We start from the raw sequence: 56,988 nt of genomic DNA on the forward strand, positions 1-56,988 counted from the left end.
CGCGCCCCGCCCGCCCCTACACCACATCCCCGCCCCAACCCCCCCCCCCCCCCCCCCCCCCCCCCCCGCGCCCCCCACCCACCCCCCCCCCCCCCGCCGCCCCCCCCCCCGGGCCGCCCCGCGATTTCCTGCCTATTGCGGAGTCATCGATGTCCAGCCCGGAAAATCCGATCCTGTCGGTCAGTCGCGTGGAGGCCGTCTACAACGGCGCCATCGCCGCCCTGCACGGTGTCGACCTGTCGGTCGGCAAAGGCGAGATCGTCGTACTGCTCGGCTCCAACGGCGCCGGCAAGACGACGCTGCTACGCGCCGTATCCAATCTCCTCCCGGCCGAGCGCGGCACTGTTACCGCTGGTCGGATCACTTTCGACGGCGAGGATGTCTCCAGGGCAAGCCCCTCTCACCTCGTCCGCAAGGGTCTGGTCCAGGTCCTCGAGGGCCGACACTGCTTCCGCTCGCTGACGGTCGAGGAGAACCTTCTGACCGGCGCGCTCGGGCGTTCGTCCTCCCGCACCGGCGTCAAGGCCGACCTCGACCGCGTCTATGCGCTTTTCCCCAGGCTCACCGAGAAGCGGCGAACCCGGTCCGGCCTCACCTCCGGCGGCGAGCAGCAGATGACGGCGATCGGCCGCGGTCTGATGTCGCGGCCGAAACTCTTCGTGCTGGACGAGCCTTCGATGGGGCTGGCGCCGCTGATCGTCGACGAGATTTTCAGCGCTTTGAAGCGGCTCAATCGGGACGAAGATCTTTCGATCCTTGTCGCCGAGCAGAATTCGGCAGTGGCGCTGAAATATGCCGACCGCGCCACCGTGCTCGAAAACGGAAAGAGCGTGCTGGAAGGGTCGGCCGCCGACCTGCGCCAGCGCGACGACATCAAGACCTACTATCTCGGCGGCACGCCGCTTCCATCGCAACATTTTCCCAAGGAGACCGCAGCATGACCATCCAATCGAAGCAGCCGTCCGATATCCGCAGCGCCGTCCCCCCGGTCGAGCGTCCGTCGGCCAGAGCGCATGTCATCAAGACCGACGCCGAGGCGATCGCTGTGGCGGAAAAACTGGCCGCAGACTTCGCCAAGGACGCCGCCAGGCGGGACCGCGAGCGCATCTGGCCGAAGGAAGAGCTCGATGCGTTTTCGCAGAGCGGCCTGTGGTCGATCAACGTGCCGAAGGCCTATGGCGGACCGGAACTCTCCTATGTGACGCTGTCGAAGGTGATCACCATCATCTCGGCGGCCGATCCGTCGCTCGGCCAGATTCCGCAGAACCATCTCGGCGTCGTCGCCGCCATCCGCACCGTCTCTGATGAGGCCCAGAAGCAGTTGCTCTTCGCCGAAGTTCTGTCCGGCACGCGGTTCGGCAACGCGTTCTCGGAATTCGGCTCCAAGCGGGCGGCCGACTTCGAGACCAAATTCGTCGACGCTGGCGACCACGTCGTGGTCAATGGCCAGAAATTCTATTCCAGCGGCGCGCTGCTCGCCCATCTGGTGCCGATCGTGGCGCTCGATGACGAGGGCCGGGCCTGGTATGCCATCGCCGATCGCGGCGCGCCCGGACTGACGGTCATCGACGACTGGTCGAGCTTCGGCCAGAAGACGACGCTGTCCGGCACAGTCCTGCTGGACAATGTGAAAGTGCCGAAGACGCATCTCGTCCCCGGCTACAAGGGCTATGACCGGCCGACGGCCGACGGCGCCATCTTCCAGATCATCCAGGCTGCTGTCGATCTCGGCATCGCCAACGCGGCGATCGACGAAACCGTCAGCTTCGTGCGCACCAAGTCGCGCGCGTGGATCGACAGCGGCGTCGATCATGCCTGGCAGGATCCCTACACGATTCAGGCGGTCGGCGACCTCCGCCTGCGGGCCAATGCGGCCGAGGCGGTTCTGGACAAGGCCGGCCTTGCGGTCGACCGCGCCGTGGCCGATCCGAACGATAGGACCGTCGCGAAAGCGCAGATCGCCGTTGCCGAATCCAAGATCCTCACCACCGAGATCGCCATCAACGCCACCAACAAACTGTTCGAACTCGCCGGCACGCGATCCACACTGGCCGAGCACAATCTCGACCGGCACTGGCGCAACGCCCGAACCCACACGCTGCACGATCCGGTGCGCTGGAAATACGCGATCCTCGGCAACTATTACCTGAACGACGTCAATCCGCCGCTACACGCCTGGAGCTGAGCGAGAACGCCGTAAAGTCACAAAGGACTGTTCATGAGCACTGCCATCCCCGACAGGATCAAGGTCCTGTGGTTTCTCCCGACCCATGGCGACAGCCGCTATCTCGGCACCTCCGAGGGGGGCAGGGCGGTCGACCTGCCCTATCTGACCCAGGTCGCCAAGGCCGCCGACGCCATCGGCTATTACGGCGCGCTGCTGCCGACCGGCCGAAGCTGCGAGGACAGCTGGGTCGTGGCGTCGGCGCTGGCGCCGTTGACGCAGCGGCTCCGCTTCCTCGTTGCGGTGCGGCCGGGCCTGCAATCGCCGACGCTTGCCGCGCGGATGACCTCGACGCTCGACCGCATTTCCGGCGGGCGCCTGCTTATCAACGTGGTCACCGGCGGTGACCCGGTCGAGAACAAGGGCGACGGCATCTTCCTCAGCCATGACGAGCGCTATGAGGTGACGCGGGAGTTTCTCGATATCTACAAGGCCGTGCTCAGCGGCGAGACCATTGCCTTCGAAGGCAAGCACTTCCGCATCGAGGACGGAAGGCTGCTGTTCCCGCCTGTGCAGACGCCGCATCCGCCGCTATATTTCGGCGGCTCGTCGGAGGCGGCCAATGCGGTCGCCGCCGAGCAGATCGATAAATATCTGACCTGGGGCGAACCGCCGGCTGACGTCGCCGCAAAGGTCGACCATGTGCGCGGCCTTGCCGAGAAGGCCGGACGCCAGGTGAGTTTCGGCATCAGGCTGCATGTCATCGTTCGCGAAACCAATGACGAAGCCTGGGCCGATGCCGACCGCCTGATCAGCCGCCTGGACGACAAGACGATCGCCGAGGCGCAGAAGGTTTTCGCGCGCATGGATTCCGTCGGCCAGTCGCGCATGAGCCGGCTGCATGGCGGCCGTCGCGACAAACTCGAAATCAGTCCGAATCTGTGGGCCGGTGTCGGCCTGGTGCGTGGCGGCGCCGGCACCGCTCTGGTCGGCGATGCGGCTACGGTGGCGGCACGGATCGATGAATACCGGCGCATAGGCATCGATACATTCATCCTGTCCGGTTACCCGCATCTGGAGGAAGCCTATCGCTTCGGCGAACTTGTGTTGCCGCAGTTGCCACTCGATCACGAGATCTCAACGCGGCAGACGGCCGTCAACATGGGCCCCTTCGGCGAAACCGTGGCCGGCGACCATCGCCCGTCGGCGCTGCGCGCGAGCCAGTCTTGAGCGCCAGCGCACCGATCATAGCGATTGTCGGCGGCGGCTTTTCAGGTGCGGCGACTGCGTTTCATCTGGCGCGACTGCTCCCGGCCGGTGCATCCGATATCGTGGTCGTCGAGCCCCGCGAGGGGCTCGGCTATGGTCTGGCTTACTCCACGGCCGATCCGGCGCATCGTATCAATGTGCCGGCGTCGAGAATGACGCTGATCTCCGGCCAGGACAGCCACTTTGCCGACTGGCTGGAGCAGACCAGAGCCATTGTAGACGATGCCGAGGCTATTGCCGCCTACGGAGCACTCTACCCGCAGCGTCGCGTTTTCGGGCGCTATGTGGAATCTCATCTCCGGCCCTTCCTTCTCAGCAAAACGATCCGCCATGTCAGGTCCGCCGTCGCATCGGTCGAGCGCACCGGCGAGGGCTACCGTCTGATCCTCGCTGATGGCGGGGCGCTCGCTGCCGACGCCGTGGTGATTGCGACGACGCATCCGCCGCCGGCCTTGCCGATGCCCCTGAAGTCCGTGGCTGGCACAGCCGGGCTGGTGGCCAATCCCTATGATCTCGAGAGGCTGGAAGCGATCGGCCGCGACGACCGTGTCCTGGTCGTGGGCACCGGACTGACGTCGGCGGACGTGATTGCAACGCTCGACCGCAAGGGGCATCGTGGCCACATCGTCGCGCTGTCACGCCACGGCTATCGCTCGCGCGGCCAAGCCGCGATGCTGGCCGATCCAATTGGCGATTTCACGACCCTGCCTTCACGCAGCGCAACGGCACTATTCAGGCGCATCCGGGTAACGATCCTTGATGCCAAGCGCCGGGGCGAAGACTGGCATCCGGTGCTCGATGCTGTCCGACGTCAGGGACAAACCATCTGGCAGGCCTTGCCGCTGGCCGAGCAGCGACGTGTGGCACGCCATCTTCGTGCGCTCTGGGACGTGCATCGCTTCCGCCTCGCGCCGCAAGTTGCGGACGTGCTCGATCGATGCGTCGCCGAGGGCAAGCTTGCCTATCGCGCCGCAACGATTGTCGGCGCCGAACAGGTCGACGGACGCATTTGCGTCAGGCAGCGGCTGCGTGGCCAACGCAGCCTCGTTGTCGAGGCTTTCGACAGTGTGGTCGTGACGACCGGACCGGCGCACGCCGATATCTTGCGGACCAACACGGCGATTGCGGCGCTCGAGCGGATGGGACTGGTCCGGCTCGACCCGATTGGTCTTGGTTTGGAGACCGACAGCCAAGGCCGTGCGGTCGGCACATCCGGGCGCCCGACCGACAGCATCTTCGTCAGCGGGCCATTGGCGCGAGGCAGCGTCGGCGAACTGATGGGAATTCCCGAAGTCACCGCACATGCCGAGCGCATCGCCGCCGAAATTCACCAATGGTTGGGATACCAAACGGCGTTGCGTCGCAAGGCGTCGTGAAGCTGCAAACACGATGAGGCTATCCAGATGACACTGACCGAACGCGTTCCCCTAGTGGAAACCTTAGTGGAAAGCCGGGTTCCCCTGAAATTTGCGATGCGACACCTGGCCGGAGCTGTCTCCGTGGTCACCGCAGGTGTTGGCGACGAACGGACGGGCGCAACCGTTACCACCGCCCATTCCCTATCGGTCGAACCAGAGGTGATGGTTGTCAGCATCAATCTGAACTCGTCTACCTGGGCAGCCATCAGCCGGCATCGGCATTTCTGCGTGAATGTGCTGCGTGCCGACCAGATCACGATTGCCGACCGCTTTGCCGGGCGCGGTGGCCTGAAGGGGTCGGCGCGCTACGAGGGCGCTCGCTGGTCCAGCCTTGCAAGCGGCGCACTGGCACTCGACGAGGCGCTTGCCGCGGTCGACTGCACGGTTGAGGATACTATTATTCGCCACAGCCACGCGCTGATCCTCGGCAGCGTCCGGCATGTGGTGAGCGGAGAGCCCGGCCCGGCGCTGATCTATCATCACGGCGCATACGGATCGTCGTAAGCGTATTTCGGTTCCTGGTGCTTGGCGGCGCGGCGAAGGTCCAGGCATTCAAATGAAGGTCTAATCTAGAATGCCTTGGAGAGAAAACAGTAAAGGCGAGGCAGGTCTTTTGGCGTCCAGCCAGAACCGCAGGGACTATAATGCCTTTATCGACAAGTGCATGGGAAAGTGAGCCGTAGGAAATCATGAATCGGCGTGCGACATGCCCAAACATGTCCATCCATCCAATCATCCCCACGCTGATCTCGCCATTATTCCATAAGCCCTGTCGCAATAAGCATCGGGAGTTATCGGGCGTGCCACCTTTCGCCACAAATCAGGCTCGCAAGGCTTTTAGGCGAGTTGGAGCCCGAGCTTCGATATTGTCTCGATCAACAAGGCGCGGGCGTCCTCGATAACGAGACTGACAAGGTTGTGGCTCAACGTTGAGTCCCGGGAACGTGTTGAACGCCGAAAATCGCTCGGCTGCATGCAACGGCGCTTAAAACTATGTCCATTCCGCTGTCCGTCACAATGTTACAAATGACCTGTTATTGAATTAATTATACCAAGGCAGAGTTCAATCCTCTCTCGCAGCACCAGATTGTTTCGCTGGCGCATCTTCCAAGGCCTCCTTGACCTGCTCGATGGTGATTGTGCGCGGTTGGCGAGGTTGCCGAAAAATATGGCGCCCCGCGACCTGCCGAGTGCCACGCGCACAGGCTCGTCAAAAGCTGTGGTCTTGCACACTCACCTCACGGCGCTCGCATGCGCCATGATGCGTGGGGAATGCATTCTGGTCTGCCCCTGCTGCAGGCGGCTTAACAAAGCTTGCAGCCGGGAACAATCGTTCAACGACTCGCGTTTCTTGCCAAGGCCCGCTTCTTTTGCAACGGGGCGGCGGGCGTCGAAGGCTCGCAAATGTGGCGCCGGCGTTTCAATCGCACTCGCCTCAGCCCTCACGATTTGGCTATTTGTGAACGCGTGTTTGATCAGGTTTGCGCAGATGAGCACATTGACCCTCTAAGCCTGGATGCCGAAGCCTTGGCGGTGATGATTGTCGCAATCTTCCGAAACGTGACTACCAATGAGCGCGAACTGCTGGAGGAAGTTAGGTCTCTTCGTCGCTCAAAAGGGGCAGAGAAGGCGCACTAGCTTGGCGGGCGTTCCGAGGCGAATTGGCCTAGTCCCGCTTTGGCACAGCCGTTTGGCATCTGAATTGCCCGTTGAGAATCGCCAGAGTGTAGCCACCGAGTTTGCGAAGGGGACGGAAATGGGCTTAGCCGAAGACTTATCGGATGTCGCGCTCACATTCGAATGTCCGGATTGCTTGCATCCGGCGGTAAGAAAGGGCTCTGCACTAAGAACAATCGCGCACTTCAGATGCGACGGGTGCAACGCCAAGGTGCGGATGACGTATCCGCAGAAGCTCGCGATCTTCGAAAAGCACAGGCTATTGGCCGCAGGCGACCGCCGCCAGCGAGGTCAGGAAGACTACGGTGCCCGCAACATCGATCGGGCCGCCGATGCGGCCGAAGTGGCTTCGCGACCTCTGCTGCGTGCGGCGACGCGTGCTTAAGCCTTCCTCATCCGCGCGACCTTTACGCAAGTTGACCACGGCAATGCGGTCAATCGGAATAATTCGGGCGAAGGGCTCGTTAGTTCTTTAGGCGATGCTAAAATATGGCAAAGCGTCCGAATGTCATTTCATGAAGCCCGCCAGACAGGCTGCGGCTCGCTCTGGCCTAACCTCGAAGGGAACCAGGGATGAAAATTTCGACTTCTCTCACAAGACGAAGTGTTGTCGCCGCGCTGGCGCTGGCCGCCGCATCGACGTCGGTATTGCCTGCCGACAAGGCGCACGCGCAGACGAAGAAAACCGCATCTGAGAAAAGTCTGTATGAGCGGCTGGGGGGTGTTTTCGCCATCGCAGCGGTGATCGATCATTTCAGCGACGCCGTCGTGAGGAACCCGATCGTCGGCCAAAAGTCCAAGAATCCGCAGCTGCGCAAATGGCACACCAAGAACCTTGAAAGGTTGCCCGGCCTCAAGTTCATGCGCACGCTGTGGGTCTGCGACGTTTCTGGCGGGCCCTTCAAGTTCGTCGCCACCAAGCCCGGCACGACGCCGCTCGGCCTCGAGGAGGCGCATCGCGACCTGCGGATTTCCCCCGCGGAATTCGATGAGGTCGCAGCCGAACTCGGGCGGACCTTGGATCATTTCAAGATTCCGAAGCCTGAGAAAACCGAAGTCCTGGAAGCTTTCGCCGCCCACAAGGACGAGGTCACCGCCGGCTACGTCAAGCGGGGCTGAAGCGCTTATATCGCGCGGGCATTCGTTCTGAGCATGGCGCGCGTCGCCGTGAGGCGCAGCCGCAGCTCAGCGCGCAATTTTCCGATGGTTCCTACTCCGAACCTGCCCGAGCTGTTTCCACTCTGAGCGACCCTTCCGGCAACGGCCGCAGGAGTTCAGCCTCGGACCTCGTGAGATGGATCCAGGCCGCCCAGTCCGATGGCCGCAGCACAACCACTTGTCGGTTGTGATATGGCGCCACGTCCGGCCCTGGCTCGCTCGTCAGCATCGTGAACGTCGGCGGCTTGTTGCCGACACCCTCGCGCCACAGCCCGGCAATCGCCATGAACGATTGGCCATTCAGTGTGAACCTGTGCTTGGTTTTTGGATATTTCGTTCCCGTGAATTCGAAGAATGCCGACGCCGGAACGAGACAGCGCTTGCTGTTGCTGAACTGCCGGCCCTCCGAGCGAAAGTTGAATACAGGTCCGCCTTTTGGCCCGGCCGGGGGAAAGCCGAATGTCATCGACGCCAGTTCGATTGCGTCGCCGGCGGCGCGCATTACAGGTGCGGGGTCGTTGATGTGGATGTCATCCGCCTGCGGCAGATCCAGTTCGGTTTGATGGCTGGGGATTTTGAGCGCCAGCGATTCCATCATCCGGCAGTATTCGGCCCAGGCGATGTGCTGCTCGTAGTCATTGCACATGGAGAGGCTCCGTACGCTCGACCGAGATCAGTTCAACATAGCGTTTATCGGTTGGCGCCGATTGCTGGCGGATTTGATATAAGCCTATTTGGGCCGGCGTGCGGCAGCGATGGCCTGCAACAGATTGATGCTGTTCACGTCGGGTTCGCTGGATGCGGCAACGGCAAGTGCGGCGGCCTCGGCTATTTTGGCGACGTCGTCGCTGCTGATCGTTCCGCGCTTTTCCAGCAGATTTACGAGTTCGACAACGAGAAGAAAGGCGTTCACACCATATCGTTCGGCTCTGAGCTCGAACTCGCCTCGAGCCAATTTCTCCGCGTCTCCTTCAGCCCGTTTGTCCACGTTGGCGTCCTCTCCTATGGCTACACGCTATTAACGCTTAGCACGAATGGTTTAATCCTTCGAACTGGCCACAACCTTCGCCAGTTGCCCGGCATAGTGTCGCCGGTGGCAGGGGCATGGGTTCAGCCAAGGATGAGACCAACCAACAGAACGGTAATAATAAAGGACAACACGACGGCAAGTAGCCCGCATGCTTCCAAAGTGTTGGTTTGCCAAGCTTTCGTCGGGCGCCTCCGGTTTGAATTGCCGTTTCGCGAAACAAACTTCATCGGGCACCAGATCGGACGCGGAGCCGGCTTGAACTTGGCAAAGCGCTCCTCTTCATCGGCCCGGAAGGCATCTCCGCGAAACTCCGGAGCACCGTATGCGCGGCGCCGGCCTGCCTTTCATCGATGCGGGCCATCACCAGTACGACACCTTCTGCGATCTTCGGCTTGCGCGGCTTCTGGGCAGAATTGGCGAAAGTTCCGAGAAGCACGCCGGCAAAGCCGCCCCACGCCGCACCGACCAGGGCCATGCCGGTCATCCCCGCGGGATCAACGTCTTGAACTCCAAAAGCGCTGAAGCCGGCCAACAGACCAGCCGTCGCGCCAAGTGCGGCACCAGCAATCGCACCCCGCCAGAGAGCGCTCATCTCATCGTCGTAATATCCAGCAACGCTGATCGGTTCATCATTATCGTTGTAAGATCCGACCACGCTGATTTGCCGGCGACGAATCCCGGCAGCCTGAAGCTTGGCCACGGCACGTGCTGCCTGGGCATGGGAATTGAACAGTCTGCTGATTGTTTGCATTACGCCCAGGCCCGACGCCCGTTCGGAGCGTCGGGCCTCTCCTCCCTGGCTTTGAACTCTTCTGCCCGGACGCATCTTCGTCGCGCCAAAGCTCACCACAACGTGAACCAGCCGGCTACGTTCCTCAGCCGGGGCTTCGGTCCAATCCTTGAGTATCTTGCTTGGGACCTAAGTCTGACCTGCTTGAATGCAACGGGCAGTGAGGCCACGCCGAGAGGGAGCCGTTGCCGAATCGAAGAGGTCGAGGAGAGGGCTAAGGCCTATCGCAGACCCAAAAAGCTCAAAATGGCGATTACGATCACGATGGCGCCGACCAGCCAGATAATGTTGTTCACGATTGCACTCCTTGCATCTGGGCTGGGCGCACGCCGGGGCGAAGCCCGCCACGCAAGTGGAACATTAGATGCGGCTAAAGGTTCCTCGCGGGCCTCGCTGTCGAAAGAGCCCACGGCACCAGTCGGCACGGCGGGCGACGCAGAGTTTCACCCCGGTGGTGGGCAGCAAACGGCATTGCATCCAAAGGCTCAGCTGATGCTTCTGGACCAGTTATCAACCTGGCGCTCCGCCTCTTCCTTGGCGATGCCATATCGCTCCTGGATGCGTCCCAAGAGCTGGTCCCTATTGCCCTCGATACGATCAAGATCGTCGTCGGTGAGGTCACCCCACTGCTCCTTCGCCTTGCCTTTGAACTGCGTCCATTTTCCCTTGATTTGATCCCAGTTCATATGTTCCTCCTGGCTTCCTGGGCCCGCACTGAAGCGGAGCGCGGACCGATCGGCATTGCAATGTCGGTGACGAATGAAGATTAGCAGCCGCTAAAAGTTCCGGTGCCGGCGCAAAAAGCCCGCCGTGCCCGTGCCTGACTGTGAGCTGATGTTGATGATGCCTGGAGCTTGATGCTCTTTCGCGGCACTGTCTTATGCCGTTGAAGGCGCTGAGCTTCTTGCTGGTTGGCCTTGGCTGGCAAGCCTCGACAGGCTGCCCAGCAGCATTGTTCTGTCCTTGCCGATCATCAGCACGCCGCTGTCGGGCGCCAACAGTGCCGAGAACGGCAGCATCGCCGCGCCGATCGGCGAAGCCTCGGGGCCGAATTGTCCCGAGACGATTTCCGGCGCCACGATGCCGATGGCGCTGATCCTGTTGAACTGGGTCTGCACCTTTGCCAGCAGCTCGAGATGAATCGGCCGCGGCAGGATGCTGTCGAGGACGATCGCCTCGATGTCGATGACGGAGGTGATGGCGATGATCGCCTCGACCAGCGCATTGGCACAATCGTCGATCCATTCGGACAGCGGCTCGCGCGCCCCCGGCGGCAAGGGATCGAGTTCGCGCACACGGTTGATCTCGATGCCGCGCGATTTGAGATGATTGACCAGCACATAGATCGAAGCGCGATGCAGCAGGCTCTGGTAGCGCGCCGGCTTGGCCGCCACCGAATCGAGGCTTGAAGGCGAGACCGGCAAAGGACCGAGCGCGGCGCTGTTGCCGTGCGGCCCGGTGTGGACCTTGCCGCCTTGCACCAGTCCGCCGCCGACAAAGGTGTCGATCGAGATATGCATGAAGTCGCGGAACCGCGCGCCGGTTCCCTGGATGAGCTCGGCGAGTGCGGCCGATGACGCGTCGTTTTCCACGAAGACCGGGGTCTTCGGCTTTGTGGCGAAGAACGTCGTCAGATCGATTGCTTCCCAGCGGCTGCCGAGATCGTCGGGAAAGCCGAGCTCTTCGCTCCAGCCGCCGAGGAAATATGGCGAGGCGATGCCGACGCCGACGATGCTGGCATCGCCAAGCCCCTCGACCAGCTTGTCGAAATTGGCCAGCGACATGTTGCCGGCCTTGAGCACCATGTCGGGATCCGGAAAGCGATATTCGTGCGACTCGCGCGAGCGGACCTCGCCGGCAAAGTCGACGAGCACGGCTTCCAGCGCGCGCCGGCCGATCTTGATGCCGACGCTGTAGATACGCTCAGGTGCAAGTCGGTAGAGAGTGGACGGCGATCCGCGTTGCCCGAACCTTTTTCCCACTTGCTTTACGAATCCGGAAGATTCCAGCCCGTCGACAATGGTGGCGACCGCGGCCGGCGTCAGATTTGCGGCGCGCGCCAGATCGGACTTGGATGCCTCCTTCAGGCGGCGAATGGCATCAAGCACGAAGCGCTCGTTATAATGCCGAACCTTGACCGAATTGCTGCCTTTTCCGGACAAAACCGGCGCCTCCCCATTCATTCCCGCAGAGCCGCTCCAGCCGCTTGCAGCTTTGAGGCTGCCGCGGGGTCGAGCACTCCAATCGCACCCGTGCGCGACGCGACAGTGCCCTTCGCGGCCATGGAAGTCAATTTTCCAGTTGCGACATTCGGCCATTTAATATAGCAAATTGAAAAAACAGGACCAAGGGAGGAAAGGTGCTGCACTTGGGCGCATTAGGCGAAGCCGACGCCATGGTGAAGAGCGACGCGGCTGTCCCCGTTGCCCTGGTTCAGGCGACAAAAGCCTTCGGCGGCACGATCGCCCTCAAGGACGCGTCCTTCGAATTGCGCTCAGGCGAGGTGCTGGCTCTGCTTGGCGAAAACGGTGCCGGCAAGAGCACTTGCGTAAAGCTGCTGGCCGGCGTGTATCTCCCGACCGGCGGCCACGTCGAAGTCGATGGCAAGCCTGTGGTCTTCCATTCGCCGCACGACGCCCAGGCTGCCGGCATCTCGGTCATGCACCAGCACCCCGGTCTTTTCCCTGATCTTTCGGTGGCGGAGAACATCTATCTCGGCCATATGCCACGCGACCGCTTCGGCGGCATCGACAACGCCGCCATGCTTGCCGGCGCGCGCAGGGTGCTGGCGACAGTCGGCCTCGACGTGCCGGCCGAAACCCGGCTCGCAACGTTGCGCACCTCCGAACAGCAACTGGTCGAGATCGCCCGCGCCCTGTCGCTCGACGCGCGGGTGCTGATCATGGACGAGCCGACGGCCGCCCTGTCGCAGCGCGAGGTCGAGCGGCTGTTCACCGTCGTCGCCGACCTGCGGCTGCATGGCGTCGCGATGATGTTCGTCGGCCACCGCATGGACGAGATCTTCCGCATCGCCGACCGCATCGCGGTGCTGCGCGACGGGCGCCTCATTGGCGTCAAGCCGAAGGCCGAGCTTGGCCGCGCCGCTGCCATCGGCATGATGGTCGGCCGCGAGGTCACCGACCTCTATCCGCAACGAAGCCACGCCACCGGCGCACTGGTGCTGGAGGCGAGGGGGCTTTCGCACGCCGGCGGCTTTTCCAATATCGACCTCAAGCTCCATGCCGGCGAGGTGCTCGGGCTCGGCGGCCTGGTCGGCAGCGGGCGGACCGAGATCGCGCGCGTGCTGTTCGGAATCGACCAGCCCGATGCCGGCGAAATCCTGATCGACGGCGAGGCAGTGCGTTTCGCCTCGGCACGCGACGCCATGGATGCGCGCATCGCCTATGTCTCGGAAGACCGCATGGGCCAGAGCTTGGTGATGGATTTTTCCATCCTCGACAACGCCGTGCTGCCCGTCCTCGACAAGGCAGCCCGCTCCGGCTTCTACGGCACGAACCGCGCGATCAATCTGGTTTCGGACTGGCTGAAGCGCATGAAGCTTCGCTTTTCCGGCTACGCGCAGCCGGTAAAGGAACTGTCCGGCGGCAACCAGCAGAAGGTGGTGTTGGCCAAATGGCTGCGCACCGAACCGCGCGTCCTCATCCTCGATGAGCCGACGCAAGGCATCGATGTCGGCACCAAGGCGGAAGTGCATGCGATGATCGCCGACCTTGCCGCCCAGGGCATGGCAATCATCCTGATCTCCTCCGAAATGCCCGAGCTCATCGGCATGTGCGACCGCATCATCGTCCTGCGCGAAGGCCATCGGACGGCCGAATTTGCCAGGGGCGAAGCCACTCAGGAAAAGGTGCTGGAAGCAGCGACCAACGCCGGCGAAAGCGCCGATGCGGCGGCACAGGCCGCCGGCGAGGAGAAGAGAAAAGGACCGCTCGACATACTAAAGCGGCGGGAGTTCGGCCTGCTCGCCGCGATGCTGGCGGTCGCCGTCCCCGTCACCATCATCAACCCGCGCATGGTGAGCGCTGCAAACCTGACCGCCGTGTCGATGGATGCCGCCCTGCTCGTCGTTGCAGCACTCGCGCAGATGCTGGTGCTGATCACCCGCAACATCGACCTTTCGATCGCTGCGGTGATCGGCCTGTCGGCTTACATGGCGGCCAGCATGGTCCAGGCCTATCCAGGGCTCGACATCGGCATTGGCCTGTTAACCGCATGCGCCGTCGGTGGCGTCGCCGGCCTGATCAACGGCCTCGTCGTCACCAGGGGAAAGATCCCGGCGATCGTCGTCACGCTGGCCTCGATGTCGATCTTCCGCGGCTTCAACTCGATCTGGGCAGCCGGTGACCAGATCAGCGCCGACGAAGTCACGCAAGCCTGGCTCGACATGACCGGCCTGAAGATCGCCGGCGTGCCGCTGATCGTCATCATCGCGATCGTTATCCTGTGCCTGGGCTACGTGCTGCTCTATCGCACGGCGATCGGGCGCGAACTGTTCGCCGCCGGCTCCAATCCCGACGGCGCGCGTCTTATCGGCATCCCCGTCGACCGCCGCATTCTGCTGGCCTTTGGCATGGCCGGCCTGCTCGGCGGCCTGTGTGGCGCGCTGTGGGCATCGCGCTATGCGACCATCGATGCACGCGTCGCGCTCGGCTTCGAACTCACCGTGATCGCGTCGGCGGTGGTCGGCGGCGTCGCCATCCGCGGTGGTTCGGGCACGCTGCTCGGTATCATCCTCGGCGCGCTCACGCTGCTCGTCATCAAGAACGGGCTGACGCTGGTGCGCGTCGACCCGCTGTGGCTGCAGGGCGTCTACGGCCTCGTGATCCTGGTCGCCATCGGCATCGACACCTTCATCGTGCGGCGGGCCGAGCAGGCAAGACAGGCGAGGGCGCGGTGAAAAAGTTCCTCCGTTCGATCGACTTCTGGGATCTGCTGCTGGCGACCTCTTGCTTGGCCATCTTCCTCTATGCCGCGATCTTCGTGCCGAATTTCGTTTCCGGCTTCAATCTCTCGCAACTGGCCGCCAGCGCCTCGGAAAAGGCATTGCTGATCCTGCCGATGACGCTGCTCATCATCACCCGCGAGATCGACCTGTCGATCGCCTCGGTGCTGGCGCTGACGTCCGTCGTCTTTGGCTTGCTGGTCCAGGCCGGTGTGCCGACACTTGCCGCAATCCCGTTGACGCTCGTCATCGGCGGCCTGCTCGGCGCCTTCAACGGCTATCTGGTCTCGGGCCTCGGACTGCAGTCATTGGTTGTGACGCTCGGCACCATGGCGCTCTATCGAGGCATTGGCTACATCCTGCTCGGCACCGGCTCGGTCAACATCCTGCCGCCCGCGGTCGTCGATTTCGGCATCAACAACCTGCCTGGCACCGAGATACCGTGGACCATCGTGCCCTTCCTGGTGCTGGCGCCGGTGTTTGCGGTCGTGCTGCAGAAGACGCCGACCGGCAAGCGCATCTACGCGCTCGGCGGCAGCCCCGAGGTGGCGCGCTATTCCGGCATAAACACGCGCCGGATGGTGCTGAACCTGTTCGTCGTCTCGGGCGTCGTCGCGGCGATGGCCGGCATCGTCTATACCGCGCGCCTTTCCAACGCCCGCGCCAACAATGCGCTCGGCATGGAGCTCGACGTCATCACCATCGTGCTGCTCGGCGGCGTCAGCGTCTTTGGCGGCAAGGGCCGCCTGACCGGCGTGATGCTGGCACTGGTCCTGATCGCCATCATCCGCAACGTGCTGGCGTTGAACCAGATCGGTGGCGACGCGCAGGGCATGATCATCGGCCTGCTTCTGATCGGCTCGCTGCTGGTCGGCAATTACTGGCGCTCCACACAGGAGATGCTCAGCAGATCCCGCGCAATGCGCGAGACAAAGGGGTGATCTCGGGCCCCTTCCTTCAAGCCCGAATTTTGACGGAGGAGTCACAATGAAAGCGTTTAGATTAGCCCTGCTCGCATCCGCGGTTCTGCTTGCGCAAAGCTCGCTGGCCTTCAGCCAGGAGTGCGCCAAGGAACCCGTAACGGTCGGTTTCCTGCCCAAGCTCGACACGGATCCCTACTTCAAAGTGGCCTTTGGAGGCGCACAAGAGGCAGCCAAGGAAATTGGCGGCACCGCTACCCAGGTCGCCCCATCGCAGGCGACCGCCGAGGCGCAGATCGAATTCATCAACAGCCTTGTCTCGCAGAAGGTCGGAGTCATCGCAATTGCCGGCAACGACGCCAACGCCGTCGCGCCTGCGCTGAAGCGCGCCGTTCAGCAGGGCGTCAGGGTGATTTCGTATGACTCCGATGTGGCCGCCGATGCGCGTGCGGTGTTCGTCAATCAGGTGAAGGGCGACAGCCTCGCCGAGATGATGCTCGAAAGTGCATTCGCCCTCAGCGGCGGTGAAGGCGAATTCGCGATCCTGTCGTCGACGCCGACGGCGACCAACCAGAATGCCTGGATCGACTTCATGAAGGCGAAAATGGCGGCCGAGCCGAAGTTCTCCAAAATGAAGCTGGTGCAGGTGGCCTATGGCGAAGAAAGCGAACAGATCAACCAGCAGCAGGCATTGGCGCTGGTGCAGGCGTTTCCCGATCTCAAGGTGATCATCGTCCCGGCAGGCATCGGCCTTCCGGCGGCCGCGCGTGCACTCGAGGAAGCGGGCATGATCGGCAAGGTCAAGCTGACCGGCCTCGCGCCGGCCACTCTGATCTCGAAATACATCAAGGACGAAGCGGCTCAGGATATCTGGTGGAACGTCACCGATCTTGGCTATCTTACCTATCAGACGGCCCAGGCGTTTGCGCAATGCAAGATCACCGGCAAGGAGGGTGAGAAGTTCACGGCAGGCAGGCTCGGCGAATACACGATTGGCGCCGGCGGCGAACTGATCCTTGGTCCGGCCAAGATCGTAACTCCCGAAAATCTGGCCGAATTCAAATTCTGATCCTGTAGAGCTTGAGTTCTAGGGGCGCCGGTCCATCCGGCGCCCTTCCCAAAAACCTCTCGAAATGAAAACAGTGCGGGGCGGCAATGAAGATCTTGCTTGCGGGCGAAACCTTTGCGGCGACGACGTCGATCGCCATCGGCAGCGACGTGCTTACAAGTGCGGCCTTGACAAATGGCGCGACGGCCTTCAATGCCGCGCTGGCCACTGAAGGCATCGCGGTCACGCAGATCGGCGGCGAGCGTTGCAGCGCGGAGTTTCCCTATGACCTCGATGGGCTCGCCCAATATCAGGCGGTGGTGATCTCCGATGTCGGCGCCCTGACATTGCTGGTGAGGCCGGATGCCCGCGCCGGGCGTGTTGGCGTCAACCGCCTCGATGTGCTCAAGGCCTATGTCGAAGGTGGCGGCGGGCTGATGCTGGCCGGCGGTTATATGGGCTTTCAGGGCATGTTCGGGACGGCGCGTTTCCACGACACCCCGGTCGAGGACGTTCTGCCGGTCCATTGCCTACCCTACTGCGACGGCATGGAGGTGCCGCAAGGCCTGCAGGCCTCCATCCTGCAGTCGTCACATCCGATTTTTTCCGGGGTGGAGGGGCCTTTGCCGCCGATTCTCGGCATGAACAAGCTGGAATTCAGGCGCGACGGTTCGTCCCGGCTTCTGGCGACCTGCCACCATCGCGGCACCGACTGGCCGCTCCTTGCCGTCGATAGCCATGGCCGCGGCCGCACGATTGCCTGGGCAACCGATATCGGCCCGCATTGGCTCTCGCAGAATTTCCTCGCGTGGCCGTTCTACGGAAGACTGATGGCGAATATGGTCCGTTGGCTTGCCGGCAATGAATGAGGAAGCCGGACACTAGGTTTGACCCAGTGCGGTTGTCCTGGCGCGGCCGATGCCGCGCGAGGCGCCGGTGACCACCACCACCTCGTCGGCTAGGTCGAATTTCGGCGTGAACTCATTTGCCATGCAATTCCACCTTGTTCTTCAAATCGGACCGGCTGCCATGTCGAACCGAATAGGCTCGCGTGAATTCGGCGCCCAGCAGAAATATCTCCGCTGAATAATAGACCCATAACAGCACGACGAGCAGGGCGCCGGCCGCGCCGTATGATGATGAGATGGCGCTGGTTCCGATATACCAGCCAATCAGCGACTTGCCGATGGTGAACAGAAACCCGGTGACCGCGGCGCCGATGCCGACATCGCGCCATTGCAGGCTGCGGTCCGGCAGCACCTTGTAGATTGCGGCAAACAGCAGTGTGATCAGGGCAAACGAGACGATCCCGTTGATGGCGCTCAGGATAATGGTGCCGAACGGCAGGTCGGCGTTGATGACCTCTCCGAGCGCCGAAATTGCAGCGCTTACGACCAGCGACACCAGCAGCAGGAAACCAAGCGCGGCGACCAGGCCCAGGCTTGCAATGCGTGCCCGCACCATTCGTGAAATCGTTGCCCCGCTCGGTTTGACTTTCCAGATTTCGTTCAGCGCCAGCTGCATTTCGCCGAACACGCCGGATGCGGCGACGAACAGCGTGACCAGCCCCAGAATGCTGGCAAGGGTTCCCGCTTCCTTCTGCGAGGCGCTCTCGATCGTCGCCTGCAGCAGCTCGGCACTTTGCGGCCCCATCAGGCCAGCGATCTGTGCCGAAAGGGCGAGTTGCGCCGCCTCGTGCCCGAAGGCCATGCCGGCAATAGCGACAACGATGAGCAGGATCGGCGCAAGCGAGGTCGTGGCATAAAACGCTATCGCCGCCCCATGGCTCAGCGCATTGTCGTCGATGAAGCCGATGACGCTCTGCTTGAGGAGCCTCCAGCCCTCTGCTGCCAAATTCCACATGTAGGCCTCGCATGCCTGTCAACAAACAAGTAGCGGCCGCGCAGCGCTGGGCGAGGGGTGGGGGCTCGGCCGGAACAAAGCCGGCAACGGCACGCTGTACAAGGCGATCGCCTATAAAGGCGGCGTGCAGCGAACATCCTGCGAAAGGTGGCCGCTCGACTGGCCGGGGACGTGCTCACGATGCAATCAGGGGAACTGTGACAGTTGTCTGATAATTTATCGGATATCGGTTGAAATACGGGAACTCGATCACGAACGCATATTGGGCGGTCAGATGTGCCATGCGAAAGCCGCCGCTGGGGGCGTCGATTGCTATTGTTACATCGACGTCTTTCAATCCCAAATCCAGTAATTTTTCCGTGGCAATGGCTTGGATCTGGGCCTGCGTCAGCGAGTTCTTCATTTGCAGCGCACGTGACGACGTTTCCAGCGTGTACCGAACACTCGACATAGCATTCAGAGCCCAGCCGAATGCAAAGATGCCGATCAAAAGCATTATCAGAAAAGGCGCGATCAGCGCGAACTCTAATGCAGCTCCGCCTGATGCATCCCTCGTGAAAGCTCTCGACTTAGCGGACACGAATCACCTGTTGATGACTGAGTTCGCGCGAGAGGGAAAACGCGCCAAAACTGAAGGGCGGTGACCAGGTGGCTGTCGCCTGTATTACGAGGAAGACCGAGGGGGCTTTCAAAGTGTCGCACAGGACCGATGGATCGGCCACGATGTTCCCGCACGTGTATTTCCGACTCACTGCCACCTGCGCGCCATCAGGATGGTTTTCCCAGCTCGAAAGAGCGACAGCTTGGATGGTCGTATCCTCGACTGCTCCTTGCATCACGAGGTTCGCCGCGGTTTTGACGCCTGCACGCATCGACAATGCGCTCGAGACAAAAGACCAGCCGTCGATGATGCCAAGAAGTACCAGGCAAAGGGCGGGCAGAACCAGCGCAAACTCTACCGCGGCAACACCCGAATCACTCCGGAACATCCGGACTTGTAGCCGATCCACGAAAACTACTCGACAAGCTGAACGGTTTGCGTGGCCGGAATGTCTCGCATTCCAAGGCTCGTGCAATCCTGAATGATGTTTGCGTTGCCGGACCATTGCACGGTACTTGCGACGACCTGCGTGCAACCACCTTTGCCCGAGAAATTGCCGAGATAATTGACGCCCTGTGTTGGAAAATACAGAGCGCCGGTCAATAGCGAATCCGCCGTGCCATTAAACGTGTTGGATCCCGCCAGGTTGGCTCTGTCGCCATAGAACAGCACACCTGAATAGGTGCCCGACGTCGGTGCGCTGAGCTTGACGGTCGCCGTGCCGTTCATGCTAACGCCGGAGGTATCGGCCAGATAAATGACGACACCCTCGCCGGAAATATTTGCATTCGAGCTCGCTTTGAAATCGCCTCCCTCAATGACGTATATCCCGGGCGAGAGGGTTACATTGCCGCTCAAGCTGAGCCCCTTGCAGTATGTTCCAGGTTGCAAGGTTGACTGATTGCCGTTTTGACAAGGGTTCGTGGCCGGCGGCGCCGGCAGGTCGGCAAAAGGATCAGCAGCGGGCAGCGCCTGAGTTATCAGGCTGGCGCAAACGGTCTTCACGACGTTGCTCAACGAAACACCGCCTGCCGATATCAGGCAATCGACATCAAGGCTTGCCGATCCCTGAAGTTTGATGGCGTCCGGAGCTATCGAATTCGACATGACGGAGCAGCCTGTCAGTTTTGTGGTCGAACTGCCGGAAAAGAGCGCCGCTTTCGAAGCGGAAGGATCGACCGTCAAAATGCAGGCTTTTGAAGCATCCGTAATAAGAGCCACCGCCCTTGCTTGTGCGCCAACTGCGTTTTGCGTGAATATCGACGTAAAGAACCGATCGAGGTTCTGATGAACGACCACCTCAACCGCCTTTTTTCCGACATTTGGACCGGCTGACGGAGGCGAGAAGACCTCTATTGTACCTGCTGACGGTCCCCAGCCGTTCGTGGTCGCTGACGCTGTCGCTGCGGAGACAATCTTTGGCGTGTCGGATCCCGAAACCTTTTCCAAAGCGCCAGCATACGCCGCCGCATCCGCCACCGCTTGTAGCTTCAGGCTGCTGTAATACCAATGGGAAGTCTCGATACCGAGGCCCGCACCGCCGACGACAATCGGCAAAGACAGAGCAAAAATAGTAGCAACGTTGCCGCTCTCGCCGATCGGTCGCATAGCGCGGAAAAAACACTTAAAAATGCGGGCACGCCAGTCCATTTCCCTATTAAAGCAGGATTGCATAAAAGAATGACTAAGAATTTCCGTACATTTCTTGGCTGCGATCCATCCGGGCTTAACGGCCTGTTGCGCCGCTTCAATGCGGGCCTTTGGCGCCACAGGACCCTCGTTAGTCCTTCGGCCGGGTGCATGTCTTCATAGGAACAATTCTGGTTTCCGGGGTCATGCGCAAGAAAAGACCGCCGCGGCCGGTTTAGATTGGCAATGGGTTGCCGTTCCCTGCTATTCCCGCTTCATTATGCATGTCGCCCAAAAGTGTGCCGCGGTTTTGGGACAACGACATGCATAAAAACAAAGACTTAAAGCAGTGGACGTTCCAGTATGACCAATGTCGCCTTGACCGGGCTTGCCCGCGATCTTGCCAAGCGCGCTGCGGAAGGCCGCCCGGTGCGCATCGGCGTTATCGGTTCGGGCGAGATGGGCACCGACCTGGTGACGCAAGGCATGCTGATGCCGGGCATTTCGGTTTGCGCGATCTCGACGCGCCGCCCGCATACGGCGCGTGACGCCATCCGCATTGCTTATGGCGATCAGGCGATGGCAGCCGAAGCGGACAGCGCTTCGAAGGTTAGCCAGGCCATCGAAAGCGGCAAGATCGCCGTCACCTCGAACGAAATGCTGGTCACCAATCCGCTTATCGATGTCGTCATCGATGCCACCGGCAAGCCCGGCGTCGCCGCCGATTTCGACCTGATGGCGATGCAGCACGGCAAGCACCTGGTGATGATGAATGTCGAGGCCGACGTCACCATCGGCTGCTATCTGAAGCAGCAGGCGGACCGGCTCGGCGTCGTCTATTCGGTCGGCGCCGGCGACGAGCCGTCGAGCTGCATGGAGCTGATCGAGTTCGCCTCGGCGCTCGGCTACACCATCGTCTCCGCCGGCAAGGGCAAGAACAACCCGCTCAACCACGACGCCGTTCCCGACGACTACCGCGAGGAGGCGCTGCGCCGCAACATGAATCCGCGCATGCTGGTCGAGTTCGTCGACGGCTCGAAAACCATGGTCGAGATGTGCGCCATTGCCAACGCCACCGGGCTGGTGCCCGACGTTCCCGGCATGCACGGCCCCAAGGCCGATCGCGACGAGCTGGTCAAGGTGCTGGTCCCGCGCGAGCAGGGCGGCATCCTGTCGAAGAAGGGCGTCGTCGACTACACCGTCGGCAAGGGCGTGGCGCCCGGCGTCTTCGTCATCGTCGAGGCGACGCATCCGCGCATCATCGAGCGCATGGACGATCTGCATATCGGCCACGGCCCCTATTACAGCTTCTTCAGGCCCTACCATCTGACCTCGCTGGAAGTGCCGCTGACGGCGGCTCGCATCGCGCTTTACGGCAAGCCCGACATGGTGCCGCTGCCGCGGCCGGTGGCCGAGGTCTGCGCCGTGGCCAAGCGCGATCTGGCGGCAGGCGAGGTTTTCGATGCGATCGGCGAGACCTGCTACCGCTCCTGGACCATGACCGTCGAACAGGCCCGCGCCCATCGCGCCGTGCCGGTTGGTCTGCTCGAAGGCGGCAAGGTGCTGAAACCGGTGAGGAAAGGCGAATTGCTCACCGCCGACAATGCCGCGCCCGACCCGACGACCAGGCTGTTCGCCTTGCGCCGGTTGCAGGACGAGATGCTGTATGGGAATCTTGGTGATGGCTGAGGTCCGTGAATCCGAGTTGAAGCGGGAAAATGGACGCCCTTCTCTGGCAGAGCGGCTCGCGGCCATTGCCGATGATCTCAAAGCCAAAGCCGGCAAAGACGGGCGGCGCGTGAACAAGGACGAGATCGACGACTTGTGGGGACATCGCTGATATCTGTCGACATTCTAGGCTATCGCGATTTTGATGTCGGCAGGACAGTGGAGGGCGCGAAGGAACGCCGCGTAACGGCTTTTCTACCGGTAGCTATTGCCGACAGGAACGGTCGACCATCACCGCCGACTGGCTCCCCCAGAAGCCCTACTTCCCCAGCTCTATCGACCGCAGCCGCGCCGCTTCCACCGCCTCGGTGAGCAGGCGCGTCAGCCGGTTCTCGCTCATCAGCACCGCAAGGGCCGCAGCCGTGGTGCCGTTGGGGCTGGTCACCTGCTGCCTGAGCACGCCCGGCTCCTCGCCGCTTTCGGCGGCCAGCGATGCGGCGCCGTAGACCGTCTGCATGGCCAAGAGCTTGGCAGTCCCGGTCGGCAGGCCGGCTTTCTCGGCGGCCACGGTCAGCGCTTCGATGAAATGGAAGATATACGCCGGCCCCGACCCGGAAACCGCCGTCACCGCATCCATCAGGGCTTCGTCGTCGATATCGGCCACGTGCCCGCTCGCCGAAAGCAGGTCGGCGACGAAGCGTTTAGTCTCGTCGGAAACCAGCCTGTTGGAAAACACCACCATCATGCCCTTGCCGATCGCCGCCGGCGTGTTGGGCATGCAGCGCACGATCGGCGCGCGGTCGCCGAGAATACCTTCAAACCTGGCCACCGGCGTTCCGGCGGCGATGCTAAGGAAGGTGGTCCGGCCATCGTTGAAGCGGATGTAACCAGCCGTCACGTCGCGGATCACCTGCGGCTTCACCGCAATGACGACGACGGTCGGCACGGCGTCCGCCGGGATGGCGCCGGCATCCGCGGCAGCAGCGCAGCCCAGTGCTTCGGCACGCTTGCGCAACTCGGCATTGGGCTCGACCACGAACACCGCAGCCGGAGCGAGCTTGCCGGCTTTCAGCCAGCCCGAGAGCATGGCGTAGCCCATATTGCCGCAACCGGCGAGAACAAGCCTGATCGTCATCAAAAGCCTCCCATAGAGATGGCTTCCCCATAGACGTTCGCGGCAGGGCGGGGAAGCCCTGTTGGGACCGTGATCAGGCGAAAACCCCGACCTTGCGGTTGGGATGCGCATGTAGTCGCGCTGCCGCGCGGCGACCAAATTAACCTTTTATTTCCTATGCCTGTTTAGCATCGCTTAACCAGTGGCGGTCGCTACGTCCCAGCCCGAGGGGAAGGCTCCAGAAACCATGGCTTATAGGAAAAATCGTGAACACTGGAGGAACGAGCAGTCCTTGCTGTCGCTCGTCGAGGCGGTGCGCGGCGAGGACGAAGCATCGCTGGTTTCGCTAGAGGACCGCGCAGGCCCGTCATGGCGCGAGGATGCCGCCACACGCCATCGTCTTGCCCGCTCGCGCCGCGAAGCGCGTGCCAGTCCGATCCTGTTGGCAGCCGCCGGCATAAGCCAGCCCGATCCTGATGAGCCAAAGGCCGGCACCATACTGATGGAAGAGGCTGCAGCTGCCGATGGGTTTTTCGACCCCGCTGGCTCCCTTGGCGGCCCCGATGCCGGTTCCGCCGATCACGCAGCATACCGGGCAGCGCCGCCTCCCGCTTCGCCGGTCGAGGTCGCGCGCCCAGGGCCGATCGGTGCCGTGTTGTCGGCGCTGCGCAGGCTCATGCCCGGCAGCGCGCCGGAGGAGGTGGCGTCCGGCGAGACTTCCGCCGCGACAAATTCCACCGCAGCGATGCCGCCTGCGTTCCACCCGCAGCCGTTTTATGCCGGTCGGGCACCTTATCCGCAGCAACCCCCGCCGCCGCATTCGGCCCGTACTCAGGCCTGGTCGAGGAAGGCAAATCAGGCCTCGGAAGCCGCCGATCAGCAAAGCCAGATCGAGGAAATCCGCGCCAGCCTGCGCGAATTCCGCGAGGTCGTTCGCGAACTCACCGAAAACCGCGCGCGCCGCCGCTATTTCTGAGCGTCGAATAAAACATGCCGGTTTCGAGTTAACGGCATGGGACGGCGCATTGACGGGATTGCCCGGCTCGATTTTCGTGAAAATGCCGCGCTGCATGTCCGCCCGCAGCGCATGGTTCTGGGCAACGGCCTGCATAAAAGATATCTGGAGCGCGCCGCATGGATGTTTTAACGCGGCAGGCTTACGCGATAGGCGTCGAGGGTGGTTCATGGCTGAGTTGATTGACGGAAAAAGCGTCGCCGAAGACGTGGTGCGGCGGGTCAAGGCCCTGACCGCCGAACTGGCGGAAAAGGGCGGACGGCAGCCCGGTCTCGCCGTGGTCATCGTCGGCGAGGATCCGGCGAGCCAGGTCTATGTCGCCTCCAAATCCCGCACCGCCAAGGAATGCGGCTTCCATTCGGTTCAGCACACGCTGCCGGCCGAAACCTCCGAGCCGGACCTGTTGAAGATCATCGGCCAGCTCAACGCCGATCCGGCCATCAACGGCATCCTCGTGCAGCTTCCGCTTCCCGGCCATATCGATTCCGGCAAGATCATCCAGACCATCGCGCCGGAGAAGGATGTCGACGGCTTCCACTTCATCAATGTCGGCAAGCTCGGCACCGGCGAACTCGAGACCGCCTTCGTGCCTTGCACGCCGGCCGGCTCGATGCTGCTGATCGAACGCGTGCGTGGCAAGGACCTGTCCGGTCTCAATGCGGTCGTCGTCGGGCGTTCGAACATCGTCGGCAAACCGATGGCCAATCTTCTGCTTGCCGCCAACTGCACCGTCACCATCGCACACAGCCGGACCAGGGACCTGCCGGCGCTTGCCCGCACCGCCGATATTCTGGTTGCAGCCGTCGGCCGGCCTGAAATGGTCCGCGGCGACTGGGTCAAGCCTGGCGCCACCGTCATCGATGTCGGCATCAACCGCGTCGCCGCACCTGAAAAGGGCGAAGGCAAGACGCGCCTCGTCGGCGACGTCGCCTTTGCCGAAGCAGCGAAGGCGGCCGGCGCCATCACGCCGGTGCCTGGCGGCGTCGGGCCGATGACCATTGCCATGCTGATGGCCAACACGCTAGCTTCCGCCTATCTCGCAGCCGGATTGAAACGGCCTTCCTTCTGACCAGAAAGCAGCGTCCTTGCCGAACCTCACTGTTCCCTTAGAACGGCCGGTCACCAATGATCCCGTTCAGGGCGGGCGGCAGTTCGGGTTTCTGTTGGTCGACAAGTTCTCCATGTTCTCGCTGGCCGCGGCAATCGACACGTTCCGGTCGGCGAACCGGCTGCTCGGCCGCGATTTCTATGGCTGGACTACGGTGTCGGCCGACGGCGACGCCGTCATGGCGTCCAACGGCCTGCCGCTCAAGATCGACTACGCGGTTGCCGATCTGCCGCCGGTCGATATCCTGTTCGTCTCGGTCGGGCTGACGACGGAATTTCCCGGCAAGAGCAAGGTGCTGGCGGCGCTGCGCAGCTGGGGCCGGCGCGGCAATGCGCTCGGCGCGCTTTCGGTTGGCTCTTACCTGCTTGCCGAAGCAGGCCAGCTCGATGGTTATCGCTGCACCATTCATTGGGAAAACCGCGCCGGCTTCCTCGAACGCTTTCCGGACATCAACTGCACCGGCAACGTCTTCGAGATCGACCGCAAGCGCTACACCTGCGCCGGCGGCACCACATCGATCGACCTGATGCTGGAGATCGTGCGCGGTGATTTCGGCTCGAGCCTCGCCAATGGCGTCGCCAACCAGTTCCAGCATGAGCGCATCCGCTCGGCCGGGGACCGCCAGCGCGTCGGGCCGGAACGCGACCTCACCGGCAAGTCGGAGAAGCTGCGCCGCATCGTCGAGCTGATGGCCGACCATCTCGACGAGCCGCTGTCGGCGGTGCAGCTCGCCAAGTCGGCGGGCCTGTCGGTGCGCCAGGTCGAGCGCCTGTTCCTGCGCCATCTCAGCGTGACGCCCGGGCGCTACTATATGCGGCTTAGACTCGAGCGGGCGCGCGAACTGCTGCGCCAGACCAACATGCCGATCCTCGACGTGGCGATCGCCACCGGCTTCACCTCGCATTCCTATTTTGCCCAGAGCTATCGGCTCCAATTCGGCCGGCCGCCTTCCGAGGAACGCCGCACGACCTATTGAGGGTTGCACAGAGGTGGCGCAGCTTCGTACTCCACCCGGGCTTGTGTCGCGACGCAGCGTCAAATAGCTTTCCGGCGCCGAGCGGCGGCGACTGACGGGGGGATTTTTGATGACGGGATTTGTGCAGAGCGTCGCTGCGGCGGCCCTGTTGCTGTGGACGACGGGGTTCGGCTTCGCCGCCGATCGCGTCATCGTCATTCTCGATGCCTCCGGCTCGATGTGGGCGCAGATCGACGGCAAGCCCAAGCTCGAAATCGCCCGTCAATCGCTGCGGAACGTGCTGCAATCGGTCCCGGCCGAGGAGGAAATAGGCTTCATGGCCTATGGCCATCGCGAGAAGGCCAGTTGCGACGACATCGAACTCATCGTGCCACCGCAGGCAGGCTCGGCAAGTGCGATCTCAGCCGCGGCCGACAGCTTAAAATTTCAGGGCAAGACGCCGCTGACCGCTGCGGTGAAGCAAGCGGCGGAAGCATTGAAATACACCGAGGACAAGGCGACGGTCGTTCTCATCACCGATGGCATCGAGACATGCAACGGCGATCCCTGTGCGCTCGGCAAGGAACTGGAGGCTGCTGGCGTCGACTTCACCGTCAATGTCGTCGGCTTCGGCCTGACGGCGGCCGAAGGCAAGCAGATCGGTTGCCTCGCCGACAATACCGGCGGCAAATATATCGAAGCGTCGGATGAAAAGGCATTGCAGGACGCCCTCGTCGAGACCGTCGCGCCTCCGCCACCCGCCCCTGAACCGACTCCCGCCCCGCAGCCTGCTCCCCAGCCGGCGCCCGCTCAGCCGGCGGAGTCCAATTTCGTTCCCACCGTCGTGCTTGCCGAGGGTGGCGATCCCGTCACCGACGGCAATGCCTGGGAGATCTACAAGGCGAATTCCGACGGCACGCGCGGCGATCCCGTCACCACCGAACATGGCACCTACAAGGGCAATCTGGAGCCGGGCGACTATATCGTCGTCGCGCGTGCCGGCGAGGCCAGGGCCGAACAGAAGATCAAGATAGAGCCTGGCCAGGTCGCCAAACCGCACTTCAACCTGAATGCCGGCACGCTGGTCATCCACCCGCGGCCAAGCGAAGGAGCGGACATTGATGACGGCGCGGCTGTCGTAATCGGCTATCCCGGCGTCGACACCCCGCCGACCTATTACGGTGACACGAAAGTCGTGCTGCCGGCCGGTGACCAGAAGGTGACGGTCACGATCGGCCAGGGCATGGTTATCGAGACGATCCCGCTTGCCGCCGGCAGGGTCATCGACAAGGACATCATCGTCGGCGTCGGGCGTGTCGTCGCCAACGCCTATTATGCTGCCGGCGGCGACAAGGCCGAGGGTTCGGGCATCGGCTTCAAAGTGCTCCAGGCGAAAAAGAACGTCGACGGAACCAGGCAGGAGGTGACTTATGCCTACGGTCCGGACAGCAAGTTCGATCTGCCGCCCGACGATTATGTAATGGTCGCGACGGTCGACCTTGCGGTGGCCGAGCAGCCGTTCAGCGTCAAGGTTGGCGACCATCAGGATCTGAAGATCGCGATGAACGCCGGCATGCTGACGATAACCGCGCCAGGAGCCTCGAAGATCGAGATATTCGAGGCCAGGAAGGCCATCGACGGAACCCGCAAGTCGGTCGGCTACGCCTATGATCAGAAGTATCAAGCCACCCTGTCGGCCGGTGACTACGCGGTGGTTTCGGAGAAATCGGACAACAGCTCGAAGGAAGGCACGGTAACGGTCAGGGCCGGCGCGCGAGCCGAACTGACGGTTCAATAGATCCAGTGGAGAGCAGCCATTAGCCGCTCTTCCCTATTGCCGAAAAAATCATGCCGTACCGAAGGCGCTGGCGCCATGGTCGGCGCGTCCCACCAACTGCCGGAACCCGGCGAAAAGCTCGCGGCCGAAGCCGAATTCATTGCCTATGAGGTCGCTGTCCGCGGGGCGGCGCAGTGCGAAATCGCCGGCTGGCACCAGTACCTCCAGCGTCCCGGCCTCGGCGTCGAGCCTGATGATATCGCCGTCATGGATCCTGGCGATAGGCCCGTCCTCCGCCGCTTCCGGCGTCACGTGGATCGCCGCCGGCACCTTGCCTGAAGCGCCCGACATGCGGCCGTCGGTGACCAGCGCCACATGCTGGCCGCGGTCCTGCAGGATGCCGAGCACGGTGGTCAGCCTGTGCAATTCCGGCATGCCGTTGGCCTTCGGACCCTGGAACCGAATGACGGCGATGAAGTCGCCTGTCAGCGACCCCGCCGTGAACGCCTCGTTCAGGCCTTGCTGGCTGTCGAACACCTTGGCCGGCGCCTCGATGATGCGCCGCTCCGGCTTGACCGCCGATGTCTTGATGACGGCGTGGCCGAGATTGCCCGAAAGCACTTTCAGACCGCCGCTCGGCTGGAACGCCTTCTTGAACGGTGCCAGCACCTTCTCGTCCCCGCTCTCGCGCGGCGAAGCCTCGCGCACGACGCCGCCGTCGGCGCCGAGCCTGGCCTCGACCGCGTAGGGGCGCAGCCCTTCGCCCCACACCGTCTGCACATCCTCGTGCAGGATGCCTGCGTCGAGCAGTTCGCGGATCAGGAAGCCGAGCCCGCCGGCGGCGTGGAAGTGGTTCACATCGGCAAGGCCGTTCGGATAGACTCGCGCCAGCAGCGGCACGGCTTCCGAGATGTCGGAAATATCCTGCCAGGTAATGGCGATGCCGCCCGCCGCTGCCATGGCGATCAGGTGGATGGTGTGGTTGGTCGAACCGCCGGTGGCGTGCAGGCCGACGATACCGTTGACGATCGAGCGCTCGTCGATCATCCGCCCGACCGGCGTGTAGGCGTTGCCGAGCGCGGTGATCGCCAGCGCCCGCTTCGTCGCTTCCCTGGTCAGCGCGTCGCGCAACGGCGTGCCAGGATTGACGAAGGAAGCGCCAGGCGTGTGCAGGCCCATGATCTCCATCAGCATCTGGTTGGAATTGGCGGTACCGTAGAAAGTGCAGGTTCCCGGCCCGTGATAGGATTTTGATTCCGCTTCGAGCAGTTCGGCCCGTCCCGCCTTGCCCTCGGCATAGAGCTGGCGGATCTTGGCTTTTTCGTCGTTCGGAATGCCGGTCGTCATCGGCCCGGCCGGGATGAAGACCGCCGGCAGATGGCCGAAGGTCAGCGCCGCGATCACCAGTCCAGGCACGATCTTGTCGCAGACGCCGAGATAGACGGCGGCATCGAACATGTTGTGCGACAGGCCGATTGCCGCGGCCATGGCGATCACGTCGCGCGAGAACAGCGACAGCTCCATTCCGGGCTGGCCCTGGGTGACGCCGTCGCACATCGCCGGCACGCCGCCGGCCACCTGGGCGATGCCGCCGGCCTCGCGCGCCGCATCCTTGATCAGCGCCGGAAAGGTCTCGAAAGGCTGATGCGCCGACAGCATGTCGTTATAGGAGGTGATGATACCGAGGTTCGGCACCCGGTCGCCGCCAAGTGCCACCTTTTCGGAAGGGCTGCAGACGGCAAAGCCATGGGCCAGGTTGCCGCAGGACAGCACGGCCCGGTTGGCGGTGCGGTTCGAGGCTTCGGCGATGCGGCCGAGATAGGCCTCGCGACCGGGCTTGGAGCGCTCACGGATGCGCTGGGTGATGGCTTCGATATCGCGTCTTGCGGTCATGGCGGTCGGTCCTTTCAGGCGAGGTCCCGCAAACACCTTCCGGCTGTTGCCGGGACCTGCAGCCAAGTTGAGATCAGGGTGCCCAGAAAACCTCTACGGGCTTTTGAGTGGCATCGAGCACGGCGCGAATGGGCTTTCGTGTTCCAGTTCCAAGCGCGGCCTCGAATGCGCTGCGTTTTTCCGCGCCCTCGATATGCAGCGCGATGAAGGCGGCTTTGATGATCCGCGCCAGTGACAGCGTCAGCCGTGGCTCGCCGGCGCTTGCCGCATGAACCGGAAGCACGACCCTTTGCGACGACGGATCGAGCAATCTTGCCAGGTTCTCGGCATCCGGAAAGAACGAGGCGGTGTGGCCATCAGTTCCCATGCCGAGCACAACGACGTCGAGTGGCCAGGGCAGCACTTGCAGCGCCTCGCTGTCGGAGACCGCTGCACCCTCGATACTTGCCGCGGCGTGGTAGAGCGGCACGAAATTCGCGGCGGCGGCCGCGTTCTGCAGCAGGTTGGCGGCAACCAGGCCGGCATTGGAGCGCGGCGATGAGGGCGGCACGAAGCGCTCGTCGACCAATGTTATCGTCACCTTTTCCCAGGCGATCGGAACGGTCGAAAGCGCCGCGAAGAATTTCGCCGGCGTCGTGCCGCCCGAGACCGCAAGCAGCGCCGTGCCGCGCTCGGCGATCGCCTTTGACAGACGGCCGGCGACGTGGCCGGCAAGCGCTGTGGCCAACTCCTGGCGTCCGGCAAATTCGTGCCAGTTGTAGGCGCCGCCTAATTGCTCTCGTGCCATGTCCGCCCGTCGCGTTCGATCAGCGCAATCGAGGCCGAGGGGCCCCATGTGCCGGCGGTGTAGCCTTGCGCCTCTTGCCTGCCGCTTTCCCAGGCGTCCTGGATCGGGTCGATCCATTTCCACGCCGCCTCGACCTCGTCGCGGCGCATGAACAGCGTCTGGTTGCCACGGATGACGTCCATGATCAGCCGCTCATAGGCATCGGGGGCGCGGCCGTCGAAGGATTGCGCAAAACTCATGTCGAGCGGAATCTGGCGCAGCCGCATGCCGCCCGGCCCCGGATCCTTGATCATGATGAACTGCTTGACGCCCTCGTCGGGCTGCAGCCTGATGACCAGCTGGTTGGCGGAGATCGGCCCGGCGCTCTCGCCGAAGATCGAATGCGGGATCGGCTTGAATTCGATGACGATCTCCGAAACGCGCGTCGCCAGCCGCTTGCCGGTTCGGAGGTAGAACGGCACGCCCGCCCAGCGCCAGTTGCCGATCTCGGCCTTGAGCGCAACGAAAGTCTCGGTGTTGCTGTTCTTGCCGAGTTCCTCGACATAGCCTTTCACCGGCCCGCCGGCCGAGGCGCCGGCACGATACTGCCCGCGCACCGTGTGCTTCGGCGCTTCGTTGCCGTTGATGCGCTTCAGCGCCCGCAGCACCTTCAGCTTTTCGTCACGGACGGCATCGGCGTCCATCGACGACGGCGCCTCCATCGCGACCAGGCAGAGCAGCTGCAGCATGTGGTTCTGCACCATGTCGCGCAATGCGCCGGCCTTGTCGTAATAGGTGACGCGGTCTTCCAGGCCGACAGTCTCGGCCACGGTGATCTGCACATGATCGACATTGGCGGAATTCCAAAGCGGCTCGTAGAGCGCGTTGGCAAAACGCAGCGCCATCAAATTCTGGACCGTCTCCTTGCCGAGATAGTGGTCGATGCGGAAAATCTGGCTTTCATGGAAGTCGTCGCCGACCAGGTCGTTGAGCGCGCGCGCCGAAGCGAGATCGCGGCCGATCGGCTTTTCCAGCACGATGCGCGAATTCGGCGTGATCAGCCCGTGCTCCTTCAGCTTGTGCGAGATGTCGCCGAACAGCGCCGGCGCCACAGCCAGATAGAAAGCGCGGATGTGTTCGCTGTCGCCGATCGCCTTCTTCAGCCTGTCGAAGCCGGCACCTGTGGTTGCATCTGCCGGGATATAGGAGAGCCGCGCGAGGAACGTCTTCAGTTCCGTGGCGTCGATATCCTCCGGTTTCACATGATCGGCAATCGCCTGCCTGGCGAACGACTGGAATTCCTCGTCGGTCATCTTCGAACGCGATGTGCCGATGATGCGCGTCGGCTCGGAAAACTGGTGGTCGCGCTGCCGGTGGTACAGCGACGGCAGAAGCTTACGTTCCGACAGGTCGCCGGTGCCGCCGAAAATGATGAAGTCGAAAGGGTCGACGGGAATGATCTGGCTGGTCATGGTCTGTCCGCTGTGACGCCGGTCGCGATAACGCGGCTGATATAATCTAATCGATTTAAACTTGCCAGTGCCATTGCGTCACATCCGCGTGTGCTCTTGACACCGGCGCTGGCCGGAGGCTTGTCGGCAAGCGATGCTTCCGGAGCCTTCGCAGTTGCAGCATAGAGCCGGATGGCAGCGAAAGCCAAAGGAGAAATCGTCGATGGACGCACATCTTTCGATGGCCTGGCCAAACGCGTCATCGATCGCTTTCAACGATGAGTGAGAAAAGCATGCGCCTCAAAAATAAGGTCGCAATCATCACTGGCGCTGCCTCGGGCTTTGGCGAGGGCATGGCCAGGCGCTTTGCCGAGGAGGGCGCGCGGGTAGTCGTCGCCGATCTGAACGCCAAGGGCGCAGAGCGCGTTGCCGGCGAGATCGGCGAAAAGGCGATCTGGACCCAGACCGACGTCTCGCTGCGGTCCGAATTCGACGACATGGTCCATGCCGCAATGAGCGCCTTCGGCCGCATCGACATCATGGTCAACAACGCGGGTTACACCCATCGCAACGGTGACATGCTGGAAGTCGACGAAGCGACCTTCGACCTGATCACATCAGTCAACATGAAGGCGATCTACCACGCAGCGCTTGCAGTGGTGCCGGTCATGGAACGGCAAGGCGGTGGCGTCATCCTGACGACGGCCTCCACGGCCGGTATCAGACCGCGGCCCGGCCTCACCTGGTACAATGCATCGAAGGGCTGGGCGATCACCGCGACCAAATCGATGGCGGTGGAACTCGCGCCGAAGAACATCCGCGTCAACTGCCTCTGCCCAGTTGCCGGCGAGACCGGCATGCTCGCGAAATTCATGGGCGCCGACACACCCGAGATCCGCGAGAAGTTCCGCGCGTCGATCCCGCTCGGCCGGCTTTCGACGCCGCTCGACATAGCCAATGCCGCGCTTTGGCTTGCTTCGGACGAAGCGGCTTTCATCACTGGCGTGGCGCTGGAAGTCGACGGCGGACGTTGTATTTGAACGGCCGGGGCCTCCGGCGGAGGACTGGCTGACGGCGAGCGACCCGCAATCGCTCTGCCGGCCCTACGCCCCGGTTTTGACGTAGCTCTTGTAAATCCAGCCGCGCTTGCCGTTGTAGACGATCTGGCACCATTGCTTGCAGCTCATCACTTGCACCGAGGTCTTGGCCGGCACGGTGAGAATGGCGGCCGCATTCTTTTTTGGGCCGGTGCGCATGGTGACGGATCTCAGGATGCGTCCGGTACCGGCAGTATTGGCTCTTCCGGAATTTGCCTTGGTGCTGTTGTCGTCTTCGCTCGCGGTCTGCGTCGGCAGTTGCGGCTTGGGCGTGGGGATGGCGGCGGTCTGCGCGCCATCGGGCCCGCTGTTTTTCGTTGAGCTGCCGGGAGCCGCGACCTTGGCAAACAATGCCGCAGCGTCGGGTTTTGCTGCCGGGTCGGCGAATGCCACCGAAGCAGACGATTTATCGGTCGCCTGCTCGGTCTGGCTTGCCAGCTGGTCGGACGCTGCCGTGGCGGCGGCCGATGCCGTCTTTGGCCCTGTCCAGCGCGGATCGTTGGGAGCCAGCGCTGGTATCTCGGCTTCCGCCGCGGCCACCGCTGGGGAAACCGCATCTGCCTTGCCCGTCGTCCGCGGCGCCGCAGCAACCTTGGCAGGCATGATCTTCGTCGTCTTGACCGGGATGGTCGGAACGATCTGCTCAGGACTTGCGGCCGCTTGTCGCTCATTTGCCGGCAATGCCAGCCACAGTGCCACCGCGGCAACGCCGAGCAGTGCGACCGTGCCAAGCGCGGCTATCACCAGATGCGCGTTCGACCGGACCCCGTGCCAGAACGTCGGCCGCATATCGTAACCGAATTGCATCGCAAGGCGCCGTCGTTCCGGCGCGCCGAAACTGAAGGGCTCTCTCACACTTGCCACCTCCATTTGCGGGCCGATGTTCTTACGACCCATGCCGGAGAGCCGGCATTTCGATCGGCATCGGTCCCAAACCAAAAGCGGGCAGGCCCGCAAAAATTCCCCGTTCAGCTGCCCACGAGCATCATCTTTCGCCCGCGATTGTGGCATCACTGCGCCCTTGGCGGGAATTCTGCGCCCCGGTTAAGGATTCTGCAACGTCTGGTTAGATCCTGTCCCGCAACGCGTACCAGTTGAGCGCAAGGAAGAGCAGTGGCGCGCGCAAACGCCGGCCGCCGGGGAAGGGTGGAATTTTCAGGTCCTCGATCAGCTTCAGCCGGTCGCGGTTGCCGGCGACCGTCTCGGCATAAAGCTTGCCGAAAAAGTTCGACAGCATGACGCCGTGGCCGGAATAACCGCCGATCGAGGTCACATTGGGCATCACTTCGCGCACGAACGGCTTTCTCGGCACGGTGATGCCGACGTAGCCGCCCCAGCCATGAGTGATCTCGACGTCCTTCAGTGCCGGATAGATCTCGGCAATCTGCCGGCGGATGTGGATGTGGATGTCCTTGGGATCGTTGACCGCATAGATCTCGCGCCCGCCAAACAGCAGCCGCCCATCCTTCGATTTGCGGAAATAGCGCACGACGAAGCGCGAATCGTCGACCGCCTCGCCACCCGGCAGTATTTTGGAATCGGCTCCCAGCGGTACCGTCGCGCCGATGAAGGAGCCGATCGGCATAATATGCGCGGCACTCACCGGTTCGAGCGTGCCGCCATAGGCGTTGACCCCGATCAGGCATTTAGCGGCGGTGATCGTGCCCTTCGGCGTCGCAACCCTGACCTTGCCGCCGCCGGAGGTGATGCCGGTCGACGGCGTCTGCTCGAAAAGCTTTGCGCCGGCCTCTGCCGCCACCTTTGCGGTGCCGATGACCAGTTTCAGCGGATGGATGTGGCCGGTGCCGGTGTCGCGGGTGCCGCCGAAATAATGCGTCGAGCCCAGCCGCTCGGCTGTCTCCGCGGCATCCATGAATGAGATGTGCGGATAGCCGAAACGGCTCGCCATGATCTCGGCATGCGCCTTGTAGTCGTCGACATAGCGCTTCTTGTGCGCCACCGACATCTGGCCGGGCATATAGTCGATCTCGATCTGGTGCATCGCGGCAAAGTCGAGCAGATGCGCCTTGGCCTCTTCGGCAAGGTCGAACAGCGCCTTGGCGCGGGAAAAGCCGTATTCCGCTTCCAGTTCCTCTGCCCAGGCCCGTTGTCCGGTGCCGAGCTGGCCACCATTGCGGCCCGATGCGCCGTCACCGAAACGATGCGTTTCGATAAGCACGACATCCGCGCCTGTCGTGGCGAGATGAGCCGCCGCCGACAGGCCGGTAAAGCCGCCGCCGACAATCACCACATCGCATGTCCGGTCGCCGTCGAGCGCCGGATATTCGGGCCTTGGCCCGGCCGTGTCTTCGTACCAGGAGCGGCCGGGGGAGATTGGGGATTGGTAAGTCATGATGCTCGGCTAGGGCAGTAGGGCAGTAGGGCAGTAGGGCAGTAGGTGTCTATTCAGCCGACAGCTTGCGGATCAGAAGCCGCAAGAGCTTTCCTACGCTCTCGCTGTGGGGCATCAGTGACTCGACCGCCTCGCGAGAGGTAATTCCAACCCTTTGCGCGATTAAAAGGTGTGTCTCCAGTTCCTTGAGTGATCCCTGGGCGATCCTGAGAAACTGCTGGTAGGAAGCTCGGCTTTCTCGGCCGTAACCCTCGGCGATGTTGGCGGGCACCGACGTTGCTGCCCGACGCACCTGACCCGTCAGCCCGTAGATCTCGTCTTTCGGCCAAGTCGTTGTCACCTGGTAGATTGCAACTGTTAGGTCCATGGCTTGCTGCCAAACGATCAGATCCCTGTAAGATGCGATCTTGTCCGTCATCCTTGCCCTACTGCCCTACTGCCATATTGCCCTACTCCCCTACTCCCCTACTCCCCTACTACACATTCAGCAGCAAATACTCCCTCTCCCACGGGCTGATCACTTCCATGAAGGTTTCGAATTCCGCTCGCTTGATCGCCGCATAGGTGGCGGCAAATGACTTGCCGAGCAGCGCGCCGAGTTCTTCGTCGGCCTCGAACAGGTCGACGGCTTCGAGCAGGCTGCGCGGCAGGTCGATCTGGTCCTCGTTGGCGGTCGTCAGAACCGGCGGCTCGGCCTTGATCTTGTTGGTCATGCCGATCAGTCCGCAGGCAAGCGATGCCGCCAGCGCCAGATAGGGGTTGGCGTCGGAGGAGGGGATGCGGTTTTCGACGCGCCGCGCCGCCGGGTCGGAGCGGGGCACGCGGAAGGCCGTGGTGCGGTTGTCGTAGCCCCATTTGTTGTTGACCGGCGCCGAGGCCGACTGCGTCAGCCGCCGGTAGGAATTGACATAGGGCGCAAACATCACCAGCGCGTTGGGCACATGTTTCTGCATGCCGCCGATGAAGTGGAAGAAGGCCTCGGTCTCCGAGCCGTCCTCCGCCGAAAAGACGTTCTTGCCGGTCTTCTTGTCGATGATCGACTGATGGATATGCATGGCCGAACCGGGCTGCCCTTGGATCGGCTTGGCCATAAACGTGGCGTAGATCTCGTGCTTGAGCGCCGCCTCGCGGATGGTTCGCTTGAACATGAACACCTGGTCGGCGAGCTCGATCGGATCGCCGTGACGCAGATTGATTTCGAGCTGGCCGGCGCCCTCCTCGTGGATCAGCGTGTCGATCTCCAGGCCCTGGCTTTCGGAGAAATGGTAGATGTCGTCGATCAATTCGTCGAATTCGTTAACCCCGGCGATCGAATAGCCGGCGCCGCCGCCGATCGGCCGTCCCGATCGACCTACTGGCGGGGTCAGCGGATAGTCCGGATCGGGGTTCTTGCGCACCAGGTAGAACTCGATCTCGGGTGCCACGACCGGCCTCAGCCCACGCTTGTCATAGGCGGCAAGCACGCGCTTCAGCACGTTGCGCGGCGTGAACTCGACCGAGCGGCCGTCCTGGTGGACGAGGTCGCAGATAACCGCCGCAGTAGGGTCCTCCTCCCACGGCACCACCGTCAGCGTCGAGAGGTCAGGCATCAGCTTGAGGTCGCCGTCGTCCTCCGGATAGTGGAAGCCGTTGCCGTCCTCCGGATAGCCGCCGGAAATCGTTGTCATGAACACCGCCGAAGGCAGCGCCAGCGAGGTGTTGGAGGTGAACTTCTTCGATGGCATCATCTTGCCGCGCGCAACCCCGGCCTGGTCGGGTGTGATGCATTCGATATCTTCGATGCCGCGCCATTCCAGCCAGGCGCTGACTTCCTTCCAGTTCTTGACGCCACGTTGGTTTTTCACGAAGGCAGGCGTGCGGGCGCGTCCTCCGCGGCTCGACGGACGGACTTCCTTTTTTGCAGGCGGCATCAATCACCAGATTTGTTGCAGATTGTGGAGTATAGCCGTTGCCGGCGACGAAAGGGAAGGGGAGCCGGCTGGCGTCCGCCTCGACTAGCCGGGGAAACACAACGACTTCCGGATAAAAACATCCTGGTCTAGGGTCGGCGTCCCGCAACGCCGCAATTGAAGACGTCGAATGCAACACAGCCGCAAACTGACAACGATCGGCTTCGATGCCGACGACACGCTGTGGCAGAACGAACAGTTCTTCCGCATGACCGAGCAGCGCCTCTCCGCGCTGCTCGCCGACCACGCCGAGGAGGATCGGATTTCGGCAAGATTGCTGGAGGCCGAGAAGCGCAACCTCGCGGTCTACGGCTTCGGCATCAAGGGATTTACGCTGTCGATGATCGAGACGGCGATCGAGGTCACCGAAGGCCAGGTGCCTGCCTCAACCATTGCTGAAATTCTCGCCGCGGGCCGCGAGATGCTCAGCCATCCGATCGAGCCGCTTCCCCATGCGCGCGAGACCGTGGAAAAGCTGGCCGGCGCTTACCGCCTGGTGCTGATCACCAAGGGTGACCTGTTCGACCAGGAACGCAAGCTCGCGCAATCCGGCCTTGGCGAGCTGTTTGATGCCGTCGAGATCGTCAGCGACAAGAGCGCGGCCACCTATACCCGCATCTTCAGCCGCCACGGCGACGGCCCGGAAAAGGGCATGATGGTCGGCAACTCGCTCAAGTCGGACGTCGTGCCGGCCATCGAAGCCGGCAGTTGGGGCATCCACGTTCCGCATGAGCTCACCTGGGTGCTGGAACATGTCGAGCCGCCGGTCTCGGCACCGCGCTTTCGCCAGATAGCCAATCTCGGTGAACTGCCGGGCTTGATCGAGCATATTGGCGAGATTGATTGATCAGGTCTGCAGCCGAGGCATCGCGGTAGGCGTCAGGTGCGGCCGACCCCGACCAGCCGGTCGATCACCGGCTGCAGCCGTTCGGTGGTGATCGGCTTGACGACCACTGCATCGATGACGCTGGACAGGCCCAGGCTCTCCGGCGTGCCGGTCTTGACGGAAAGCAGGATCACCGACGGAAGCGATCTGCCTGACGCCCTTCGCAGTGCATCGATACCCGACAGCAAGGCGTCGCAGTCCCCATTCTCCGCACCGCCGTCGAGAACGACAGTGCCGGGAATCAGCGCATGCAAGGCCTTTGCCGCGGTTTCGGGAGTTTCCGAGATCGGTTTGAGGCCGGACCGCTCGACGATCTTTGAAACCACGACCCGGTTGATCGGTGATTTTCCGACCACCAGCACCCGCGAGAAATCCGGGAGCATCCGCGTCTCCACGTCCCGGCTAACGAAAGGCAGCTGTTTTGCAGTCTCGATGTCGCGATTCGCAGGGCACATGGCGGGGCAGGCCGTTGTTCAATGTTTCAATGCAGGGTTGAAACTCGAGAGGTAATTGGCGTGAGATCACTGCTCATGTCAAGCTCAAATGGCGTATCAGGAGAATATCGCAAGAAACATTAAAATTAAAATTAAATGCTTTTCTTTGCCGCCGCTCGAAAGGAGAAGTCGCCACCACAAACGGGCAGGCTCAGCTAAGTTTGGCTGTGCAGCGCGAACGCGTCAACTAACAGCTATAGCCAGATTGACGAAAGGTTGGATGAAGTCGAGGCAAGTCTGTCGCGAGCTTGTCGCATCGCCTCGCCGGACTACCCTTCCTCGTTGGCTACACACGTCTCTTTGATCGACGGGAGATGACAATGGAACTCGTGACTCACAAGAAATTCAAAAATGGCCGGTTGAAATGGGGAAAGGGTACGGTCGTTACCGGCGCGAAGGGGTTTGTCTACCTTTCCGGAAACACCGCGACCGCCGAGGACTACGATCCGATCGGCAAAAGCGGCGGCGGCGCCATTGGCGGTGCAGCGGCACAGTGGCGCACAATTCTCACCAATATCAAATCAGACCTGGAGGAGCTTGGCAGTGCGCTCGAGCATCTGATCAGGCTGACCTTCTTCGTTAAGGGACCATTTCCCGATGGCGGCGTTTTGAGCTCTCCCAATTTTCGCCTGGACGTCTTGGACGAATTCTTTGCGGTGCACTGCCCGAAGCACTGCAGCTACAACAACCCGCCGCCCTCGGAAATTATTGGCGTTGCAGCGCTTGCGCAGCCTGATCTTGTCATTGAAATCGTTGCACTAGCGGCTCTGCCGGATTAGGCAGGGCCGCTGCCTGCGAGGTGCGATAGCCCGCGTTCAAAAAAGGCGCGGTGCGGTAGAATTCATTAGTCGTGGCTCCGCTGTGTGACGATAACCGGGATCAGCAGATCGCCCCAGTTGCCGTCGCCGCCATGGTGCCGTGCCGAGCGCACCAGCTCGACCGAGACGCCGGCCTCGACCGCCTTCATCACCGACTGATTGAGCCTGTGCAGATCGTTCGCCAGCATGCGGATGGTCGCCTGCTGGTCGACATTCATGCTGGTGGCCTGCTCTTCGGCCCGTTCCTTGACGCGGCTTATCGATGCCATTGGTCTTCTCCCTGTGTTGCCATGCCTGTTGTGTTGCCATGCCCGCTTGGGCGTTCCCTCTGTTTGTCTGCTGTTCCGCTATTCCGCCGCCGGCCTGAATTGGGCGTGCTCGGTCGATCCATGCATGGCCGTGGTCGAAGACTGGCCACCGGTGATCGCCATCGAGACGGCGTCGAAATAGCCGGTGCCGACCTCGCGCTGGTGCTTGGTGGCGGTGTAGCCATTGGCTTCCGCGGCGAATTCCGCCTCCTGCAGTTCCGAATAGGCTGCCATCTGCCGCTCCTTGTAGCCGCGGGCGAGCTCGAACATGCCGAAATTGAGCTGGTGGAAACCGGCCAGCGTAATGAACTGGAACTTGTAACCCATGGCGCCGAGTTCCTTCTGGAATTTCGCAATCGTCGCGTCGTCGAGATTCTTCTTCCAGTTGAAAGACGGCGAGCAATTATAGGCAAGCAGCTTGCCCGGATGGTGCTTGCGCACACCTTCGGCAAACGTCCTGGCCTGCGCCAGATCGGGCTTGGAAGTCTCGCACCAGATCAGGTCCGCATAGGGCGCATAGGCGACGGCGCGGGCGATGCAGGGCTCGATGCCGTTGCTGACATGGTAGAAGCCCTCCGCCGTGCGGCCGGCGCCATAATCGACGAAGGGCCGGTCGCGTTCGTCGATGTCGGAGGTCAAGAGCTTTGCCGCTTCAGCGTCGGTGCGCGCCACGACCAGCGTCGGCGTGCCCATGACGTCGGCGGCAAGCCGCGCGGCGTTGAGGTTGCGGATGTGTGCGGCGGTCGGGATCAGTACCTTGCCGCCGAGATGGCCGCATTTCTTCTCCGAAGCCAGTTGGTCCTCGTAATGGACGCCGGCCGCACCCGCCTCGATGAACGCCTTCATGATCTCGAAGGCGTTGAGCGGCCCGCCGCGGCCGGCTGCGGCGTCGGCGACGATCGGGGCGAACCAGGTGTCGACCGACAGCCCGTTGCCTTCCGAAGTCTCGATCTGGTCGGCGCGCTGTAAGGTGCGGTTTATGCGCTTGACCAGCTCGGGCGCGGCATTGGCGGGATAGAGCGACTGGTCCGGGTACATGGCGGAAGCGGTGTTGGCATCGGCGGCGACCTGCCATCCTGACAGATAGATCGCTTTCAGCCCGGCCCGCACCTGCTGCATCGCCTGGTTGCCCGACATGGCACCGAGCGCGTTGACGAAATCCTCTTCATGGATGAGCTGCCACAGCCGGTTTGCCCCCATTTCGGCGAGGCTCTGCCGGATCTGCACCGAGCCGCGCAGCCGCTTCACCTCCTCCGGCGAATAGGGCCGTTCGATGCCATCAAAGCGGCCTTGCGGCGCCGACGGGACGAGGTTGTAAAAGTCGGTCATTGATCACTCCAGGCGGTTTTGATGCCGGTTTAGGAAGGCGTCGCAGAGGGAAAATATGTGCGCCATATGTGTGACACCATTTACACGTCGGCACGACGCAAGCGAGGTAAACCTCCTGATCAGTCATAAAATAAGGGAAAACCTGTGTTGTGTTTGACTGATGAGAGCTGTAAATCTGTCATGATTGTAAAGACAGCCATGCCATCAGCGGATGTAAATTTCTGTCAAGGAAACTCGATTGGCCGACCACAAAATCTTTGCCGGGCCGCGCATTCGTCGCATCCGCAACGCCAAGGGGCTGACCCAGACGGCGATGGCCGAAGGGCTCGGCATCTCGCCGTCCTATCTCAATCTCATCGAGCGCAACCAGCGGCCGCTGACGGTGCAACTGATCCTGAGACTGGCAACCGTCTACAAGGTCGACCCACATGAATTGCAGGGCGAGGCGAGGGGGTCGGTCGCCGATTTGAAGGAAGTGTTTTCAGATCCGTTGCTGGCCGGCGAACTGCCGGGCGACCAGGAACTCATCGAGCTTGCCGAGGCGGCGCCAAATGCTTCCGCCGCCGTCATAAAGCTGTTTCGCGCCTATCGCGAGCAGGCCGAGCGATTGTCGGATATCAACGAGCTGCTCGCGCGTGAGGGCAAGGCCACCGCCCTCTCCGGTGCCAGGCTGCCGATCGACGAGGTGCATGAGATTTTCGAACGCCGGCCGAACCATTTTGCCGCGCTCGAAGAGGAAGCCGAGGCATTCACGTCGGTGCTCGATCCCGGCGACGATCTGTTCAGTGCGTTGAAGGCCTGGCTGCGGCGTGAATTCGGCATCGTCGTCAAGGTACTGCCGGTCGCCACCATGCCCAACTGGCGGCGTCGCTATGACCGTCACTCGCAGCGCCTGTTCCTGTCCGAGCGGCTGTCGCCATTCGATCAACTGCGCGAGGTGGCGATGGAGGCCTGCCTGATCCGCATGAGCGTCGCTGTCGCCGCCGAGATCCAGGTGCTGAAGCTGACCACCGACGAAGCCCGCCGGCTGGCGCGTTTCGAGCTCGGCCGCTATGCCGCGCACGCGCTGATGATGCCCTATCAGCCTTTTCACGCGGCGGCGGTCCGCGCCCGCTATGACATCGACATGTTGCGGTCGCGCTTCGGCGTTTCGTTCGAGCAGGCGGCCAACCGGCTGACCACCCTGCAGCGGCCGGGTGCGCTGGCTGTGCCGTTCTTCATGCTCGAGGTCGACAATGCCGGCAATCGCTTCCGCAAGGCGGGCAGCCACGGCTTTCCGCAAAGCCGCTTCGGCGGCGGCTGTCCGAAGCTGCCGGTCCATGCCGCCTTCGCTCAGCCCGGCCAGATCCTGGTCGAGGCAGTGGAAATGCCAGATGGCGCAGCGTTTCTCTGCATTGCCCGCACGCTCGAGGGGCCGCAGGGCTCGTTTGCCGAGCGCCCGCGGCGCACGGCGCTGTTGCTCGGCTGCGACATCGGTTTTCGCGACGAGGTCGTCTATGGAGCGGCATTGCCGGGGCCGGCCGCCATCGGCAAGACCGGACAGAGCGCCGCTGCGCTGGCTACGCCGGTCGGCCCTGCCTGCCGGCTGTGCGAACGCATCGGCTGCCTCGCCCGCGCCGAGCCACCCGTTACACGTCCGCTCGGCCTCGACGAGATGGTCACGGGACTGTCGGCGTTCGATTTCCAGTGATTCGGCTCCAGCAATATTGCGGCTGAATCTTCGACCAAAGGACCTCATCTGTTCCTGCGGCGGCAACCAGTAAGCTGGTTCGCGGTTGCCGGCCAAAATATTGGTTCGGCCAAAATATTGATTCAGCCGAATATTGATTCAGCATTGACGGTACGGTATCAAAAAAAAGAACTGCGCAACGGTCGGGGGATCAATGATGGGCAGGACAGTTTTTTGGCTTGGCGCTCGCGTTTTCGGCCGATCCCGCATTGGCTGAAAAGTCCTCGGATTTCTTCAAGTCCTATCAACAGTATAATGATGCCGGCAAGGCGTTGCTGGACAAGATCGATCCGAAGACCGGCGCGATAAATCTTGCCGAAGGCATCCATCTCGACCTCAAGGACAAGTTCTATTTTCTGGACAAGAAGGACACGCTCTCCGTCCTCACCGAAGCCTGGGGCAATCCGCCCGACTCTGGTTCCGATGCCCTCGGCATGATCTTTCCAGTCTCCCATGATCCCATTGCCGACAACAATTGGGGGATAGAGCTGCGCTGGGAAAAGATCGGTTACGTCGACGACAGCGACGCCGCGTCCATCGATTACAATGAACTGCTGCGCAACATGCAGTCAGACACTCTGTCCGGCAACGATCAGAGGGTAAAGGATGGCTATGCGCCCATTACGCTGATCGGCTGGGCGTCGCCGCCGGTTTATGACGCGGCCCACAAGCGCCTGCACTGGGCCAAGGAGCTGCAATTTGGCAACGATGCCGCCCATACGCTCAACTACGACGTCCGTTTCCTTGGCAGGGAGGGCGTCTTCGTGATGAGCTATATCGCGACGGTGGAACAATTGCCGGAGATAAGGCAAAGCCTGGATGAGGTGCTTGGCCTCGCGGACTTCAATACCGGCAAGACATACGCCGATTTCGTGCCGGGCGTCGATACGGTTGCGGCGATTGGCGTCGGTGGCCTGATTGCCGGCAAGCTGGCGGCGAAAGCAGGTTTTCTGGTCGTGGCGCTGATCGCGCTGAAAAAGTTTGGCCTGCTCCTGCTGGTTCCGCTGGCCGGTCTCTGGCGTTTTATCCGCGGCAACAAGAGCACCTCGTAACGCATCATCGACAAGTCGCCTCGGATCATCGCCGGGCGAGGGGCGAGGCGCCCTCATCAGTGCGCCAAACGGAACATCGAACTGGATCACGCCCGGCCTTCTGCTTTGCGTTACGCGAATGAGGCACGTCTCTGTCGTCCATTGCACATCGTGCTGCTCCGAATTCGCCGACAGTCATACCCATGACCGATACCGCATCATCTCCGGTTGCCGCTTCGCCGATCGTGTCGCCGCAAGGCGAACGCGTCGGCTTCCTGCTGGTATTCCTGTCGGCGTTGATGTGGAGCTTCGGCGGCAGCATTGCGCGCTTCATCGACAACGCCGACAGCTGGACGGTGGTGTTCTGGCGCTCGGTCTGGGCCGCCGCCTTCCTGCTCTGCTTCATGGTCTGGCGCGATGGCTGGCGTGGCACGCTGAAGCTGTTTCGCGGCATGGGCCTGGCCGGCCTTGCGGTGGCGTTCTGCTTCGCCACGGCGTCGACCTCTTTCGTCGTGGCGCTTGCCTATACCACCGTCGCCAACATCCTGTTGATGCAGGCCGGCGTGCCGCTTCTGGCGGCGCTGTTTGCCTGGGCGCTGTTTCGCGAACGGGTGGCGGTGGCGACCTGGGTGGCGATCGCCGCCGTTATTGTCGGCGTCGCCATCATGGTGTCGGAATCGCTCGATGGCGCGGTGTCGCCAATTGGCGACGGGCTGGCGCTGCTCATCGCTGTCATGTTCTCGATCGCCACCGTCATCACGCGCCGCTTTGCCCATGTGCGCATGACGCCAGCGACCTGCCTCGGCACGATGCTGGCGGCCGCCTTTGCGGCATCGCAGGCGTCGGCGCTGGGCGTCTCCAGCCATGATATGGGCTTCCTCTTTGCCTTCGGCGTGGTCAATCTGGGACTCGGTCTCGCCTTCTTCGCCACCGGAGCCCGGCTTGTTCCGGCCGCCGTCGCGGCGCTGCTCGGCACGTTCGAACCGATCCTTGGTCCGATCTGGGTCTGGCTCATCCATTCCGAGGTGCCGTCGGCGCGCACCATCGTCGGCGGTGCGGTCGTGGTCACCGCGCTGCTCGTCCATATCGGGCTCGAGTTCAAACGCCAGACGCGGCCCGCGCGAGCGGGCGTCACCGGTGTGCCGTCACCTAATTGATGCAGTGCGCGCGTCAAAGCGAGATGAACCATTGACAACGTCGCAGCCGCGCGGGCAGGCTGCGATCACGGCAACAACAAGACAGGCGTATCTTGCCAAGTCTCCATGCCGGTCGCATCGAGGCCGGACAATATCGTCGTCTCCCTGCCCGCGCCGTAGCGAAAGCTTCCGACGGCGTCGGAACACCACCAACGCCACGCCAGGTCTTCGCTGTCGGCTCGCCGCCGAACGATAATGGCGCCGGCAATTCGCGCTTGTCGCCTGCCTGCAAGCCCAATACCTTGAAGCAAATGCCCAGCCGCGCGGACGCCGCGACGAGCTGGCGACGGAACACTCATCAAAGGAGAATAGCATGACCCGCAAAGCGCTCTGGCTTTCGGCGACTTCGGCGTTTCTGGCAGTTTTTACCTTGGGCGCGCATGCCGAGGATCGCGTCGTCAACGTCTTCAACTGGTCGGACTATATCGACAGTTCGATCATCGACGACTTCACCAAGGAAACCGGCATCAAGGTCGTCTACGACACTTTCGATTCCAACGAGATCCTGGAAACGAAACTGCTCGCCGGCGGCAGCGGCTACGATGTCGTCGTGCCCAGCGGCAATTTCCTTGCACGACAGATCCAGGCGGGTGTGTTCCAGAAGCTCGACAAATCGAAACTGCCGAATATTTCCAACATGTGGGATGTTATTTCGGAGCGGACCAATGAATACGACCCCGGCAACGAATATTCCGTCAACTATATGTGGGGAACGGTCGGAATTGGCTACAACATCAAGAAAGTGCAGGCGGCACTTGGCTCCGACAAGATCGACAGCTGGGATGTTTTCTTCAATCCAGACACACTGAAGAAGCTCAATGATTGCGGCGTTCATGTGCTGGACTCGCCGGCGGACATGATACCGGCTGCATTGAAATATCTCGGTCTTGACCCGAACAGCACGTCTGCCGACGATATCGCCAAGGCCGAGGAGGCACTGCTCAAGATCCGGCCCTACATCCGCAAGTTCCACTCTTCCGAATACATCAACGCCCTGGCCAACGGCGATATCTGCCTGGCGGTCGGCTTCTCGGGCGACATCTTCCAGGCGCGCGATCGCGCCGATGAAGCCAAGCAGGGTGTCGAAATCGGCTACTCCGTGCCGAAGGAAGGGGCGCAGATATGGTTTGATCAGATGGCGATACCGGCCGATGCACCGCACGTCGCCGAGGCACACGAATTTCTCAACTACATGATGAGGCCGGAAGTGATCGCCAAATCATCAAATGCCGTTCTGTACGCCAACGGCAACAAGGCTTCGCAGCAGTTCATCGACAAGGCGATTCTGGAAGATCCTGCGATCTATCCCGACGCCGCGACTATGCAGAAGCTCTACACCGTTTCGCCTTACGATCCCAAGACCCAGCGCATCATCACCCGCACCTGGACCAAGATCGTCACCGGCCAATAGCAACCTGACCAGGGCCCGGCAGCCGTTGCCGGGCCGCTTTCTCATGAGGCAAGCAGCAGGACGGAGTGGGACATGAAATCGCTTGGCAGCATCCGCAGGGATTTTGCGCCATGGAACGATCCGAACGCCAAGCCATACATCCAGTTCGACAACGTCACCAAGAAATTCGGTGAGTTTACAGCGGTCAACAACCTGTCGCTGACCATTTTCGAACGCGAATTCTTTGCCTTGCTGGGGGCCTCAGGCTGCGGGAAATCGACGCTGCTCAGGATGCTCGCCGGCTTCGAGGAGCCGACCGCCGGCCGCATCCTGCTCGACGGCCAGGATCTGCGCGGCATTCCGCCCTACCGACGGCCGGTCAACATGATGTTCCAGTCCTACGCCTTGTTTCCGCACATGACGGTCGAGAACAACATTGCCTTCGGCCTCAAGCAGGAAGGCATGGCCAAGGCCGACATCGACAAGCGCGTCGCCGAGATGCTGAAGCTGGTCAAGCTCGAGCAGTTCGCCAAGCGCAAACCGCACCAGTTGTCGGGTGGCCAGCGCCAGCGCGTCGCGCTCGCGCGCTCGGTGGCCAAGCGGCCGAAAGTCCTGCTGCTCGACGAGCCGCTTGGTGCGCTGGACAAGAAGCTGCGCGAGGAAACCCAGTTCGAGCTGATGGACCTGCAGCAGAACCTCGGCCTCACCTTCGTCGTAGTCACCCATGATCAGGAAGAGGCGATGACGATGGCCGACCGCATCGCCATCATCGACAAGGGCGAGGTGATGCAGGTCGCGACGCCGGCCGAGGTCTACGAGGCGCCGGGTTCCCGCTTCGTCGCCGGCTTCGTCGGCAATGTGAATATGTTCGACGGCAAGATCGCGGCTGGCGAGGCCGGCAGCGCGAGCATCGATGCCGGCAACGGCATCACCATCCGGACCGAAAATGCCGGCAGTGCCGCCGCCGGAACATCCGTCACCTTCGCCATCCGGCCGGAGAAGATCAAGGTGTCCTCCATAAAACCGGCCGGTGCCGTCAACGCCATCGAGGGCGAGGTCTACGACATAGCCTATCTCGGCGACATGACCGTCTATCACGTCAGGCTGGACGACGGTCAGGTGGTGCGGGCGAGCACCATGAACGCGGCACGCCTCACCGAGGGCCCATTGACCTGGAACGACCGCGCCTGGGTTTCTTTCCGCCCCGACGCCGGCGTCGTCCTGACACGGTAGGGACTGATCATGTCCGCTGTCACCGCCGCAACAAGCTCTCCGGCAAGCGCTGCCGGCAAATCCGCCTTGGTCAGGCTGGGAGCGGCCTTCGTTAGCCGGCTCGTCATCATCATCCCCTACCTCTGGCTGCTGTTCTTCTTTCTCGTCCCTTTCATCATCGTCTTCAAGATTTCGCTGTCGCAGACGGCGATCGCCATGCCGCCCTACACGCCGGTGCTTGATTTCCGCAGCGGCATTTCCGGGTTTATTTCAGAATTCGGCGCACTGAATTTCGACAACTATACCTGGCTGGCGCAGGACGCGCTGTATTTCAATGCCTATGTGACGAGCGTCATCGTCGCCGCCATCTCGACGGTCCTGACATTGCTGGTCGGCTATCCCATAGCCTATGGCATGGCGCGCGCCCCAGCGACGATTCGCCCGACCTTGCTGATGCTGGTGATCCTGCCGTTCTGGACCTCGTTCCTGATCCGTGTCTACGCCTGGATCGGCATCCTTAAGCCCGAGGGCCTGCTCAACCAGCTGCTGCTCGCCACCGGCATCATCAGCCAACCGCTGATCATCCTCAACACCTATACGGCGATCTTCATCGGCATCGTCTACTCCTATCTGCCGTTCATGGTGCTGCCGCTCTATTCGTCCTTGGAGAAGATGGACCATTCTCTGATCGAGGCCGCCAAGGATCTCGGCTGTCCGCCGACCAGCGCCTTTTGGAAGATCACCTTCCCCCTGTCGCTGCCCGGCGTCATCGCTGGCTGCCTGCTGGTGTTCATTCCCGCCGTCGGCGAGTTCGTCATTCCCGACCTGCTCGGCGGCTCGCAGACGCTGATGATCGGCAGGACGCTGTGGAACGAGTTCTTCGCCAACCGTGACTGGCCGGTGTCGTCCGCGGTTGCCGTCATCTTGCTGCTGCTGCTGATCGTGCCGATCATGCTCTTCCAGCGAGCCCAGGCGCGCACCCAGGAGCAGGACCAATGAACGCGACCTGGAGCCGCTTCAACATCATTTCGATCGTGCTCGGCTTTGCCTTTCTTTACCTGCCGATCGTCCTGCTCGTTGTGTTCTCTTTCAACGAATCGAAGCTGGTTACCGTCTGGGGTGGCTTCTCGACGAAATGGTACGTGTCGCTGTTCCACAACCGGGGTCTGATGGACGCCACCTGGGTGACGGCCCGCGTCGGCGTCATCTCGGCAAGCGTGGCGACCGTGCTCGGCACGCTGGCGGCGCTCACCTTGACACGCTACACGCGCTTTCGCGGCCGGCTTCTGTTTTCCGGCATGGTGTTTGCGCCGCTGGTCATGCCGGAAGTCATCACCGGCCTGTCGCTGCTGCTGCTCTTCGTCGCCGTCGGCCTCGACCGCGGCTTTCTGACGGTGACGCTTGCCCACACCACGCTGACCATGTGCTTCGTCGCGGTGGTGGTTCAGTCGCGCCTGATCACTTTCGATCGTTCGCTGGAAGAGGCCGCGATGGACCTCGGTGCGCCACCGGTGAAGACCTTCTTCCAGATCACGCTGCCGGTCATCATGCCGGCTATCGTCTCCGGCTGGATGCTGGCCTTCACGCTGTCGCTCGACGATTTGGTTATTGCCAGCTTCACCTCGGGACCCGGCGCCACGACGCTGCCGATGAAGATCTACAGCCAGGTCCGCCTTGGCGTGACGCCGGAAATCAACGCAGCCTGCACCATCTTGATCGCGGTCGTCGCAGTTGGCGTGATCATCGCTTCGCTCGCAAACAAACGCCGCGAGGTGCAGCGCCAACGCGACGAGCAGGCCGCGCAGCGCGGTTGAAGCTGCTGCTTACTCTCCCGAAACGCCGCGGCTTATCGGCGAGATGAACGGCGTGCTCCAGGTGCCGCCGACGAAGAAGGACGACTGATTGGGTCCCTGGCCGTTCGTCTGCGTGGCAGCCTGGCTCGGCTGGACGATGCCGCCGGACAGCGCCAGCCCGCGTCCGGCATAGGATGCGATGCCGGAAAGCCAGATCTTGTATTGCGCGGAATTCACCTCGGCCTTGTCGATGCGCGCCACGCCGTTCGAAACGCTCGCCTTGAGTTCGGCCCCGTCGATCGGCAGCGTTCCGTCCGAGACGTCGTCCAGTGCGAAGAATCCGCCCTGTTCGGTGTGCTTGAGGAACGCCGGCAGGTTAAGCCGGCTCAGCGCACCCGCGCCGAACGTCGCCGACAGCGAGCCATTGGCGTTTTCGAAAATCGAGTCCCAGGTTCTGCCAGGCCCCTTGAGGATGACCGAAACGGTTCCAGTGCCGATCGGCACCAGCCGCGTCATCCCGGCCGCGGTGCCGAAAGCGCCGCCGTCGATATCGGAAGCAAGCAGCCGGATCTCGACTTCCGTGCCGGCGGGCTTGCGGTCGAAACGGACGCTGCTCTGGACGTTGCCGCCAAAGGCGGATGCATCCGAGATGTCGAAGACGGCAAGGCCGTTCTTGACCTGGGCAGTGGCAGCGACGTCGGCAAGCTGGATGGCGCCGGCGGTGGCATGCGCCGCCGACAGCCTGAGATCGAGATTGATCCGGTCGGCGAAGCTCGTATCGATTTCGCCCGGGCCGGTGCCGCCGGCGGATGGTACCGGCGTAAAGGCGGAGAGAAATGATCTGAGGTCGAGCGTATCGAAGGCAAGTGTGCCGGAGATCACCGGCAGTGCCTCACCATAGGTGAAGTCCAGCGCACCCATTCCCGGGTTGTTGTCGAGGGTCAGGGCCGTGTTTTCAAATTTGACGCGCCCGGCCGTTGCCGTGATCTTGCTTGAAACCGAGATCGAGCCGATTGCGGCACCGGGCGCGATGCCGGCCTGCGACCATTCGAGCACGCGTCGGAGCGAAGGTGCGGCGAATTTCGCCTGGCCGTCGAAATAGCCGTTCTCCGACATGCTGGCGCGGCCGTCGAACGAAAAACTGGCCGGTGCCGCCTTGAAGGAAAATGTGGCCGGTGCTGTGCCGCCACCAAACAGCACGAGCGGGTTCGGCGATGCGGCGTCGATGGCAACACTTTCGCCGCGCCATATCCCGGTCGCCGACAGCGTCGCATTGCTGTTCATCGCGGCCCAATTCGCCTGGCCGCTCAGGCTGCTCAATATCTCCTGGTCCTTGCCGCCGATGGCAGCCACTACGCGGCCGTCCCTGAACTCGACTGTGCCGAACGGATCTGTCGGCAGCTTGCCGAGATCCGGCTTGGCGGGATTTGTGTTGATCACCGCGCGGGCAGCATCGATCGAACGCGTAATGCGCCCACCGCTGGGAATCGCAGGCAGGAAAAACCCGCTCGCGGTACGCTGAACCCGGATCGTCGGTCGTACCAGCCGCGCCGTCGAAAACACCACATCGCCACGCAGCGCCGCCATCGCTGAGAGGTCGACCTCGACCCGTTCGGCCTCGACCACGGGCGGCGCATCCGTCTCTGTCCATTGCGACAGCGTCACGTCGCTCAGGATCGCCCGGAAATTCGGCCAGACCTCGATACGCGGCGCGCCGTCGATGGTGACCCGGAAACCGCTCCACGCGCTCATTTCCCACGCGATACGGTCGCGTACGATGCGGGTCGAGGCGATCAACGGCAAGGCTGCGACAACCAGCGCGATGACGATGACGGCTGCGCCGATCGCCCATATTCCGCGTCGGATCAAAGGTGATGGCATATCGCCCCGTATGCTTCCATTCCGACAAAATCGCCCGACGGGTGTAACCGACGGCTGACGCATTTCAAGTCTTTATGGCCCGGCGATGGCATTTGCGCACACCCTGACCGGCGCGGTCCAACAAAATCTTGCTCTGCTGCATCGCGATATGCATAAGCGATGCCAATGCATGTCGCCCAAAAGTGCGCAGCGGTTTTGGGATAAACGACATGCATAAAGACAAAAGTTTAAAGCGCGTCGCGTGAATCTCTTCAAACGTGACGTGCTTTGAGGAGGAACAAAGATGGCTGACGACGCACCGCTCTGGATCCCGACGCAAGAGCAGATCGACGCGGCGCCGATGACCGCCTTCATGAACGCCGCGGCGAACATGGCCGGCAAGGTTTTCTCCTCCTATGCCGACCTGCATCGCTGGTCGATCGATGATCGCGAGACCTTCTGGAGCCTGGTCTGGGACTTTTGTGGCATCGTCGGCGACAAGGGCGAACGCGTGCTGGTCGATGGCAACAAGATGCCCGGCGCGACCTTCTTTCCTGAGGCAAAGCTGAACTTCGCCGAGAATCTCCTCAAGAAAACCGGGCTTGGCGACGCAATCGTCTTTCGCGGCGAGGACAAGGTCGAGCGGCGGCTGTCCTGGAACGAGCTGCATGCGCTGACCTCGCGCCTGCAGCAGCTTTTCCTGTCACTCAAGGTGAAGAAGGGCGACCGCATCGCCGCGATGATGCCCAACATGCCGGAGACCGTTGCTGCGATGCTGGCGGCCGCCTCGATCGGCGCGGTCTGGTCGTCCTGCTCCCCAGATTTCGGCGAGCAGGGGGTTCTCGACCGGTTCGGCCAGATCGAGCCTGTCGTGTTCATCGCGCCGGACGGCTACTGGTACAATGGCAAGGCGATCGAAGTCGCCGACAAGATCGCGGCCGTGGCGGGCAAGCTCGCCACCGTCCGCAAAGTCCTCATTGTCGACTATCTCGGCACCTCGCTCGACGTCGCCGCGACCATCGGCAAGGCGGCTGCGCTGGAAGAGGCGCTGTCACCCTTTGCCGCAAGGCCTGTCGCCTACGAAAGGCTGCCGTTTTCGCATCCGCTGTACATCCTGTTTTCATCGGGCACGACCGGCATTCCCAAATGCATTGTCCATTCGGCCGGCGGAACGCTGATCCAGCACGTCAAGGAAGAACGGCTGCATGCCGGCCTGCTCGACGGCGACCGCTTCTTCTACTTCACCACCTGCGGCTGGATGATGTGGAACTGGCTGGTATCAGGCCTGGCATCGGGCGCCACCTTGCTGCTCTACGACGGCTCGCCGTTCTACCCGGACGGCAATGCGCTGTTCGACTTCGCCGATGCCGAAAAGATGACCTATTTCGGCACCTCGGCCAAATTCATCGATTCCGTGCGCAAGGCCGGCCTGAAGCCGATCCGCACGCATGATCTTTCCAGCGTGCGCACCATCTCATCGACCGGCTCGCCGCTATCGCCGGAAGATTTCCGCTTCGTCTATGAAGGCATCAAGAAGGACGTGCATCTGGCTTCGATTTCCGGCGGCACCGATATCGTCTCCTGCTTCGTGCTCGGCGTGCCGATCGAACCGGTATGGACCGGCGAGATCCAAGGGCCCGGGCTCGGCCTTGCCGTCGATGTCTGGGACGATGACGGCCGCCCGCTCCGCCAGGAGAAGGGCGAGCTCGTCTGCACCAAGGCGTTTCCGGCTATGCCGATCGGCTTCTGGAACGACCCTGACGGCAGGAAATACAAAGCCGCCTATTTCGAACGTTTCGACGATGTCTGGTGCCACGGTGATTTCGCCGAATGGACCGTCCATGGCGGCCTGATCATCCATGGCCGTTCCGACGCCACGCTCAATCCGGGCGGTGTCAGGATCGGCACGGCGGAGATCTACAATCAGGTCGAGCAGATGCCGGAAATCCTCGAAGCGCTATGCATCGGCCAGGATTTCGACAATGACGTGCGCGTCGTGCTGTTCGTGCGGCTGGCGGCCGGCGTTGAGCTCGACGCCGAGCTGGAAAAACGCATCCGCGCGAAAATCCGCAGCGGGGCGAGCCCGCGCCATGTGCCGGCCAAGATCGTCGCCGTCAGCGATATTCCGCGAACCAAATCGGGCAAGATCACCGAGCTCGCGGTACGCGACATGGTGCACGGCCGCGCCATCAAGAACAAGGAAGCGCTCGCCAATCCCGAAGCGCTCGAGCTGTTCCGCAGCCTGCCGCAGCTTGCCGACTGACCCCGGGATCCAAGGTGGCGCCGTTTTGAGGTCTCAGATATCGTTAACAAATTATCTCTTCGGAATTTACCTAGATTTCATGAGTGGTACACATTGGTAAATTTTCCGGCGTGCCGGTAAGGATTTGTTAAGGCCCGGCATCAATAGTCGTGCGTAACTTGAGGGAGAAATCCCGTTCCTCTTAGCCCCGAGAGGATCTGATTCGCTCAAGCCCCGTTGTGACAGCAATTCCAATTTCTCAAGGCGTCCTGTTGGACGCCTTTTTTCTTGCGCAACCATAGCTAACCGGCGAGCACGCGGGTCGAGGGAAAGGCGACTTCGACCAGGGTTCCCTCGCCGGGCGTCGAGTTGATGGTGAACCGGGCCCGGTTCGCTTCGACCATCGCCTTGGTCAGCGGCAGCCCAAGACCCGTGCCGTCGCCACGGCCGCGCTTCAGCGCATTGATCTGCTTGAACGGCTTCAGCGCCTGCTCGATCTCGGACTGGCTCATGCCGATGCCGGTATCGCGCACGCGCATGACGACATCGCCGGAGATCTCGTAAGCCGTCGACACGATCACCTGGCCGCCAGCCTGCGTGTAGCGGACGGCGTTCGACAGGATGTTGAGCGCGATCTGCCGCACGCTGCGCAGATCGGCCACCACTTCCGGCAGCCGCGAGGCGAAGCTGGAGCGGATGATGACGCGTTCCCGGTTCGCTTGCGGCTGCATCATCGCCACGGTTTCGGCCAGTGTGTCGTTAAGCGACACCGCCTCATAGGCCATCTCCTGCTGGCCGGCCTCGATTTTCGAAATGTCGAGCAGGTCGTTGACCAGGTCGAGAACGTGGTTGCCCGAACGGTTGATGTCGCGCAGATAGTCGCGATAACGGTCATTGGCCACCGGCCCGAATTTCTCGTCGACCATCAGCTCGGAAAAGCCGATTATGGCGTTGAGCGGCGTGCGGATCTCGTGGCTGATGCGGGCCAGAAAATCGGTCTTCTGCGACGAAGCGCGTTCGGCGACTGCGCGCGCCTGGGTCAAGTCCTCTTCGGCCCGCTTCCACTGGGTGATATCGCGCACCACCGCACAGAAGCCGCTGTCGTTGGGCAGCCTGCCGATGGTCATGAACAGCGGAATGAAACGCCCCTGCGCCTCGCGCCCGATCACCTCGCGGCCATCGTTCATCACGCTTGCAACGCCGGGCTCCGACAACCCCTCGAGATAGTCACGCGCCGCGCGCTGGCTTTCGATCGCAAACAGCGAGACGAACGGTTTGCCGGTCACCTCGTCGCTGTCGAAGCCGAACAGCGCTTCCGCCGGACGGCTAATTGAACGGATCGTTCCGTTGCGGCCGATCAGCACGACGCCGTCGGTGGCGGTGTCGATGATAGTGCGCATTTCGGCAATACGTGCCTTGAGCTCGGAAACATCCGGCTGCGTTTGGTCTTCGGCGGCGCCATGTGGAATGGCTGCTGCCTCGTCGTCGCCGGAACGACGTACGACCAGCATCAGCGCCTTGCCGTTTCCCCAGGGCACGGAGCGTAAAATCGCATCGATCGGAAACTCCTGACCTTCGCGCGTTTTCAGCCGCAGAGCGCGGTCGCCGCCATCCGAACTGCCGTCGTCGGCATAAGGGTCGGCAAACAGCGCGCCGAGCCCGCCAGCCTCGTCCAGGGCATTGAGCGTCGCATAGCCGGTCAATCCGAGGAATTCGTCGTTCGCGTAATGCAGCTGGTCGCCGGAATGGATAAGCACCGGCACTGGCAGCTTGCCGAGGATCGAGGTATCCGGCCCCGTGTTGTCCTCTCCGGCAAACGCCGACGGCACGAAGCCGTCGAGTTTGAGCGGTGGTGCCTGCGGCCGCTCGACGGGCGGCACCTGGCCGGCAGCGTCGGCTGCGGCTGCGCTGTCCTCGGACCAATCCTCGCTGTCCTCGGCGTCACGGAAGTCTTCGGCCGTCATGCTGTCGTCGTCGCCATCCCGCGGCGCTTCGGCGACGATCGTTCGACGGTTCGTGCTGGGCTCAACGCCTTCCTGCGCCTCATCGCTGGGTTCGCGGTCGGCATAGTCGAGCAGCGATCCGGAAACAGGGCGTGTGACGGGTTCGCCGGCTTGCGCCTCTGCTTCCGCCTCATCCGGCTGCTCGCCGTCAAGTCGGGCGAGGTCCTTCTGGTCCTCGGCATCGGCCTCGGGCGGTTCGGCGGCAGCCGCCTCGCTTTCCGGACCTTGCGCCGGCATCTCACCCTTGTCCCCCAGCCCAGCTTCTTTCAGCTTTGGCTCGTCGGCCTTGCCGGCTGCCTCGACTTTCTCAACCGGCTTCTGCTTTCCGGCGCTGGGCTGCTCTTCGGCCGGGGTGCTGTCCTTCTTGAGACGCTCGCCAATCTCGCGAAACGCGCTGCGTTCCAGCGTCGACAGGCCCTTGTCGTTTGCCGGCTGCCGGTGCTCGGCCAGCCGGATCACCTTGTCGGCAAAGCGCCGCTCGGGTTTTGGCACGATGGTCAATGCCGGCACTTCGCCCCTGAACGGATCGGCGGGTTTAGGTGTCTCGGGGAGAGGTTCGACGGCTTTCGGCCCGATGGTCGCGGCAGGTTTCTCCTCGGCGACAAGGGCCATGCCGACGGCATCCGGATCGACCACCGCATCGCCGCTCCTGGCCACGCCGAAACCGCGAAAACCTTCGAAAACGCGGCTGCGGCTGTAAACCGGGAGCGCCGCCAGATCGACGGGTATCTTCAGATCGGTGCCGGCGACCGGCCACAGCACGGAGCGGCCGGACCAGGTGTCGCGCCGTTCGAGCAGGCCGGCAATCTCGCCAGAAGCATCGAGGCCATAGGCGGCCGAAACATCCTCGAAGCGGCGGCCGATCACGTCGGCGGCAGGCTTGCCGACGAGCTCGGCAAATTCCGGCGACAGGGCGCTGAAATGGCCCTCCGCGTCGGTACGCCAGACGAAACGCATGGGCGCGGCGGTGCGATCGATCGCCGAAGCGCGGTGTTCGGCCGGCGAGGCGGCTTTGGTGGCT

The 56,988-nt window shown here is 62.4% G+C and carries 52 protein-coding genes (1 of these 52 only partly in view); 30 read left to right on the top strand and 22 right to left on the bottom strand.

Annotated features, from left to right (window positions below; translation table 11 throughout):
- Positions 1-149: 149 nt before the first annotated feature.
- The 8 genes from NKH33_RS17170 to NKH33_RS17205 all read left to right on the top strand — a co-directional run bounded on the left by NKH33_RS17170 (position 150) and on the right by NKH33_RS17205 (position 7,647).
- A complete protein-coding gene (locus NKH33_RS17170) occupies positions 150-941 on the top strand; it encodes an ABC transporter ATP-binding protein (RefSeq protein ID WP_352920712.1) in 792 nt (263 codons plus the stop codon).
- Positions 938-2,185, top strand: coding sequence for an SfnB family sulfur acquisition oxidoreductase (locus NKH33_RS17175; RefSeq protein WP_352823719.1), 1,248 nt, complete (start codon positions 938-940; stop codon positions 2,183-2,185). The genes NKH33_RS17170 and NKH33_RS17175 overlap by 4 nt, the downstream gene beginning before the upstream one ends.
- 33 nt (positions 2,186-2,218) lie before the next feature.
- Positions 2,219-3,394: an FMNH2-dependent alkanesulfonate monooxygenase gene (gene ssuD / locus NKH33_RS17180; RefSeq protein ID WP_352920714.1), complete on the top strand. Its 1,176-nt coding sequence runs from the start codon at positions 2,219-2,221 to the stop codon at positions 3,392-3,394.
- Positions 3,391-4,809 (top strand): FAD/NAD(P)-binding protein, encoded by a 1,419-nt coding sequence (locus NKH33_RS17185; protein ID WP_352920716.1) that lies wholly within the window; start codon positions 3,391-3,393, stop codon positions 4,807-4,809. The genes ssuD and NKH33_RS17185 overlap by 4 nt, the downstream gene beginning before the upstream one ends.
- A 27-nt stretch (positions 4,810-4,836) precedes the next feature.
- Positions 4,837-5,355 carry a flavin reductase family protein gene (locus NKH33_RS17190; RefSeq protein WP_352920718.1) on the top strand — a complete coding sequence of 173 codons (519 nt, stop codon included), beginning with the start codon at positions 4,837-4,839 and terminating at the stop codon, positions 5,353-5,355.
- 810 nt (positions 5,356-6,165) lie between these two features.
- Positions 6,166-6,489, top strand: coding sequence for a hypothetical protein (locus NKH33_RS17195; RefSeq protein ID WP_352920720.1), 324 nt, complete (start codon positions 6,166-6,168; stop codon positions 6,487-6,489).
- 118 nt (positions 6,490-6,607) lie between these two features.
- Positions 6,608-6,913, top strand: coding sequence for a hypothetical protein (locus NKH33_RS17200; protein WP_352920722.1), 306 nt, complete (start codon positions 6,608-6,610; stop codon positions 6,911-6,913).
- Between the two features lie 188 nt (positions 6,914-7,101).
- Entirely contained in the window at positions 7,102-7,647 is a 546-nt protein-coding gene (locus tag NKH33_RS17205; protein ID WP_352920724.1) for a group I truncated hemoglobin, read from the top strand.
- Between the two features lie 91 nt (positions 7,648-7,738).
- Here NKH33_RS17205 and NKH33_RS17210 read toward each other — a convergent pair whose 3' ends face one another.
- The 5 genes from NKH33_RS17210 to NKH33_RS17230 form a co-directional block, all read right to left on the bottom strand.
- On the bottom strand, positions 7,739-8,332 hold the full coding sequence (locus NKH33_RS17210; protein ID WP_352920726.1) for an SOS response-associated peptidase: 594 nt from the start codon (positions 8,330-8,332) through the stop codon (positions 7,739-7,741).
- Between the two features lie 84 nt (positions 8,333-8,416).
- A complete protein-coding gene (locus NKH33_RS17215; RefSeq protein WP_031211977.1) occupies positions 8,417-8,674 on the bottom strand; it encodes a hypothetical protein in 258 nt (85 codons plus the stop codon).
- Between the two features lie 265 nt (positions 8,675-8,939).
- On the bottom strand, positions 8,940-9,467 hold the full coding sequence (locus NKH33_RS17220; protein WP_352920728.1) for a hypothetical protein: 528 nt from the start codon (positions 9,465-9,467) through the stop codon (positions 8,940-8,942).
- 524 nt (positions 9,468-9,991) lie between these two features.
- Positions 9,992-10,192: a CsbD family protein gene (locus NKH33_RS17225; protein ID WP_023719429.1), complete on the bottom strand. Its 201-nt coding sequence runs from the start codon at positions 10,190-10,192 to the stop codon at positions 9,992-9,994.
- Between the two features lie 192 nt (positions 10,193-10,384).
- The gene (locus tag NKH33_RS17230; RefSeq protein WP_352503588.1) at positions 10,385-11,668 is read right to left on the bottom strand and encodes an ROK family transcriptional regulator; all 1,284 of its coding nucleotides are present in this window, start codon (positions 11,666-11,668) and stop codon (positions 10,385-10,387) included.
- Positions 11,669-11,865: 197 nt separating this feature from the next.
- On the opposite strand from NKH33_RS17230, the gene NKH33_RS17235 reads away from it, so the two are divergent.
- From NKH33_RS17235 to NKH33_RS17250, 4 genes are all read left to right on the top strand, one after another.
- Positions 11,866-14,424: an ATP-binding cassette domain-containing protein gene (locus NKH33_RS17235; RefSeq protein WP_352920730.1), complete on the top strand. Its 2,559-nt coding sequence runs from the start codon at positions 11,866-11,868 to the stop codon at positions 14,422-14,424.
- Entirely contained in the window at positions 14,421-15,410 is a 990-nt protein-coding gene (locus NKH33_RS17240) for an ABC transporter permease (RefSeq protein ID WP_352920732.1), read from the top strand. Before NKH33_RS17235 ends, NKH33_RS17240 begins: the two co-directional genes overlap by 4 nt.
- 46 nt (positions 15,411-15,456) lie before the next feature.
- Positions 15,457-16,458 (top strand): rhamnose ABC transporter substrate-binding protein, encoded by a 1,002-nt coding sequence (locus NKH33_RS17245; RefSeq protein WP_352686514.1) that lies wholly within the window; start codon positions 15,457-15,459, stop codon positions 16,456-16,458.
- Positions 16,459-16,544: 86 nt separating this feature from the next.
- Positions 16,545-17,306, top strand: coding sequence for a glutamine amidotransferase (locus tag NKH33_RS17250; protein ID WP_352920734.1), 762 nt, complete (start codon positions 16,545-16,547; stop codon positions 17,304-17,306).
- A 112-nt stretch (positions 17,307-17,418) separates the two neighbouring features.
- On the opposite strand, the gene NKH33_RS17255 is transcribed toward NKH33_RS17250, so the two are convergent.
- The 4 genes from NKH33_RS17255 to NKH33_RS17270 all read right to left on the bottom strand — a co-directional run bounded on the left by NKH33_RS17255 (position 17,419) and on the right by NKH33_RS17270 (position 20,671).
- Positions 17,419-18,300, bottom strand: coding sequence for a YihY/virulence factor BrkB family protein (locus NKH33_RS17255; RefSeq protein ID WP_352768081.1), 882 nt, complete (start codon positions 18,298-18,300; stop codon positions 17,419-17,421).
- A gap of 175 nt (positions 18,301-18,475) precedes the next feature.
- Complete coding sequence (locus NKH33_RS17260; RefSeq protein WP_352920736.1) at positions 18,476-18,880, bottom strand: TadE/TadG family type IV pilus assembly protein; 405 nt, start codon at positions 18,878-18,880, stop codon at positions 18,476-18,478.
- On the bottom strand, positions 18,870-19,289 hold the full coding sequence (locus NKH33_RS17265) for a TadE/TadG family type IV pilus assembly protein (protein ID WP_352920738.1): 420 nt from the start codon (positions 19,287-19,289) through the stop codon (positions 18,870-18,872). Before NKH33_RS17265 ends, NKH33_RS17260 begins: the two co-directional genes overlap by 11 nt.
- A 26-nt stretch (positions 19,290-19,315) precedes the next feature.
- Positions 19,316-20,671 (bottom strand): pilus assembly protein TadG-related protein, encoded by a 1,356-nt coding sequence (locus tag NKH33_RS17270; RefSeq protein WP_352920740.1) that lies wholly within the window; start codon positions 20,669-20,671, stop codon positions 19,316-19,318.
- 222 nt (positions 20,672-20,893) lie between these two features.
- Here NKH33_RS17270 and NKH33_RS17275 point away from each other — a divergent pair, with 222 nt between their 5' ends.
- Positions 20,894-22,219 (top strand): NAD(P)H-dependent oxidoreductase, encoded by a 1,326-nt coding sequence (locus tag NKH33_RS17275; protein ID WP_352472726.1) that lies wholly within the window; start codon positions 20,894-20,896, stop codon positions 22,217-22,219.
- Complete coding sequence (locus NKH33_RS17280; protein WP_352920742.1) at positions 22,212-22,370, top strand: hypothetical protein; 159 nt, start codon at positions 22,212-22,214, stop codon at positions 22,368-22,370. The genes NKH33_RS17275 and NKH33_RS17280 overlap by 8 nt, the downstream gene beginning before the upstream one ends.
- 147 nt (positions 22,371-22,517) lie before the next feature.
- Here NKH33_RS17280 and proC read toward each other — a convergent pair whose 3' ends face one another.
- Positions 22,518-23,333, bottom strand: coding sequence for a pyrroline-5-carboxylate reductase (gene proC, locus NKH33_RS17285; RefSeq protein ID WP_352920744.1), 816 nt, complete (start codon positions 23,331-23,333; stop codon positions 22,518-22,520).
- A 226-nt stretch (positions 23,334-23,559) separates the two neighbouring features.
- Between proC and NKH33_RS17290 the strand changes: the two genes are divergently transcribed.
- From NKH33_RS17290 to NKH33_RS17310, 5 genes are all read left to right on the top strand, one after another.
- Positions 23,560-24,288 carry a hypothetical protein gene (locus tag NKH33_RS17290; RefSeq protein WP_352920746.1) on the top strand — a complete coding sequence of 243 codons (729 nt, stop codon included), beginning with the start codon at positions 23,560-23,562 and terminating at the stop codon, positions 24,286-24,288.
- A 36-nt stretch (positions 24,289-24,324) separates the two neighbouring features.
- A complete protein-coding gene (locus NKH33_RS17295) occupies positions 24,325-24,459 on the top strand; it encodes a hypothetical protein (RefSeq protein WP_023677431.1) in 135 nt (44 codons plus the stop codon).
- Between the two features lie 37 nt (positions 24,460-24,496).
- On the top strand, positions 24,497-25,396 hold the full coding sequence (gene folD, locus NKH33_RS17300) for a bifunctional methylenetetrahydrofolate dehydrogenase/methenyltetrahydrofolate cyclohydrolase FolD (RefSeq protein ID WP_352686532.1): 900 nt from the start codon (positions 24,497-24,499) through the stop codon (positions 25,394-25,396).
- A gap of 16 nt (positions 25,397-25,412) precedes the next feature.
- Positions 25,413-26,411 carry a GlxA family transcriptional regulator gene (locus tag NKH33_RS17305; RefSeq protein ID WP_254820541.1) on the top strand — a complete coding sequence of 333 codons (999 nt, stop codon included), beginning with the start codon at positions 25,413-25,415 and terminating at the stop codon, positions 26,409-26,411.
- Positions 26,412-26,520: 109 nt separating this feature from the next.
- On the top strand, positions 26,521-28,188 hold the full coding sequence (locus tag NKH33_RS17310) for a vWA domain-containing protein (RefSeq protein ID WP_352920748.1): 1,668 nt from the start codon (positions 26,521-26,523) through the stop codon (positions 28,186-28,188).
- Positions 28,189-28,236: 48 nt separating this feature from the next.
- On the opposite strand, the gene edd is transcribed toward NKH33_RS17310, so the two are convergent.
- The 3 genes from edd to zwf all read right to left on the bottom strand — a co-directional run bounded on the left by edd (position 28,237) and on the right by zwf (position 32,298).
- A complete protein-coding gene (edd, locus tag NKH33_RS17315) occupies positions 28,237-30,060 on the bottom strand; it encodes a phosphogluconate dehydratase (RefSeq protein ID WP_352920750.1) in 1,824 nt (607 codons plus the stop codon).
- Between the two features lie 73 nt (positions 30,061-30,133).
- Positions 30,134-30,847 carry a 6-phosphogluconolactonase gene (gene pgl, locus NKH33_RS17320; RefSeq protein ID WP_352541755.1) on the bottom strand — a complete coding sequence of 238 codons (714 nt, stop codon included), beginning with the start codon at positions 30,845-30,847 and terminating at the stop codon, positions 30,134-30,136.
- The gene (zwf, locus tag NKH33_RS17325; RefSeq protein ID WP_352472717.1) at positions 30,829-32,298 is read right to left on the bottom strand and encodes a glucose-6-phosphate dehydrogenase; all 1,470 of its coding nucleotides are present in this window, start codon (positions 32,296-32,298) and stop codon (positions 30,829-30,831) included. The genes pgl and zwf overlap by 19 nt, the downstream gene beginning before the upstream one ends.
- 272 nt (positions 32,299-32,570) lie before the next feature.
- Here zwf and NKH33_RS17330 point away from each other — a divergent pair, with 272 nt between their 5' ends.
- Positions 32,571-33,317: an SDR family oxidoreductase gene (locus NKH33_RS17330; protein ID WP_023677438.1), complete on the top strand. Its 747-nt coding sequence runs from the start codon at positions 32,571-32,573 to the stop codon at positions 33,315-33,317.
- A 63-nt stretch (positions 33,318-33,380) separates the two neighbouring features.
- Here NKH33_RS17330 and NKH33_RS17335 read toward each other — a convergent pair whose 3' ends face one another.
- The 4 genes from NKH33_RS17335 to NKH33_RS17350 all read right to left on the bottom strand — a co-directional run bounded on the left by NKH33_RS17335 (position 33,381) and on the right by NKH33_RS17350 (position 37,637).
- A complete protein-coding gene (locus tag NKH33_RS17335) occupies positions 33,381-34,181 on the bottom strand; it encodes an SH3 domain-containing protein (RefSeq protein WP_352472716.1) in 801 nt (266 codons plus the stop codon).
- A 259-nt stretch (positions 34,182-34,440) separates the two neighbouring features.
- Complete coding sequence (locus tag NKH33_RS17340) at positions 34,441-35,727, bottom strand: NAD(P)/FAD-dependent oxidoreductase (protein WP_352920752.1); 1,287 nt, start codon at positions 35,725-35,727, stop codon at positions 34,441-34,443.
- Between the two features lie 49 nt (positions 35,728-35,776).
- Complete coding sequence (locus NKH33_RS17345) at positions 35,777-36,145, bottom strand: four helix bundle protein (RefSeq protein ID WP_352850974.1); 369 nt, start codon at positions 36,143-36,145, stop codon at positions 35,777-35,779.
- 58 nt (positions 36,146-36,203) lie between these two features.
- A complete protein-coding gene (locus NKH33_RS17350) occupies positions 36,204-37,637 on the bottom strand; it encodes a glutamine synthetase family protein (RefSeq protein WP_352457076.1) in 1,434 nt (477 codons plus the stop codon).
- Positions 37,638-37,806: 169 nt separating this feature from the next.
- Here NKH33_RS17350 and NKH33_RS17355 point away from each other — a divergent pair, with 169 nt between their 5' ends.
- The gene (locus NKH33_RS17355) at positions 37,807-38,523 is read left to right on the top strand and encodes an HAD family hydrolase (protein WP_352541759.1); all 717 of its coding nucleotides are present in this window, start codon (positions 37,807-37,809) and stop codon (positions 38,521-38,523) included.
- 32 nt (positions 38,524-38,555) lie between these two features.
- Here NKH33_RS17355 and NKH33_RS17360 read toward each other — a convergent pair whose 3' ends face one another.
- Positions 38,556-38,945, bottom strand: a complete 390-nt coding sequence (locus tag NKH33_RS17360; RefSeq protein WP_352502068.1) for an ANTAR domain-containing protein — start codon at positions 38,943-38,945, stop codon at positions 38,556-38,558.
- 431 nt (positions 38,946-39,376) lie between these two features.
- Here NKH33_RS17360 and NKH33_RS17365 point away from each other — a divergent pair, with 431 nt between their 5' ends.
- A complete protein-coding gene (locus NKH33_RS17365; RefSeq protein ID WP_352920755.1) occupies positions 39,377-39,835 on the top strand; it encodes a RidA family protein in 459 nt (152 codons plus the stop codon).
- Positions 39,836-39,900: 65 nt separating this feature from the next.
- Here the strand turns inward: NKH33_RS17365 and NKH33_RS17370 are convergent, their stop codons facing one another.
- Together NKH33_RS17370 and aceA are read right to left on the bottom strand one after the other, a co-directional pair.
- Positions 39,901-40,143: an SMc00767 family acetate metabolism repressor gene (locus NKH33_RS17370; RefSeq protein WP_023719402.1), complete on the bottom strand. Its 243-nt coding sequence runs from the start codon at positions 40,141-40,143 to the stop codon at positions 39,901-39,903.
- Between the two features lie 78 nt (positions 40,144-40,221).
- Positions 40,222-41,511: an isocitrate lyase gene (aceA, locus tag NKH33_RS17375; protein WP_352920757.1), complete on the bottom strand. Its 1,290-nt coding sequence runs from the start codon at positions 41,509-41,511 to the stop codon at positions 40,222-40,224.
- A gap of 238 nt (positions 41,512-41,749) precedes the next feature.
- Here aceA and NKH33_RS17380 point away from each other — a divergent pair, with 238 nt between their 5' ends.
- From NKH33_RS17380 to NKH33_RS17410, 7 genes are all read left to right on the top strand, one after another.
- Positions 41,750-43,201 carry a helix-turn-helix domain-containing protein gene (locus tag NKH33_RS17380; RefSeq protein WP_352472710.1) on the top strand — a complete coding sequence of 484 codons (1,452 nt, stop codon included), beginning with the start codon at positions 41,750-41,752 and terminating at the stop codon, positions 43,199-43,201.
- A 218-nt stretch (positions 43,202-43,419) separates the two neighbouring features.
- Positions 43,420-44,292 (top strand): DUF2167 domain-containing protein, encoded by an 873-nt coding sequence (locus tag NKH33_RS17385; protein WP_352920759.1) that lies wholly within the window; start codon positions 43,420-43,422, stop codon positions 44,290-44,292.
- A gap of 182 nt (positions 44,293-44,474) precedes the next feature.
- The gene (locus NKH33_RS17390) at positions 44,475-45,428 is read left to right on the top strand and encodes a DMT family transporter (RefSeq protein WP_352920761.1); all 954 of its coding nucleotides are present in this window, start codon (positions 44,475-44,477) and stop codon (positions 45,426-45,428) included.
- Between the two features lie 352 nt (positions 45,429-45,780).
- Positions 45,781-46,878 (top strand): polyamine ABC transporter substrate-binding protein, encoded by a 1,098-nt coding sequence (locus NKH33_RS17395; RefSeq protein WP_352773946.1) that lies wholly within the window; start codon positions 45,781-45,783, stop codon positions 46,876-46,878.
- Between the two features lie 72 nt (positions 46,879-46,950).
- On the top strand, positions 46,951-48,090 hold the full coding sequence (locus tag NKH33_RS17400) for an ABC transporter ATP-binding protein (protein ID WP_352920763.1): 1,140 nt from the start codon (positions 46,951-46,953) through the stop codon (positions 48,088-48,090).
- Between the two features lie 9 nt (positions 48,091-48,099).
- Positions 48,100-49,068, top strand: coding sequence for an ABC transporter permease subunit (locus NKH33_RS17405; protein ID WP_352920765.1), 969 nt, complete (start codon positions 48,100-48,102; stop codon positions 49,066-49,068).
- Positions 49,065-49,883 carry an ABC transporter permease gene (locus NKH33_RS17410; RefSeq protein ID WP_023677454.1) on the top strand — a complete coding sequence of 273 codons (819 nt, stop codon included), beginning with the start codon at positions 49,065-49,067 and terminating at the stop codon, positions 49,881-49,883. The genes NKH33_RS17405 and NKH33_RS17410 overlap by 4 nt, the downstream gene beginning before the upstream one ends.
- Positions 49,884-49,892: 9 nt before the next feature.
- Here the strand turns inward: NKH33_RS17410 and NKH33_RS17415 are convergent, their stop codons facing one another.
- On the bottom strand, positions 49,893-51,743 hold the full coding sequence (locus NKH33_RS17415; protein WP_352768122.1) for an AsmA family protein: 1,851 nt from the start codon (positions 51,741-51,743) through the stop codon (positions 49,893-49,895).
- Between the two features lie 283 nt (positions 51,744-52,026).
- Between NKH33_RS17415 and NKH33_RS17420 the strand changes: the two genes are divergently transcribed.
- A complete protein-coding gene (locus tag NKH33_RS17420; protein ID WP_352920767.1) occupies positions 52,027-53,985 on the top strand; it encodes an acetoacetate--CoA ligase in 1,959 nt (652 codons plus the stop codon).
- A gap of 281 nt (positions 53,986-54,266) precedes the next feature.
- Here NKH33_RS17420 and NKH33_RS17425 read toward each other — a convergent pair whose 3' ends face one another.
- On the bottom strand, positions 54,267-56,988 hold the 3' portion of the coding sequence (locus tag NKH33_RS17425; protein ID WP_352920769.1) for a PAS domain S-box protein. It continues 1,025 nt past the right edge of the window; only the last 2,722 of its 3,747 coding nucleotides appear in the window; its start codon lies beyond the right edge, outside the window; it ends in the stop codon at positions 54,267-54,269.

It is taken from the genome of Mesorhizobium sp. M1182, assembly GCF_040318335.1.
GTDB lineage: Bacteria > Pseudomonadota > Alphaproteobacteria > Rhizobiales > Rhizobiaceae > Mesorhizobium.

What these genes read in the sequence shown, in the direction of transcription:
- NKH33_RS17245 (WP_352686514.1), top strand. Translation starts at nt 15,457, where the DNA reads ATGAAAGCGTTTAGATTAGCCCTGCTCGCATCCGCGGTTCTGCTTGCG.
- NKH33_RS17340 (WP_352920752.1), bottom strand. Translation starts at nt 35,727, where the DNA reads ATGACTTACCAATCCCCAATCTCCCCCGGCCGCTCCTGGTACGAAGAC.
- NKH33_RS17415 (WP_352768122.1), bottom strand. Translation starts at nt 51,743, where the DNA reads ATGCCATCACCTTTGATCCGACGCGGAATATGGGCGATCGGCGCAGCC.
- NKH33_RS17310 (WP_352920748.1), top strand. Translation starts at nt 26,521, where the DNA reads ATGACGGGATTTGTGCAGAGCGTCGCTGCGGCGGCCCTGTTGCTGTGG.
- NKH33_RS17295 (WP_023677431.1), top strand. Translation starts at nt 24,325, where the DNA reads ATGGGACGGCGCATTGACGGGATTGCCCGGCTCGATTTTCGTGAAAAT.
- NKH33_RS17190 (WP_352920718.1), top strand. Translation starts at nt 4,837, where the DNA reads ATGACACTGACCGAACGCGTTCCCCTAGTGGAAACCTTAGTGGAAAGC.
- NKH33_RS17345 (WP_352850974.1), bottom strand. Translation starts at nt 36,145, where the DNA reads ATGACGGACAAGATCGCATCTTACAGGGATCTGATCGTTTGGCAGCAA.
- NKH33_RS17200 (WP_352920722.1), top strand. Translation starts at nt 6,608, where the DNA reads ATGGGCTTAGCCGAAGACTTATCGGATGTCGCGCTCACATTCGAATGT.
- NKH33_RS17420 (WP_352920767.1), top strand. Translation starts at nt 52,027, where the DNA reads ATGGCTGACGACGCACCGCTCTGGATCCCGACGCAAGAGCAGATCGAC.
- NKH33_RS17335 (WP_352472716.1), bottom strand. Translation starts at nt 34,181, where the DNA reads ATGCAATTCGGTTACGATATGCGGCCGACGTTCTGGCACGGGGTCCGG.
- NKH33_RS17355 (WP_352541759.1), top strand. Translation starts at nt 37,807, where the DNA reads ATGCAACACAGCCGCAAACTGACAACGATCGGCTTCGATGCCGACGAC.
- NKH33_RS17210 (WP_352920726.1), bottom strand. Translation starts at nt 8,332, where the DNA reads ATGTGCAATGACTACGAGCAGCACATCGCCTGGGCCGAATACTGCCGG.
- NKH33_RS17175 (WP_352823719.1), top strand. Translation starts at nt 938, where the DNA reads ATGACCATCCAATCGAAGCAGCCGTCCGATATCCGCAGCGCCGTCCCC.
- NKH33_RS17410 (WP_023677454.1), top strand. Translation starts at nt 49,065, where the DNA reads ATGAACGCGACCTGGAGCCGCTTCAACATCATTTCGATCGTGCTCGGC.
- NKH33_RS17360 (WP_352502068.1), bottom strand. Translation starts at nt 38,945, where the DNA reads ATGCTCCCGGATTTCTCGCGGGTGCTGGTGGTCGGAAAATCACCGATC.
- NKH33_RS17280 (WP_352920742.1), top strand. Translation starts at nt 22,212, where the DNA reads ATGGCTGAGGTCCGTGAATCCGAGTTGAAGCGGGAAAATGGACGCCCT.
- NKH33_RS17275 (WP_352472726.1), top strand. Translation starts at nt 20,894, where the DNA reads ATGACCAATGTCGCCTTGACCGGGCTTGCCCGCGATCTTGCCAAGCGC.
- NKH33_RS17290 (WP_352920746.1), top strand. Translation starts at nt 23,560, where the DNA reads ATGGCTTATAGGAAAAATCGTGAACACTGGAGGAACGAGCAGTCCTTG.
- NKH33_RS17365 (WP_352920755.1), top strand. Translation starts at nt 39,377, where the DNA reads ATGGAACTCGTGACTCACAAGAAATTCAAAAATGGCCGGTTGAAATGG.
- NKH33_RS17370 (WP_023719402.1), bottom strand. Translation starts at nt 40,143, where the DNA reads ATGGCATCGATAAGCCGCGTCAAGGAACGGGCCGAAGAGCAGGCCACC.
- NKH33_RS17350 (WP_352457076.1), bottom strand. Translation starts at nt 37,637, where the DNA reads ATGCCGCCTGCAAAAAAGGAAGTCCGTCCGTCGAGCCGCGGAGGACGC.
- NKH33_RS17170 (WP_352920712.1), top strand. Translation starts at nt 150, where the DNA reads ATGTCCAGCCCGGAAAATCCGATCCTGTCGGTCAGTCGCGTGGAGGCC.
- edd (WP_352920750.1), bottom strand. Translation starts at nt 30,060, where the DNA reads ATGACCGCAAGACGCGATATCGAAGCCATCACCCAGCGCATCCGTGAG.
- proC (WP_352920744.1), bottom strand. Translation starts at nt 23,333, where the DNA reads ATGACGATCAGGCTTGTTCTCGCCGGTTGCGGCAATATGGGCTACGCC.
- NKH33_RS17400 (WP_352920763.1), top strand. Translation starts at nt 46,951, where the DNA reads ATGAAATCGCTTGGCAGCATCCGCAGGGATTTTGCGCCATGGAACGAT.
- NKH33_RS17395 (WP_352773946.1), top strand. Translation starts at nt 45,781, where the DNA reads ATGACCCGCAAAGCGCTCTGGCTTTCGGCGACTTCGGCGTTTCTGGCA.
- NKH33_RS17220 (WP_352920728.1), bottom strand. Translation starts at nt 9,467, where the DNA reads ATGCAAACAATCAGCAGACTGTTCAATTCCCATGCCCAGGCAGCACGT.
- zwf (WP_352472717.1), bottom strand. Translation starts at nt 32,298, where the DNA reads ATGACCAGCCAGATCATTCCCGTCGACCCTTTCGACTTCATCATTTTC.
- pgl (WP_352541755.1), bottom strand. Translation starts at nt 30,847, where the DNA reads ATGGCACGAGAGCAATTAGGCGGCGCCTACAACTGGCACGAATTTGCC.
- NKH33_RS17225 (WP_023719429.1), bottom strand. Translation starts at nt 10,192, where the DNA reads ATGAACTGGGATCAAATCAAGGGAAAATGGACGCAGTTCAAAGGCAAG.
- NKH33_RS17205 (WP_352920724.1), top strand. Translation starts at nt 7,102, where the DNA reads ATGAAAATTTCGACTTCTCTCACAAGACGAAGTGTTGTCGCCGCGCTG.
- aceA (WP_352920757.1), bottom strand. Translation starts at nt 41,511, where the DNA reads ATGACCGACTTTTACAACCTCGTCCCGTCGGCGCCGCAAGGCCGCTTT.
- NKH33_RS17265 (WP_352920738.1), bottom strand. Translation starts at nt 19,289, where the DNA reads ATGTTCCGGAGTGATTCGGGTGTTGCCGCGGTAGAGTTTGCGCTGGTT.
- NKH33_RS17390 (WP_352920761.1), top strand. Translation starts at nt 44,475, where the DNA reads ATGACCGATACCGCATCATCTCCGGTTGCCGCTTCGCCGATCGTGTCG.
- NKH33_RS17255 (WP_352768081.1), bottom strand. Translation starts at nt 18,300, where the DNA reads ATGTGGAATTTGGCAGCAGAGGGCTGGAGGCTCCTCAAGCAGAGCGTC.
- folD (WP_352686532.1), top strand. Translation starts at nt 24,497, where the DNA reads ATGGCTGAGTTGATTGACGGAAAAAGCGTCGCCGAAGACGTGGTGCGG.
- ssuD (WP_352920714.1), top strand. Translation starts at nt 2,219, where the DNA reads ATGAGCACTGCCATCCCCGACAGGATCAAGGTCCTGTGGTTTCTCCCG.
- NKH33_RS17405 (WP_352920765.1), top strand. Translation starts at nt 48,100, where the DNA reads ATGTCCGCTGTCACCGCCGCAACAAGCTCTCCGGCAAGCGCTGCCGGC.
- NKH33_RS17250 (WP_352920734.1), top strand. Translation starts at nt 16,545, where the DNA reads ATGAAGATCTTGCTTGCGGGCGAAACCTTTGCGGCGACGACGTCGATC.
- NKH33_RS17330 (WP_023677438.1), top strand. Translation starts at nt 32,571, where the DNA reads ATGCGCCTCAAAAATAAGGTCGCAATCATCACTGGCGCTGCCTCGGGC.